At 62.8% G+C, this 56,702-nt stretch carries 48 protein-coding genes, 1 tRNA gene and 1 pseudogene (1 of these 50 running past the window's edge); 22 read left to right on the forward strand and 28 right to left on the reverse strand.

The window, feature by feature from the left end:
* The first annotated feature begins 243 nt into the window (after positions 1 to 243).
* Together NKI15_RS27675 and NKI15_RS27680 are read left to right on the forward strand one after the other, a co-directional pair.
* The gene (locus NKI15_RS27675) at positions 244 to 1,125 is read left to right on the forward strand and encodes an HpcH/HpaI aldolase/citrate lyase family protein (RefSeq protein ID WP_023699284.1); all 882 of its coding nucleotides are present in this window, start codon (positions 244 to 246) and stop codon (positions 1,123 to 1,125) included.
* 39 nt (positions 1,126 to 1,164) lie between these two features.
* Complete coding sequence (locus NKI15_RS27680; protein WP_023699283.1) at positions 1,165 to 1,371, forward strand: DUF1737 domain-containing protein; 207 nt, start codon at positions 1,165 to 1,167, stop codon at positions 1,369 to 1,371.
* A 141-nt stretch (positions 1,372 to 1,512) separates the two neighbouring features.
* Here NKI15_RS27680 and NKI15_RS27685 read toward each other — a convergent pair whose 3' ends face one another.
* A complete protein-coding gene (locus NKI15_RS27685; protein ID WP_023699282.1) occupies positions 1,513 to 1,935 on the reverse strand; it encodes a metallopeptidase family protein in 423 nt (140 codons plus the stop codon).
* Positions 1,936 to 2,163: 228 nt separating this feature from the next.
* Between NKI15_RS27685 and NKI15_RS27690 the strand changes: the two genes are divergently transcribed.
* From NKI15_RS27690 to NKI15_RS27700, 3 genes are read left to right on the forward strand one after another with little or no spacing between them, the layout of a single operon-like run.
* Positions 2,164 to 3,216, forward strand: a complete 1,053-nt coding sequence (locus NKI15_RS27690) for an ImuA family protein (RefSeq protein WP_023751180.1) — start codon at positions 2,164 to 2,166, stop codon at positions 3,214 to 3,216.
* Positions 3,158 to 4,636: a DUF6504 family protein gene (locus NKI15_RS27695; protein ID WP_352887594.1), complete on the forward strand. Its 1,479-nt coding sequence runs from the start codon at positions 3,158 to 3,160 to the stop codon at positions 4,634 to 4,636. Before NKI15_RS27690 ends, NKI15_RS27695 begins: the two co-directional genes overlap by 59 nt.
* Positions 4,633 to 7,905 (forward strand): error-prone DNA polymerase, encoded by a 3,273-nt coding sequence (locus NKI15_RS27700; RefSeq protein WP_023750946.1) that lies wholly within the window; start codon positions 4,633 to 4,635, stop codon positions 7,903 to 7,905. The genes NKI15_RS27695 and NKI15_RS27700 overlap by 4 nt, the downstream gene beginning before the upstream one ends.
* Before the next feature lie 121 nt (positions 7,906 to 8,026).
* On the opposite strand, the gene NKI15_RS27705 is transcribed toward NKI15_RS27700, so the two are convergent.
* The 4 genes from NKI15_RS27705 to NKI15_RS27720 form a co-directional block, all read right to left on the reverse strand.
* Positions 8,027 to 8,269, reverse strand: coding sequence for a Trm112 family protein (locus NKI15_RS27705; protein ID WP_023687636.1), 243 nt, complete (start codon positions 8,267 to 8,269; stop codon positions 8,027 to 8,029).
* 30 nt (positions 8,270 to 8,299) lie between these two features.
* Positions 8,300 to 8,971 (reverse strand): LON peptidase substrate-binding domain-containing protein, encoded by a 672-nt coding sequence (locus tag NKI15_RS27710; RefSeq protein ID WP_023685086.1) that lies wholly within the window; start codon positions 8,969 to 8,971, stop codon positions 8,300 to 8,302.
* A 111-nt stretch (positions 8,972 to 9,082) separates the two neighbouring features.
* Entirely contained in the window at positions 9,083 to 10,090 is a 1,008-nt protein-coding gene (trxA, locus tag NKI15_RS27715) for a thioredoxin (protein WP_023736734.1), read from the reverse strand.
* Between the two features lie 80 nt (positions 10,091 to 10,170).
* The gene (locus NKI15_RS27720; protein ID WP_023672125.1) at positions 10,171 to 10,668 is read right to left on the reverse strand and encodes a prolyl-tRNA synthetase associated domain-containing protein; all 498 of its coding nucleotides are present in this window, start codon (positions 10,666 to 10,668) and stop codon (positions 10,171 to 10,173) included.
* A 216-nt stretch (positions 10,669 to 10,884) separates the two neighbouring features.
* Here NKI15_RS27720 and NKI15_RS27725 point away from each other — a divergent pair.
* Positions 10,885 to 10,959, forward strand: a tRNA-Gly gene (locus NKI15_RS27725).
* A 128-nt stretch (positions 10,960 to 11,087) separates the two neighbouring features.
* Positions 11,088 to 13,310, forward strand: a complete 2,223-nt coding sequence (locus NKI15_RS27730; RefSeq protein ID WP_352887599.1) for an SAM-dependent methyltransferase — start codon at positions 11,088 to 11,090, stop codon at positions 13,308 to 13,310.
* A 20-nt stretch (positions 13,311 to 13,330) separates the two neighbouring features.
* Here NKI15_RS27730 and NKI15_RS27735 read toward each other — a convergent pair whose 3' ends face one another.
* Positions 13,331 to 14,011 (reverse strand): redoxin domain-containing protein, encoded by a 681-nt coding sequence (locus tag NKI15_RS27735; protein WP_023672127.1) that lies wholly within the window; start codon positions 14,009 to 14,011, stop codon positions 13,331 to 13,333.
* A gap of 19 nt (positions 14,012 to 14,030) precedes the next feature.
* Positions 14,031 to 17,315 (reverse strand): adenylate/guanylate cyclase domain-containing protein, encoded by a 3,285-nt coding sequence (locus NKI15_RS27740; protein WP_023706801.1) that lies wholly within the window; start codon positions 17,313 to 17,315, stop codon positions 14,031 to 14,033.
* A gap of 289 nt (positions 17,316 to 17,604) precedes the next feature.
* On the opposite strand from NKI15_RS27740, the gene NKI15_RS27745 reads away from it, so the two are divergent.
* The gene (locus tag NKI15_RS27745) at positions 17,605 to 19,368 is read left to right on the forward strand and encodes an adenylate/guanylate cyclase domain-containing protein (RefSeq protein ID WP_352514266.1); all 1,764 of its coding nucleotides are present in this window, start codon (positions 17,605 to 17,607) and stop codon (positions 19,366 to 19,368) included.
* A gap of 20 nt (positions 19,369 to 19,388) precedes the next feature.
* Here NKI15_RS27745 and NKI15_RS27750 read toward each other — a convergent pair whose 3' ends face one another.
* The 3 genes from NKI15_RS27750 to NKI15_RS27760 all read right to left on the reverse strand — a co-directional run bounded on the left by NKI15_RS27750 (position 19,389) and on the right by NKI15_RS27760 (position 22,239).
* Positions 19,389 to 20,762, reverse strand: coding sequence for a hypothetical protein (locus NKI15_RS27750; protein WP_031246243.1), 1,374 nt, complete (start codon positions 20,760 to 20,762; stop codon positions 19,389 to 19,391).
* Positions 20,762 to 21,280: a GNAT family N-acetyltransferase gene (locus NKI15_RS27755; protein WP_352513591.1), complete on the reverse strand. Its 519-nt coding sequence runs from the start codon at positions 21,278 to 21,280 to the stop codon at positions 20,762 to 20,764. Before NKI15_RS27755 ends, NKI15_RS27750 begins: the two co-directional genes overlap by 1 nt.
* A 137-nt stretch (positions 21,281 to 21,417) precedes the next feature.
* Positions 21,418 to 22,239, reverse strand: a complete 822-nt coding sequence (locus NKI15_RS27760; protein ID WP_352676159.1) for a hypothetical protein — start codon at positions 22,237 to 22,239, stop codon at positions 21,418 to 21,420.
* Positions 22,240 to 22,540: 301 nt separating this feature from the next.
* Between NKI15_RS27760 and NKI15_RS27765 the strand changes: the two genes are divergently transcribed.
* Positions 22,541 to 23,956 (forward strand): adenylate/guanylate cyclase domain-containing protein, encoded by a 1,416-nt coding sequence (locus NKI15_RS27765; protein WP_023685078.1) that lies wholly within the window; start codon positions 22,541 to 22,543, stop codon positions 23,954 to 23,956.
* A 15-nt stretch (positions 23,957 to 23,971) separates the two neighbouring features.
* On the opposite strand, the gene NKI15_RS27770 is transcribed toward NKI15_RS27765, so the two are convergent.
* The 7 genes from NKI15_RS27770 to NKI15_RS27800 all read right to left on the reverse strand — a co-directional run bounded on the left by NKI15_RS27770 (position 23,972) and on the right by NKI15_RS27800 (position 33,605).
* Positions 23,972 to 24,451, reverse strand: coding sequence for a class I SAM-dependent methyltransferase (locus NKI15_RS27770; RefSeq protein ID WP_023672134.1), 480 nt, complete (start codon positions 24,449 to 24,451; stop codon positions 23,972 to 23,974).
* A 209-nt stretch (positions 24,452 to 24,660) separates the two neighbouring features.
* Positions 24,661 to 25,842: an ABC transporter permease gene (locus NKI15_RS27775; RefSeq protein WP_031198424.1), complete on the reverse strand. Its 1,182-nt coding sequence runs from the start codon at positions 25,840 to 25,842 to the stop codon at positions 24,661 to 24,663.
* Complete coding sequence (locus NKI15_RS27780) at positions 25,839 to 26,837, reverse strand: ABC transporter permease (protein WP_023672136.1); 999 nt, start codon at positions 26,835 to 26,837, stop codon at positions 25,839 to 25,841. Before NKI15_RS27780 ends, NKI15_RS27775 begins: the two co-directional genes overlap by 4 nt.
* Positions 26,838 to 26,839: 2 nt before the next feature.
* The gene (locus tag NKI15_RS27785; protein WP_352514262.1) at positions 26,840 to 28,738 is read right to left on the reverse strand and encodes an ABC transporter substrate-binding protein; all 1,899 of its coding nucleotides are present in this window, start codon (positions 28,736 to 28,738) and stop codon (positions 26,840 to 26,842) included.
* Positions 28,735 to 30,630, reverse strand: a complete 1,896-nt coding sequence (locus NKI15_RS27790; protein ID WP_023672138.1) for an ABC transporter ATP-binding protein — start codon at positions 30,628 to 30,630, stop codon at positions 28,735 to 28,737. The genes NKI15_RS27785 and NKI15_RS27790 overlap by 4 nt, the downstream gene beginning before the upstream one ends.
* A gap of 152 nt (positions 30,631 to 30,782) precedes the next feature.
* A complete protein-coding gene (locus NKI15_RS27795; RefSeq protein ID WP_023672139.1) occupies positions 30,783 to 32,123 on the reverse strand; it encodes an adenylate/guanylate cyclase domain-containing protein in 1,341 nt (446 codons plus the stop codon).
* A 303-nt stretch (positions 32,124 to 32,426) separates the two neighbouring features.
* A complete protein-coding gene (locus tag NKI15_RS27800) occupies positions 32,427 to 33,605 on the reverse strand; it encodes a DUF3095 domain-containing protein (RefSeq protein ID WP_031253616.1) in 1,179 nt (392 codons plus the stop codon).
* Positions 33,606 to 33,679: 74 nt separating this feature from the next.
* On the opposite strand from NKI15_RS27800, the gene NKI15_RS27805 reads away from it, so the two are divergent.
* Together NKI15_RS27805 and NKI15_RS27810 are read left to right on the forward strand one after the other, a co-directional pair.
* Positions 33,680 to 34,768 (forward strand): glycosyltransferase family 4 protein, encoded by a 1,089-nt coding sequence (locus NKI15_RS27805; RefSeq protein WP_023740140.1) that lies wholly within the window; start codon positions 33,680 to 33,682, stop codon positions 34,766 to 34,768.
* The gene (locus tag NKI15_RS27810) at positions 34,765 to 35,523 is read left to right on the forward strand and encodes a polysaccharide deacetylase family protein (RefSeq protein ID WP_023740141.1); all 759 of its coding nucleotides are present in this window, start codon (positions 34,765 to 34,767) and stop codon (positions 35,521 to 35,523) included. Before NKI15_RS27805 ends, NKI15_RS27810 begins: the two co-directional genes overlap by 4 nt.
* Before the next feature lies 1 nt (position 35,524).
* Here the strand turns inward: NKI15_RS27810 and NKI15_RS27815 are convergent, their stop codons facing one another.
* The 3 genes from NKI15_RS27815 to NKI15_RS27825 all read right to left on the reverse strand — a co-directional run bounded on the left by NKI15_RS27815 (position 35,525) and on the right by NKI15_RS27825 (position 39,704).
* Positions 35,525 to 36,376, reverse strand: a complete 852-nt coding sequence (locus NKI15_RS27815) for an MBL fold metallo-hydrolase (RefSeq protein ID WP_023740142.1) — start codon at positions 36,374 to 36,376, stop codon at positions 35,525 to 35,527.
* A 111-nt stretch (positions 36,377 to 36,487) separates the two neighbouring features.
* On the reverse strand, positions 36,488 to 36,955 hold the full coding sequence (locus NKI15_RS27820; RefSeq protein ID WP_023672144.1) for a cyclic nucleotide-binding domain-containing protein: 468 nt from the start codon (positions 36,953 to 36,955) through the stop codon (positions 36,488 to 36,490).
* A 34-nt stretch (positions 36,956 to 36,989) separates the two neighbouring features.
* The gene (locus tag NKI15_RS27825; protein ID WP_023706793.1) at positions 36,990 to 39,704 is read right to left on the reverse strand and encodes an ABC transporter transmembrane domain-containing protein; all 2,715 of its coding nucleotides are present in this window, start codon (positions 39,702 to 39,704) and stop codon (positions 36,990 to 36,992) included.
* 266 nt (positions 39,705 to 39,970) lie between these two features.
* On the opposite strand from NKI15_RS27825, the gene NKI15_RS27830 reads away from it, so the two are divergent.
* Positions 39,971 to 40,642: a class I SAM-dependent methyltransferase gene (locus tag NKI15_RS27830; RefSeq protein ID WP_081726163.1), complete on the forward strand. Its 672-nt coding sequence runs from the start codon at positions 39,971 to 39,973 to the stop codon at positions 40,640 to 40,642.
* Here NKI15_RS27830 and NKI15_RS27835 read toward each other — a convergent pair.
* From NKI15_RS27835 to NKI15_RS27850, 4 genes are all read right to left on the reverse strand, one after another.
* The gene (locus NKI15_RS27835) at positions 40,620 to 41,768 is read right to left on the reverse strand and encodes a glycosyltransferase family protein (RefSeq protein WP_023740144.1); all 1,149 of its coding nucleotides are present in this window, start codon (positions 41,766 to 41,768) and stop codon (positions 40,620 to 40,622) included. The two genes, NKI15_RS27830 and NKI15_RS27835, sit on opposite strands and share 23 nt — an antisense overlap.
* The gene (locus NKI15_RS27840) at positions 41,765 to 43,009 is read right to left on the reverse strand and encodes a glycosyltransferase (RefSeq protein ID WP_023730304.1); all 1,245 of its coding nucleotides are present in this window, start codon (positions 43,007 to 43,009) and stop codon (positions 41,765 to 41,767) included. The genes NKI15_RS27835 and NKI15_RS27840 overlap by 4 nt, the downstream gene beginning before the upstream one ends.
* Before the next feature lies 1 nt (position 43,010).
* Positions 43,011 to 44,225 (reverse strand): glycosyltransferase family protein, encoded by a 1,215-nt coding sequence (locus NKI15_RS27845; RefSeq protein ID WP_023754931.1) that lies wholly within the window; start codon positions 44,223 to 44,225, stop codon positions 43,011 to 43,013.
* A gap of 590 nt (positions 44,226 to 44,815) precedes the next feature.
* Positions 44,816 to 45,256 carry an Lrp/AsnC family transcriptional regulator gene (locus NKI15_RS27850; protein ID WP_023685065.1) on the reverse strand — a complete coding sequence of 147 codons (441 nt, stop codon included), beginning with the start codon at positions 45,254 to 45,256 and terminating at the stop codon, positions 44,816 to 44,818.
* A gap of 146 nt (positions 45,257 to 45,402) precedes the next feature.
* Between NKI15_RS27850 and rocF the strand changes: the two genes are divergently transcribed.
* A complete protein-coding gene (rocF, locus tag NKI15_RS27855; protein ID WP_023754932.1) occupies positions 45,403 to 46,338 on the forward strand; it encodes an arginase in 936 nt (311 codons plus the stop codon).
* Entirely contained in the window at positions 46,335 to 47,396 is a 1,062-nt protein-coding gene (ocd, locus tag NKI15_RS27860) for an ornithine cyclodeaminase (RefSeq protein WP_023706788.1), read from the forward strand. Before rocF ends, ocd begins: the two co-directional genes overlap by 4 nt.
* Before the next feature lie 6 nt (positions 47,397 to 47,402).
* Here the strand turns inward: ocd and NKI15_RS27865 are convergent, their stop codons facing one another.
* A complete protein-coding gene (locus tag NKI15_RS27865) occupies positions 47,403 to 48,404 on the reverse strand; it encodes a LacI family DNA-binding transcriptional regulator (protein ID WP_023706787.1) in 1,002 nt (333 codons plus the stop codon).
* 90 nt (positions 48,405 to 48,494) lie between these two features.
* Positions 48,495 to 48,681 (reverse strand): annotated as a pseudogene (locus tag NKI15_RS27870) (ABC transporter permease); the annotation flags it as partial.
* Between the two features lie 59 nt (positions 48,682 to 48,740).
* Between NKI15_RS27870 and NKI15_RS27875 the strand changes: the two are divergent.
* Both NKI15_RS27875 and NKI15_RS27880 read left to right on the forward strand, forming a co-directional pair.
* Positions 48,741 to 49,496 (forward strand): COG4280 domain-containing protein, encoded by a 756-nt coding sequence (locus NKI15_RS27875; protein ID WP_023706786.1) that lies wholly within the window; start codon positions 48,741 to 48,743, stop codon positions 49,494 to 49,496.
* Positions 49,493 to 49,708: a hypothetical protein gene (locus NKI15_RS27880; protein ID WP_023672157.1), complete on the forward strand. Its 216-nt coding sequence runs from the start codon at positions 49,493 to 49,495 to the stop codon at positions 49,706 to 49,708. Before NKI15_RS27875 ends, NKI15_RS27880 begins: the two co-directional genes overlap by 4 nt.
* Here NKI15_RS27880 and NKI15_RS27885 read toward each other — a convergent pair.
* The gene (locus NKI15_RS27885; protein WP_023685059.1) at positions 49,702 to 50,334 is read right to left on the reverse strand and encodes a methyltransferase family protein; all 633 of its coding nucleotides are present in this window, start codon (positions 50,332 to 50,334) and stop codon (positions 49,702 to 49,704) included. The genes NKI15_RS27880 and NKI15_RS27885 overlap by 7 nt on opposite strands.
* A 229-nt stretch (positions 50,335 to 50,563) precedes the next feature.
* Between NKI15_RS27885 and NKI15_RS27890 the strand changes: the two genes are divergently transcribed.
* The 5 genes from NKI15_RS27890 to NKI15_RS27910 all read left to right on the forward strand — a co-directional run bounded on the left by NKI15_RS27890 (position 50,564) and on the right by NKI15_RS27910 (position 54,545).
* On the forward strand, positions 50,564 to 50,821 hold the full coding sequence (locus NKI15_RS27890) for a hypothetical protein (protein ID WP_023706785.1): 258 nt from the start codon (positions 50,564 to 50,566) through the stop codon (positions 50,819 to 50,821).
* A 65-nt stretch (positions 50,822 to 50,886) separates the two neighbouring features.
* Positions 50,887 to 51,687: a COG4705 family protein gene (locus tag NKI15_RS27895; RefSeq protein WP_031196754.1), complete on the forward strand. Its 801-nt coding sequence runs from the start codon at positions 50,887 to 50,889 to the stop codon at positions 51,685 to 51,687.
* Entirely contained in the window at positions 51,688 to 52,308 is a 621-nt protein-coding gene (locus tag NKI15_RS27900; RefSeq protein ID WP_245261217.1) for a cytochrome b, read from the forward strand.
* 120 nt (positions 52,309 to 52,428) lie between these two features.
* Positions 52,429 to 53,100, forward strand: a complete 672-nt coding sequence (locus NKI15_RS27905) for a winged helix-turn-helix domain-containing protein (RefSeq protein WP_023740151.1) — start codon at positions 52,429 to 52,431, stop codon at positions 53,098 to 53,100.
* A 56-nt stretch (positions 53,101 to 53,156) separates the two neighbouring features.
* Positions 53,157 to 54,545 (forward strand): HAMP domain-containing sensor histidine kinase, encoded by a 1,389-nt coding sequence (locus tag NKI15_RS27910; protein WP_023747421.1) that lies wholly within the window; start codon positions 53,157 to 53,159, stop codon positions 54,543 to 54,545.
* A 158-nt stretch (positions 54,546 to 54,703) separates the two neighbouring features.
* On the opposite strand, the gene NKI15_RS27915 is transcribed toward NKI15_RS27910, so the two are convergent.
* Complete coding sequence (locus tag NKI15_RS27915) at positions 54,704 to 55,573, reverse strand: helix-turn-helix domain-containing protein (RefSeq protein WP_023730312.1); 870 nt, start codon at positions 55,571 to 55,573, stop codon at positions 54,704 to 54,706.
* A gap of 106 nt (positions 55,574 to 55,679) precedes the next feature.
* Here NKI15_RS27915 and NKI15_RS27920 point away from each other — a divergent pair, with 106 nt between their 5' ends.
* Positions 55,680 to 56,702, forward strand: partial view of an ABC transporter substrate-binding protein gene (locus tag NKI15_RS27920; protein WP_023747422.1) — the 5' portion only. It continues 246 nt past the right edge of the window; 1,023 of the gene's 1,269 nt are visible here — the first part of the coding sequence; the start codon lies at positions 55,680 to 55,682; its stop codon lies off the right edge, out of view.

Here is a 56,702-nt window from a genome sequence, read left to right on the forward strand (position 1 = left end):
CCTCGGCCAAGGGGGCCCAACCCGCGGCGCGCGGTGCCCCCCTCGGGCCTCCACCCCCGGCGTCCCCCCCCCCCCCGGCGAGCTGCGCTCCACACCTCTCCCCCGATCGACGGGGGAGAGGAAAGGCCCCCCTTCCGCAACTGCTGCGGGACGGGCGGGGCAGCGCAAGCTTTCGCGGTTGGCTCGTCATCAGGTACCGGTCGGACGCTTGCCTCCCCCGCCCCCACGCGGCATAGATCGGCCATGACAAGCGAACCTTACCGCCCGCGCCGCTCGGTGCTTTACGTCCCCGCCTCCAACGACAAGGCGCTGGCCAAGATCGCGACGCTGGCCTGCGATGCCGTGATCATCGACCTCGAAGACGCCGTCGCGCCCTCAGACAAGATCGCCGCGCGGGACAAATTGGCCGGCATTTTCGCCAGCCGACCGAAACGCCGCTGCGAGATGATCGTGCGCGTCAACGCGCTGTCCAGCGAATGGGGCAACGATGACCTGCTGACCGCGGCGAAATTCGAGCCCGACGGCATCCTGTTGTCCAAGGTCGCCACGCCGCGCGATATCCTCGAAGTCGGCGACGTGCTCGACGATAATTTTGCCCCCGACAGCGTCAAGCTCTGGGCGATGATCGAGACGCCCAAGGCCATGCTCAATATCGGCGCCATTGCCGAACTCGGCCGCGACCCGGCCTCGCGCCTAGCTTGTTTCGTTGCCGGAACGAACGATCTGGTCAAGGAAACCGGCATTCTGGCGACGCCTGATCGGCGCTACCTCGTGCCTTGGCTGATGCAGATGGTGCTGGCGGCGCGGGCCGGCGGCATCGACATGCTCGACGGCGTCTCCAACGATTTTCGCGACCTCGACGCGTTTGCGCGCGAATGCACGGAAGCCGCTGCCATGGGGTTCGATGGCAAGACGCTGATCCACCCCGCCCAGATCGAAACCGCCAACCGAGCCTTTGCGCCCGCGCCCGAAGCTCTGGCCGAGGCGCGCGCGGTGAAGGATGCCTTCGCCTTGCCGGAAAATGCCGGCAAGGGCGTGATTGCTTTGAACGGCAGGATGGTCGAGCGGCTGCACCTGGCGCAGGCCGAGAAATTGCTGGCGAAGGCCGCCGCCATCGGCGCATGATCCGCCCCGAAAAGACGAACTCACGACAGGATCTGACCCATGAGACTTTACCGCTTTTTGTCCGCCCCCGACGATTCGACCTTCTGCCACAAGGTGACAGCGGCGCTGAACAAGGGCTGGCACCTGTACGGCTCGCCGACCTACGCCTACGACAAGAAGACCAAATCGATGCGCTGCGGCCAGTCGGTGGTGAAGGATATCGACGGCCAGGAATACGGGCCGGATACGAAGCTCAGCGACTGGTAGGGAAGGCGTCAACCTCCGCGTCTTCGTCATCCTAGGGCGAAGCAAGGAGCGAAGCGACGCGACGCAGACCCTAGGCATGGATCCCAGGGTCTTCGCGACAGAGCTTCGCTCCTGCTTCGCCCTGGGATGACAAAGGTGGGGCTATTCCGCCGCCTCTTCAAGCTTTTCCATATCGTCGTCCGACAGGCCGAAATGGTGACCGATCTCGTGGATCAGCACATGGGTGACGATGTCGCCCAGCGTCTCTTCGTTCTCGGCCCAATAGTCGAGGATGGCGCGGCGGTAGAGGGTGATGCGGTTCGGGCCCTCGCCGGTCTGCGGGTTCCAGCGCTCGGCGATGCCGCGGCCCTCGAACAGGCCAAGCAGGTCGAACGGCGTCTCCAGCGACAGATCGTCCATGATCTCGTCGGTCGGGAATTCGGCGATCATGATGACGATCTCGCCGGTCAGCTTGCGAAAATCGTCCGGCAGATGCGCGTACGCCTCCAGCGCCAGAAACTCCATTTCCTCGATCGAAGGCGAGAGTTCGTCGTGCCAGGTGCGGGTCTTGTAGATGCGGGCCATGCTTTGTCCTTTGTCCCGGCATATAGGCTTTCCCTCCGGACTCGGCAAATGGACGGGTACCTGGCCAATGACTGTTTCTTTGCGCCGAATGGCTGCGACCAAAGTCCAAGGTTGGCCTCGCCACCTTTGATCAAGGAATAAATTCCTTCTGACTCCGCTTGACTCTTCCGGCACCCTCTGGAATCTATAGGAACATAACAGGAACAATTGTGAGAGAAATTGACCGTCATGGCGACATCAGCCGTGGCGCGGGAGACTGTTTTTGCCCTGCGCCGCCAGATCGCGAAGATCGAGGGAACGCTGCCCGAGCGCCTGGCTGCGCCGGCCAGCGAGCGGCCTCGTGCGCGTGCTGAGGGCTGTCTCCACGCCGCGCCTGAACCCGATTCCGATGTCACCATCATCCGGCGCGGGCTTGCCGTGGCTTCGCCGGATGCTTTCCTGCCCACCGGCGTCGAACGCCTCGATGCGGCCCTCAGCGGCGGCCTGCCGAAAGCCGCCTTGAGCGAAATCCATGGCCTTGAGACCCGCAATGCCGGGGCCGTCGCCGGCTTTGTGCTGTCGCTGGTCAGCCTGATCCTCAAGGGCCAGCCCTTGCCCGTGCTGTGGATCGGCACATCGGAGATTTTTCGCGAGGCCGGCTTTCCCTATGCCAGGGGATTGCAGGGCATGTTCGGTATCGCACCGGAGCAATTGCTGTTTTCCGAGGCGCCGAAACTCACCGATGCGCTGTGGGTAGCCGAGGAGGCCGCGAAGATGACGGCGCTCGCCGCAATCATCCTCGAGATCCGTGGCAGCCCGCAGCGGCTCGACCTCACCGCGACGCGCCGGCTGCACGCGCGCGCCCAAAACGCCGGCCGGCCGGTGTTCCTGCTGCGCCAGGCCGGCGAAGCCGAGCCGACCGCCGCCCCGGTGCGCCTCATCGTGTCGGCTGCACCAGCGGCGAGCCGCCGGACGATCGCCGGGTCGCTCGCCGGCTCGATCGGCCGGCCTGCCTTCACCGTCAGCATCGGCAAGAGCCGCACCGCTCTGCCTGGACAATTCACACTGGAGTGGAACCCCGATGAACACGCATTCGAAGAAAGAAAGCCCCGCGAAAAACGGGCAGAGAATTCTGTCGCTGTGGTTCCCGCATCTGGCGGCAGAACGGATCCTGCGCCAGCGCCTGGGACGGTCGTGGCGTTCCCGGCCTTCGGATCATCTGCCCCCATCTCACCCACCGCTCGTGATCAGCCATCGCGACCGCAACGCCCAGCGCATATCGGCCCTCGGCGAGCGGGCTGAGGCGCTGCATCTGAAGCCTGGCATGGGCATTGCCGATGCGCGCGCCATGCATCCCTCGATCGACATTGTCGAGGCCGATCCGGACGCCGATCGCCGGCTGCTCGAAGGCCTCGCCGACTGGTGCGACCGCTATACGCCGCTGGTGGCGCTCGACGGTACTGATGGCCTTTATCTCGACGTCACCGGCTGCACGCATCTGTTCGGCGGCGAGCGCGCCATGCTGGACGACATCCTTGCGCGGTTTTTCCAGCAGGGTTTCGATGTCCGCGCCGGGTTGGCCGCGACGCCGGGTGCAGCCTGGGCGGCGGCGCGCTTCTGCGGCAACCGCATCGTTGTCTCCGGCGAGGAGGAAGCGCTGCTCGCCCCCTTGCCGCTGGCGGCACTGCGCATCGAGGCCGATATCCGCGCCAGCTTGGAAAGCGTCGGCCTGCGGACCGCCGGCGCGGTCATGGCAGCGCCGCGCGCGCCGCTCGCCCGTCGCTTCGGCGCGACCTTGCTGTTGCGGCTCGACCAGGCGCTCGGCCGCCTCGACGAGGCGGTATCGCCGCGCCTGCCCGTGGCCCCGCTTTCGGTCGAACGCCACCTGGCCGAGCCGGTCGTGCTGACCGCCGAGATCGAACGGCTGGTGCTCTTGCTGGCGGTGACGCTGAAGGCCGATCTCGAACGCCGCGGCGAGGGCGCAAGGATGCTGGCGCTGCTTTTGTTTCGCGCCGACGGCGCCGTCAGCCGCATCGCTGTCGGTACCTCGCGACCGTTGCGCGAACCCAAGCTTATCCAGCGCCTGTTCCATGAGCGGCTGGCCGCGCTCGAACAGGACATCGATGCCGGCTACGGCTTCGACCTGGTGCGGCTTTCGGTGCTGGCGGCCGCCGGCTTCGACATGCAGCAGGCCGATTTGACCGGCGAGACCGAGGATGACGGCGCCGACATGGCACTCTTTGCCGACCGCATCCGCGCCAGGCTCGGCGACAGTGCGGTGCTGAAACCGGTCGCCCTCGAGAGCCATCTGCCGGAGCGCGCCATTGCCACCATCCCGTTCTCGGAAGCGCCACAACGCAAAACACCGCTCAGGAAGCTGGGCTCGAAAGACGCGCCGCGCGCAACCATCTTCCCGCCGGAACGGCCGATCCGGCTGTTCCGTTCGCCCGAGCCGATCGAGGTGCCGGCCACCGAAATGCCTGAGGGTCCGCCGATGAATTTCCGCTGGCGCCGCGCGCTCTACCGGGTCGCGCGCGCCGAGGGGCCGGAACGCATCGCGCCGGAATGGTGGCGTGAAACGTCAAGCGATCCGCTCACATCGACGCGTGACTATTTCCGGATCGAGGATGCCGACGGCCGCCGCTACTGGCTCTACCGGCAAGGCCTCTATGGCAACCCGCAGGTGCCGCCGCGCTGGTTCATGCATGGGGTCTTCGCATGAACGCGCTGACCGTCATCCCCTATGCGGAATTCGGCATCCAGTCGAACTTCTCCTTCCTGCGCGGCGCCTCCAAGCCGGAGGAGCTGGTGGTGGCGGCCAAATTCCTCGGCTTTTCCTCGATCGGACTGGCAGACCGCAACACGGTGGCCGGCGTCGTGCGCGCCTGGCAGCAGGCCAAGGTCGAGAAGCTCGCCTATCACCCCGGTTGCCGCCTGGTGTTCGGCGACGGCACGCCGGACATTCTCGCCTATCCGCAGAACCGCAAGGGCTGGGGCCATCTCTGCCGCATGCTGACGCAAGCCAATTTGCGCGATGAAAACGAGAAGGGCGCGACCCTTCTCCAGCGCAGCGACCTGCTCGAATGGGGCGACCTGCTGTCGCTGGCGGTGCTGCCGGATCTCTCGGCGAATGCCGACGATCCCCTGGCATTGGTCCGTCAACTGAAAGACCGTTTCGGCGCTAATTTGCGGCTAGGCATGGCGCCGGATTATCGCGGCAATGACCGTTTCCGCATCGAGCAGGCGGCGGGCATGGCGGACATCGTCGGCGTGCCGCTGATGGCGACCAACGACGTGCTTTATCACAGCGCCGAGCGCCGCTCGCTGCAAGATGTGCTCACCGCCATCCGCCTCAATTTGCCGGTCGCCGAGGTCGGGGTGGAGCTGACGGCCAACGCCGAGCGCCATCTGAAGCCGCCGCTGGAAATGGCCCGTCTCTTCCGCCCCCATCCACGGGCGCTGGCCGAGACGCTGCGCTTTGCCGGCGAACTGACCTTCTCGCTCAGCGACCTCCAGTACAATTATCCCGACGAGCCGACGCAATCAGGGCTTGGGCCGCAGGCCGAGCTAGAGCGTCTGGCCAGGGAGGGGGCCGCCACGCGCTATCCGGCGGGCGTCCCCGCTTCCGTCTTGCAGCGCATCAGTGAGGAGCTCGCTCTGATCGAGCGTCTGAATTATGCGCGCTATTTCCTGACCGTTTACGACATCGTCCAGTTCACCCGCAATGAGGGCATTCTGTGCCAGGGCAGAGGCTCGGCCGCCAACTCGATCGTCTGCTACTGCATCGGCATCACCGAGGTCGGCCCCGAGCGCATCGACACGTTGTTCGAGCGCTTCATTTCCGAGGAACGCAACGAGCCGCCCGACATCGACGTCGACTTCGAGCATGAGCGGCGTGAGGAGGTGATCCAGTACATCTACTCCAAATACAGCGCCAAGCGCACCGCGCTGGCGGCCGCCGTCATCAGCTATCGCGGCCGCTCGGCGCTGCGCGAGGTGGCCAAGGCCATGGGCCTGTCGGACGATGTCCGCAGTGCGCTCTCCAGTTCGATCTGGGGCTGGTCGACCTCGGAGCTCGGCGAGAAGGAGGCCCATGCCGGCGGCCTCGACCGCAACGAGACCTCGACCAGGCATGTGATCGCCCACGCCAACGAGATCATGGGCTTTCCCCGGCATCTGTCGCAGCATGTCGGCGGCTTCGTCATTACCCGCGACCGGCTCGACGAGATCGTCCCCATCGTCAAGACGGCGATGGAGGCGCGCAAGATGGTCGAGTGGGATAAGGACGATCTCGACTCGGTGAAGATCCTGAAGGTCGATATTCTGGCGCTCGGCATGCTGACCTGCCTGAAGCGCGCCTTCACCTTGCTCACCGACCATTATCCGAAGGCCCGGGATGATTACGGCCGACCCTATGTGCTGGCCACCCTGCCGCCGGAAGAGAACGACGTGTACGACATGATCTGCCGCGCCGACACGCTCGGCGTCTTCCAGATCGAATCGCGCGCGCAGATGTCGATGCTGCCGCGTCTACGCCCGCGCGAATTCTACGACCTGGTCATCGAGGTGGCGATCGTGCGGCCCGGCCCGATCCAGGGCGACATGGTGCACCCCTATCTGCGCCGTCGGCAGGGCAAGGAAGCGGCTGAATATCAAAAGCCAGAGCTGGAGGCTATTCTCAAGAAGACACTCGGCGTGCCGCTGTTTCAGGAACAGGCGATGAATATTGCAATCGTCGCCGGTGGTTTCAAACCCGGCGAAGCCGACGAACTACGCCGCGCCATGGCCACCTTCAAGCGCACCGGCACCATCGGCAATTACCGCCAGCGCATGATCGACGGCATGGTCGGCAAGGGATACACCAAGGACTTCGCCGAGCGCTGCTTCAAGCAGATCGAAGGCTTCGGCGAATACGGCTTTCCCGAAAGCCACGCCGCCTCCTTCGCTTTGCTCGTCTATGCCTCCTGCTGGTTCAAGACCTTTTATCCCGACGTGTTCTGCGCCGCGATCCTGAATTCGCAGCCGATGGGGTTTTACCAGCCGGCCCAGCTGGTGCGCGACGCGCGCGACCATGGCGTCGACATCCGCGACGTCGACGTCAATTTTTCCGACTGGGACTGCACCTTGGAGAAAGCCCAATTCGATCCGGGCTGCATCCTGGCGCGCCATGCCGAAATGCGCGGTGTCATCAAGACAAGGCACGCCGTCCGGCTTGGCTTCCGTCAGATCAAGGGCTTGGCCGAGAAGCGTATGGAAGCTTTCACCGCGCGGCGCGGCGCCGGCTATACAAGCGTCAGGGATGTGTGGCTGCGCTCGGGCCTCGATGTCGGCGAAATCGAAAGACTGGCGCAGGCTGACGCCTTCCGCTCGCTCGGCCTCGACCGTCGTGAAGCCTTGTGGGCGGTGCGCGCGCTGGATGGCAAGAGCGCCGCCGAACGGCTGCCGCTGTTCGACCAGCCGGCGATCCGGCTGCGCGAACTCGAGCCCGAGACAAAACTGCCGACAATGCCGCTTGGCGAGCACGTCATCCACGACTACCGCGCGCTCGGCCTGTCGCTAAAGGCGCATCCGGTCGCCTTCCTGCGCGAGCGGCTCGACCGCGCCGGCGTCATTCCCAATGCCAATCTCGGCTCGGTGCGCGACGGCAGGCGGGTCTCGGTCGCCGGCCTGGTGCTGGTGCGGCAGCGGCCCGGCAAGGGCAATGCGATCTTCCTGACGCTAGAAGACGACAAGGCCGTCGCCAACGTCATTTTCTGGGAGCGGACCTTTACCCGTTTCCGGCCCATCGTCATGGGCGCGCGCTTCGTCAAGGTCACCGGCAAGCTGCAGTCGGAATCCGACGTCATCCACATCGTCGCCGAAAAGATCGAGGATTTGACACCGTGGCTGACGGTGCTGCTGGAAGAGATGACGCCGGCTGCCCGGCCCGACATTGCCACCCTCTCGGACAAAGCTGAAAGGGTCATGCCCAAGGGGCGGAATTTTCAGTAGGGCAAGTGCAGGGCGGTCGGGAGCCCATGACATTAATGCCGGCAAGGGCAGAGGGGGGCGCGAAGGATCGCCAACAGAATGGCTTCTTAGGCTGAGGTCCGTTTGAACCACCCCTGGTCCCTCAGCCCGGCCCACCCAATCGCGGCGGCGACAGCACGTCTTCCGCCGAAATCGTCCGCGCCTCCGAGGGCAGCATGATCGGGATGCCGTCGCGCACGGGATAAGCGAGCTTGGCGATCCGCGAGATCAACTCGCCGCGCACCGGGTCCCAGGCCAGCGGCCCCTTGGTCAGCGGGCAGGCCAGCAGCTCCAGCAATTTTGGATCGACATTGACCGACTTGCCGTCACGCCCATCCGCAGCCATTGGATCCCCCTTCAGCCATCGGCTCAGCCCTTATTGCAGGCTGGAGCCAAAGTCCTCATTCTCGCGCGCCAGCGCCATTTCGGTGATGGCGATCAGCGTCTCCGCGCGGGCTTTCAGGTCGGGCGCCTCCAGCAGCGCCTGTTTCTCGGCCGGTCCGTAGGGCGCCATCATCGACAGCGCATTGACCAGCATGGTGTTCTCGGCGCGGCTGACGCTTTCCCAATCGGCTTCGAGATCGTTGGCCTGCAGATAAGCGCGAAACGCTTTCAACAGCGCCGGCCGGTCGACCTCGCTTGCCGCCTGGTCTTCGGCAAGATCGGTGAGGAACGGCGCCAGCTTGCATTGCCGGAAAGGCGTCTTCACCGGCAATTCGCTGGTGATGCGGAAACGGCAGACGCCCTGCAGCGAAACCAGATAGCGGCCGTCGCCGCTCTCGGCCATCGAGATGATGCGCCCGGCGCAGCCGACATTGCACAGTTCCGGCTCCCCGTCGGCGCGCAACGCGCCATTGAGGCTGGGCTGGACGATGCCGATCAGCCGCGCGCCGGCGATCGCCTCATCCACCATCTGCAGGTAGCGCGGCTCGAAGATGTTGAGCGGCATGCGCCCGCCCGGCAGCAGCAGCGCGCCGGCAAGCGGAAACACCGGAATGGTTGCCGGCAGATCCTTGCCGACCCGGTAAAATGCGTTTCCGACCTGCACCTTCACTCCTCCGACCCGCTTCGGGCGCGATGTTATCGGCCTAATCTGGCGCGGCGGCCGCCGACCGCAAGGCCCGACAGCCACGCCCCGGCAATTTGGCCGGCAAACGGCTCAGGAAAACAGCAGCGACGACAATTTGCGCCGTGCCGCCAGCGTCGCCTCGTCGGTCATGCCCCAGGCCTCGAACAGTTTCAGCAGCTGCGCCCTGGCGCCGTCCTCGTTCCACGTCCGGTCGGCTTTTATAATCGCCAGAAGATTGTCGGCCGCCGCATGGCGCTCGCCCCTGGCGTTCTGGATCATGGCGAGGTCGAAACGCGCCTGGTGGTCGCCGGGATTGGCGGCCAGTCGCTGCTCGAATTCAGCTGGATTGCCAAGTGCTGCCGCTTCCGCAGCCAGCGTCATCTTGGCACGCAGCGCGGCAAGTGCCGGCGCATTTTTCTTGGCCTCCGGCGCCGTTGCCAGCAGCGCCTCGGCGCCGTCGCTGTCGCCGGCCTCGAACAGAAGCTCGCCCAGCCCGGCAATCGCCTCGATCGTCTCCGGCGCTTGCGCCAGGATGGCGTCGTAAATGTCGGCTGCGGTCTGCGCATCGCCCGCCGCATGCGCTTCCGCCGCCGCGGCCAGTGCTTCGGCCACCGGCGGCGCGCCATTGCCCTTGCCGCCGACCTTGGTGATGAACTCGGCGATCTGGCTCTCGGGGATGGCGCCCATGAAGCCGTCGACAGGCTGGCCGTCCTTGAAGGCGATGACCGCCGGGATCGACTGGATGCCGAGCTGGCCGGCGATCGAGGGATGATCGTCAATGTTCATTTTGACCAGCTTGACCTTGCCGCCGGCGGCCTTGACCGCCTTTTCCAGAAGCGGCGTGAGCTGCTTGCAGGGCCCGCACCACGGCGCCCAGAAATCGACCAGTACCGGCTGTTTGCGCGATTCCTGGATGACGTCGGCGGCGAAAGTGGCGGTCGTGGTGTCCTTGATCAGCTCGCCAGCGGCAGGTGCTGCGCCGGGTGTCGGGCCAAGTGCCGACTTGGCCGGCTCGGCGCCGCCATATTGCACGGACGTGGTGTACTGGCCAGAATTGCCGCCGAATTGGCCGCCAAACGGATTGTTGTTGTCGCTCATGTCGTCGCCCTTCCGATCGCGCCCAGCGGAGCAGCGCGACGTCCTTAACTAGAGGTCAGTTTTCGCCATCCATGTGGCGATCAAGCCGAGACTTTCAAGATAGCAGCATCATGTCCGGTTGCCTCGACGAATCTGATGAGGTCGGCGGACGCGATCGACGTCGTCGCCTCATTGGTCAGCGGATGCGCGTTGACTGTCGCATGTGCTATCAAATCCTGGTCGAGCACCACTTTGACCCGTCTTTCGGTGTCGTTGATCAGCCCGAACACGGTGACCGCGCCCGGAATGACACCGAGCAGCTCCATCAGCATCTCCGGCTTGCCGAACGACACCCGGCCGGCGGCGCCGATCATCGTGTGGATCTGCTTCAGGTCGACGACCGCCTCCTCGCCGACGCTGACCAGGAAGAAATTGTCCTTCTTGTCCTTGAGAAACAGATTTTTCGTGTGCCCGCCCGGTATCTCGCCGCGCAGCGACTGCGAATCGGCCACCGTATAGAGCGGCGGATGGCGCACGGTCGACACTGATATGCCGAGATCGGCAAGAAAGGCGAAAAGCTCGGCTTCGGTCTTCGGCATTGGTGGTCTTTCCCTGTATCGGCGCGCGGCAAAGCCGTTTACGGCCAATGATGCCGCCGAGACAAGACCGTCATGCGGGAAGTCGATGAACCACCCGCGTGGCCGACAAGGTTCCGCCAAGCGATTTGGCGCGACCAAAAAGCCCGTCATTTCCCTGTTGCAATCGCCGCGCTCTTCAGCCATATAGGCCCGGCTTGCGGCCAAAGGGCCGTGTGAGCGGGTGTAGCTCAGGGGTAGAGCACAACCTTGCCAAGGTTGGGGTCGAGCGTTCGAATCGCTTCACCCGCTCCAGTTTCCTCTAGGGGAATCAAGCGATGAAGAGGCGCCTTTCGGGGCGCCTTTTGCTTTTTCCAGACCGGCGATGTAAGCGCGTTGCGGAACACTTGTTCTCCCTCAGAACCAGGCGCAGGTAAGACGGCGTGGCGCACAATCCCTCGGGTCCAATTTCGGCGAAAGGCGGCACCGCATCTGAAGCGCTTGCTTGGCTGGCGTTGCGGAACGCCGCGTCCGAATGCGGCTCAGGCTCGCGCTTGATCAACCCGCAGCCCCTGCGCGCACTCCCGGCGGGACGCAAGTGGGCGCATGAGATTGCCAAGGTAATCTTCGATGGCCTCATGGCAGGAAGCCTGTCGGTGCCGGCGCAATTGGCTGCCGGATGGGCGAGGTTCGGCAGCGCAACCACCGCGTTGATCATCGAACTCGGCAAGATCTGGGACAATCCCGCAGCGGCTCGCCGCGTCCAGTACCAGCTTGAGCAAATGCTTCTCGAACCCGACGATCTTGCCACGCCGCGCAGGCTGGCGCGAACGCTCGGAATTCGCGTCGACGCTCGCAATCCGACCGCGACCGAACTGCCGGAAGGCATCGATCAGATCTATGCCCATCTGATGCTGGATGGCCGGATCGAGGCTGTCGTGCAGTTCGGTGCACTCGGGACGGTGACGAGCGATCATTGGATTGAATTGATCCTGGATGTAGTGCCTGCTGAGCGGCTTGCGGGAGGATCGCCTGGACCGCAAAAGGGCGCCGGCGCGACCACGTCAAACACGCCTGCAGCCGAGGTATCGTTTGCCATGGCGGGAAGCGAGCCCGATCAGGACAGCCACTTCGGCAAACTCGCGCAATTGGCCGCACAGGCGCATGACCTGGTTCGGTCGAGCGCTGAACCGTCAGAGCCTGTTACGCCGCGCCGCGCACGGGTCGCGGACAAGCACGACGAGGATCGCACGGCGTTCTGGAACAGCTATTTCGCGACCGAGGATCCCTGGAACTACAGCTCGCTCTATGAGCAGGAAAAATATGAGCGGCAGATCGAGATCCTGCCTGCCGGTCCCATCGGCCGGGCGCTTGAGCTGGCCTGTGCGGAGGGCCATTTCACGCGGCAGCTGGCGCCGCGCGTGGGCCATCTGACCGCAACCGACATCTCCGCCATAGCCATCGAGCGAGCCCGCGCCCGATGCAACAATCAGGCGAATGTCGAGTTCGGCGTACTCGATTTCGCTGCCGACACGCTGCCGGGTGAGATGGATCTGATCTTCTGTTCGGAGGTGCTCTACTATCTGGACGATCTCGCCGAGTTGCGGCGCATCGCCAAGAAATTCGCCGAGGCGTTGGCGCCTGGCGGTAGTTTCATCAGCGCACACGCATTCGTGCTGCGTGACAATGTCGAAAAGACGGGCTTCGACTGGAACACATTCGGTGCCCAGGCGATCTCCGAGACGCTGGCAGCGACCGAAGGCCTGGTGCTCGAGCAATCGATCCAGACCGAGCTCTACCGCATAGACCGCTTCCGCCGCCTATCGCCGGGCGATGTGGCGACGGACCCGGTGATCGATCATGTGCCGATCCGCGCGCCCATCGAAATCGGCGTCGCGCGAAATATCGTCTGGGGTGGGGCGCGAGCCTTGCGCCGCGACGTCGCACGTAACGAGCAGCGCCAGCATATCCCTGTCCTCATGTATCACGGCGTTGCCGATGAAGGTCCGGCCGCGCTCGCTCGCTTTCGGCTCACGCCCGCCGCATTCGCCAGCCAGATGGGATGGCTGCGCGCCAATGGCTTTCACGCCATTGGCTCCGAGCAGCTGGAAGCATCCATCGCCAACCGTCAGCCTTTCGTCGGCCGCCCGGTGCTCATCACCTTCGATGACGGCTTCCAGAACTTCGCCGACCATGCCTGGCCGATCTTGCGCGCCAACGACCTGAACGCGGAAGTGTTCCTGGTGACGGACCTGGTGGGCGAAAGTGCAAAGTGGGACACCGACATCGGTCCGCCGACGCCGCTTATGGGCGCCGGGACGGTGCGACGCCTCGCTGCCGAAGGCGCCTTCTTCGGCAGCCACATGGCGACGCATCGCGCCATAGATGGTCTGTCGAGCGCTGACCTGGCCGCCGAGCTCCTGCGCTCTCGTCTGTTCATCGAACGCTGGACCGGCCGGCCAACCAGGGCGTTCGCGGCCCCCTTCTCCGTCACCGACCGACGGCTTGGCCGGCTGGCTAGGGAGTGCGGCTATCGAGTAGGCTTCGGCCGCAGGCACGGGCCGGCGGACCTCCATAGCGATCTCATCGACCTTCCGCGCATCGAGATTCGCGGCGACCGCTCGCTCGATGACTTTGTCGCCACTGTCGAGGCCGTGCTCGGATAAACGGTGAACTTGTCAGTTCATTATTGGGCGACTTGCGACACGGCTGACATCAGCTCCTTCGGGTTTGGGGCGCCAAACATGTATCGCCCACCCTCCGGGACCTCCGTGAAGCTCCAGCGGACGATCCCCTGCCGGTCCAGCAGGAACTGACCAACCAGTTGTCCGTGTCCCGTGGCCATCATCTGCTCGTCGGCTTCGGTCAGTTCGTAGTGGTCCTTCTTGTCGAGGATTGCGGCGGCTGTCATCGGATCCATGGGACCGGGCAATTCGCCAGGTATGTCGACCCGCATGTCCTGTGCCGCTGCCATCGCGACCTTGTACGGCCAGTTCGTCTCGTTCTCGGTGAATTCGAGATTGGGCAGTCCAAAAGCACGATGTGAAGCGCGTTCCGGGTCCGACGCCGCAAGCAGGTTCGGCATTGGATGGTAGCGGAAATAGAGCCGCGCCCGTTCGATCGGCGTGTTGACCACCGTCAGGCTCTCCACGCCCTTTTCGCGCAGCTCCGGATCGAGACGCGCCTGAGCGGCGATGTGGCGCCGGCAAAACGCACAATGCAGACCTCGAAACAGGCCGACCAGCACCGGTTTTTGCCCGCGAAAGTCGTCAAGCGCAATCTTGCCTTCCTGGGTAATGGCGTCGAGTATCAGGTTCGGCGCCCGGTCGCCCGGTTGAAGCGGTATCAATCCACTAGGCGCGGACATGTCCAACCCCCTATCCCGGCTAGTCGAGAAAAGGCAGCACCACAAGCGCTTCCGGGTCGAGCCCGTGCTGGGCGCATATACCCTGCGCCAGGGAAAAGTAGCGTTCGGCCTCGGCCAGATTGTCGAGGTCGAGATTAAGCGTTGCGAGTCCATCATAGCACGGAAACAGCAGTTGGGGCTCGCCCGTTTCGCGGGCTACCTCCAGTGCTTCGTGGAACAAGCCGATCGCCAGTTCCGGATGGCCGTTGCACTGGTGGATCTGCCCAAGCACGATCAACGGCACTGGCAGGTGCTCGCGCTGGTCGAGCGCCCGGTCAATCTCGATGGCCTTCTCGGCAGCAGGCACGCCCTCCGTTGGACAGCGATCCGTGAAAGTACAACAAGCTACCGCCAGATTGGCGAGGAGGCGCGCCTGGAAACCCAAATCGCCAATACGGCGCGCCACTTCAAGACCGCGCCGACAGACCTCCATCGCCTTCGCCGGATCGATGGTCGTGTAGAGCACCCCGAGATTGGTGTAGCCGCGGCAGGCCGCGCCCAGCAGACCGGCGGCTTCGGCCAATTCAATGCTGCGCTCAACCTCACGCACGGCTTCATGGTTTCGCCCAAGGCGAGCCAGCGCAACAGCCTTGGTATTAAGTGCCTCGGCGGTCACGAGGGTGGCATCATCGGAGACATGTTCCGTTGTCAGAGAGCGTACGCAATCCAGCGCCGCGTCTGCCCATTTTGCCGCGAGAGTGTGATCTCCGCTGCGGAACGCCTGTCGGCCACGTTCTTGCCAGAGATGCGCCTGCTCGATCGGGGCATCCGCTCCATCGAGGAGCGCTGCCGCTTCAGCGTAGCGCGATTCCGCGTCGTCCCGCTTGCCCACGTCCCAAAACAGCCGACCGATCTTGCGCAAAACGCGCGCCGCCGCGACACGATCGGCTGACTCGCGATAGGCCTGCAGCACCGCCTCGTAGTGGCGGTGTGCAATCTCGCGGCGGCCTGCCGGGCCGCTCAAATCGGCAATGCGCTCTGCAATTGCCAGTTTGAGCGGTGTTTGCCCGATCGCGCCCAACGCAGTCAGTGCTCGCTCGTAGAAACGAAGGGCGTCGTCATTGGCGTATATCATGCGAGCGCGATCTCCCGCCGCCTGCAGGTAGTGCGCGCCCCTCTCCCGCTCGGCGCTCTGAGCGAAATGGTGACCGAGCACGGCCAGATCCTCGAACCGTTCCGGCTTGTCGCCGCACAGTTGCTCCAGGGCGGCACCTACCCGGCCGTGGATGTCGGTCCGGCGTTGCAGGAGCAGATTCTGGTAGATCACGTCCTGCAGCAATGTTTGTGTAAAGCGGTAGCTTTGCGACGAGACCGAGCCTGATCCGGCAACTTCCTCGATGATTTCCGCATCGCAAAGCAGTTCGCAGCCCGCTTCCAGTCGGCCGGGGTCGGCTGCCACGGCTTTCAGAAGCGTGGCATCGAAGCGCGGGCCGATTACCGCGGCTTCCTGGGCCAACCGGCGCACCCCTTGCGGCAGCCGGTCGACGCGAGCAAGCAACATTGCCTGGATCGTGGCGGGGATGCCGGTTGCGACTTCGCCTGCCACGGTCCGCCATTGCTGGCCCTCGCGCACCAATACACCGCGATCGATAAGGCCGCGAACGATCTCCTCCAAGAAAAGCGGGTTGCCGCCCGCGCGCTCGAGGATCTGGTCGAGAAGCCCTCCTGCGGCGTTTACCCAGCTCTCGCCGAAAAGCGCCGCCACCAGGCGGCGTCCGTCATCGCTGTCGAGCGGCGAAAGCCTGAGCGCTGTGTGGCTGACCCGACTTGAGTCGAGTTGGTCGTTGTCCGACGCCGGACGATGCGTGACCAGCAACATCAGCCGCGTGCGTTCCAGTCTGTCCATCACGAAACGCAGTGCCTCGAGCGAGACGGAGTCGGCCCAGTGCAGGTCTTCGACGACAATCAACAGCGGCGACAACGCAAGCCGCCGTTCCATGATTGTGCGGACCGCGTAGAGAATTTGCCGCCGCAGCTGCTCGGGCTCGACATGCTGCAAGGTGGCATCGGGGTCGCCGAGGCCAAGCACATGGTAGAGCAAAGGCATCAGCCGCTTCGCCTCCTCGCCCTGCAGGCCGAGATCGGCAAGCAAGGCTGCGAGCTTGCCCCGCATTTCGTCCCCATTGTCGTTTTGCATCATCCCGGCAGCGCTGCGCACCACTGCACCCAGGGCGCCAAATGATTGTTCACCCAGCGGTGAGCACGTGGCCTGCCGCACGGCGACGTTGCGAAAACGATCCTCGTCGCCGACGCGGGCGACGAACTCCTTCACCAACCGCGACTTCCCGATACCGGCTTCGCCGACGAGGCGGACAAGCTGGGCCGAGCCGCCGCACGCCAAGTCAAGGCTCGCCAGCATTCTGTTGAGCTCCGCATCACGACCTATTATGGGCGCACTGAGGCCGAGCGCCTCGAGCCCGCGCGCTGCACGCGGCGCCGCAAGCGGTGCATCCAGTCGGTGGACGAGCACACTGCCAGCCTTGCCGCGAAAGACGACATCGCCCAGCGACTCGTACGAGAAGGCATGCCGGGTCAGCCTGTGCGTGAGTTCGCCCACCAGCACCTCACCCGGTGCAGCCAGCGATTGCAGGCGTTGCGCCGTATTCACCGTGTCGCCGGTCACCGAATAGGATTTGGCGGTGCCGATGCCCAATCCGCCAGTAACGACCGGACCCGTGTTTATGCCTATGTGGAGCAGCAGCGGCGAGCCTGAGTGGCGGGTGCTTTCACCGAGCCGCGCCGTCCGGGCGATCATGTCGAGAGCGGCTCGAAGCGCACGTTCCGGATCGTCCTCATGCGCGACCGGCGCACCGAACAAGGCGAGCAGAGCGTCGCCGATGAATTTGTCGACGAAACCACCAAAGCCTTGCACGGCCGCCGTCAATTCCTTGAACAGTTCGTTCTGCAGCGCCTGCATGACCTCGGGGTCGAGCTGCTCGCTGAGTGTCGTGAAGCCGCAGAGATCGGCGAACAGCACCGTTACCGTTCGTCGATCGGCGTCGGAGACGGAATGCGGCCCCTCTTCGCTTTCGATGTTCGGCGACGGAGCTCGAGAGGGCTGCGCAATGGTGCGGCTTGGTGTCGGAGCAGGCCGTTCGGCAGCTTTTGCGGACGCACCCACGCTTGCCCCACATTTAGGACAGAACTCGAAATCAGGTGCGCAGGCGTAGCCGCAACTGGCGCATGGCACGGGCTGGCGGCGGCCACACTTCGGACAGAAGGCGTAACCGCCCTCGATCTCGAAACCGCAGCCAGAGCAGTTCATGGACACCTCACCAGAGCATGATGCCGAAGAGTGTGAAGCGGTTTTCGGACGACATCATGCTCTATCTCTTTGACCTTGGGCCATGACGCGTGATCTCGCCACGCTCGTCACGGCCGGGGTATTCACAAGGATGAACCGATAGTCGTCAACCGGCAAGCGGCAGCACAAATGGGCATCGGTCTGGGTTGGCGGTGGAGCACTGCCGATACGGGCGGCCGCGTGGCCGTGATTTGCGAAAATTCCCTCGTCCCGCCGTCTTCCTGCTATGATGGAGATGAGGAGGCGACCCATGAGCGAGAACCGTAAGCTGGCCGCAATCCTGGCTGCAGATGTGGTCGGATACAGCCGGCTCGCGAGCGCGGACGAAGATCGTACCTTGGCGCGGTTGCGGGCACTGCGCAGCGACCTGATCGATCCGATCATTGCAGTGCACCACGGGCGGGTTATCAAGCGTACCGGAGACGGGGCACTGGTTGAGTTTCGCAGTGTGGTCGATGCCGTGCGCTGCGCCGTTGAGATTCAAAACGGTATGGTTGAGCGCAATGCCGGCGTACCGCAGGAGCGCCGCATCGAGTTCAGGATAGGCATCCATCTGGGCGACGTGGTCGAAGAGAGCGATGGCGACCTGATGGGTGACGGCGTCAACATCGCCTCGCGTCTGGAGGGCGTTGCGGCGCCCGGCGCCATCTGCCTGTCCGAGGATGCCTATCGCCAGGTCAAGGCCAGGCTTGACCTCTCGGTCAGCGATCTCGGCAGCACACAGCTCAAGAACATCGCCGAGCCGATCCGAGTGTATTCGCTGCAAGTCGGCGCCGGGGCCAAGGTGGCCGCGACCTCGCAAACCCCGACGAGCCCTCCGGCTGCGGCAGCGCCGCCGAAACTGTCGATCGCCGTGCTGCCGTTCGCCAATATGAGCGGTGATGCCGAACAGGACTACTTCGCCGACGGCATCTCCGAAGACATCATCACGGCGCTGTCCAAACTGTCACAGCTCTTCGTCATCGCTCGCAATTCGTCCTTCATCTTCAAGGGCCAGAACGTCCATGTGCAGGATGTCGGCACGAAGCTCGGCGTGCGCTATGTCCTTGAAGGCAGCGTACGCAAGTCGGGGAACAAGGTACGCATCACCGCGCAGCTCATCGATGCAATCTCAGGCGGCCATCTTTGGGCGGAGCGGTTCGATCGCGATCTGACCGACATATTCGCCGTGCAGGATGACGTGACGCAGCACATCGTCGGTGCGCTGGCGCTCAATCTGACCGAGGATGACCGTCTGCGGCTGGCGCCCGAACACCAGCGCAACCCGGAGGCGTATGACTGTTTCCTGCGGGGCCGGGAGCTGTGGCACCGGCTGACGAAGGACACGAACGTCGCGGCCCGCGAGCTCTTGCAGCGGGCCATCGAACTGGACGCGAAATTTGCCTCTGCCCACGCTTTCCTAGCCCTCACGCACGGGCTCGATTACCTCAACAGGTGGGGTGCGTCGGACTCGATGGCGCAAGCGGAAGAGGCAGCAACGCGAGCGGTAACGCTGGATGACAGCGATCCCTGGGCGCACTGGGCACTGGCATCGGCCAAGCTTTACACACGGCGGCACGATGAAGCCATCGGCGAGGTCGAGCGCGCGATAGCCCTCAATCCGAACTTCGCCGAAGCGCACGTCGCCCGCGGCGAGGCGCTGTATTATTCGGGTAGACCCGCGGAGGCGCTAGAGAGTTTCGCCCGGGGAAAGACCTTGAATCCATACTTTCCGGATGTGCTTCTGCACTTCCAGGCTTTGGCATCGTTTCAACTGGGAAGGTACGAAGAGGCCGTCGACCTCTTGCTGCAACGGCTGGCTCGCAACGCTGTCACTGACGTCTCGCGTGCGCTTCTGGCGGCATGCTACGGCCATCTGGGCCGTTTGGAGCAGGCCCATGCGGCATGGCAGGACCTGCTTCGCGTCAATCCCGCCTATTCGCTGGAACACCGTCGCAAAGTCTTGCCTTACAAGAACCCTGCCGATTTCGAACTCATGGTCGAGGGGCTCCGCAAGGCCGGCGTGGTGCAATGACGGGCTAAAGCCCGGCCGGATCAGAGGCCTGAGGCCCGGCCGATCTTGCGCCATCGGGCGTTTTCGCGAACCGGTTTCAGGTCATCGGTCGTCTCGGCAAATGTCCGCAACCGGTATTGCCGCAGCAGGTCCGGGAACAGCGCCCCTTCCGGCAGTCCGGCAAGCTGCTCGCGGACCGAGATTTGTTCATCGATGACCCGCATGCCCCAGGCATTTTCCCGAACCTGCAGCTCGGCGGCCAGATCGCGCTCTTCTGGCGCGTTTTCATCAAGCGCAGCCAGCAGGATCGAGTGAAAAAGCGCGACATAGCCAATCTGTCTCAGGCCGCCCACAACCCGCACGCGCGGCAATATGGCAAGGGCAAGGACCATCAGGAACAAGTCCGGCAAAAGCATGCCGTCCAGCAGTGCCTGCTGGAGATGCGGCCGCTCGAACGGGATGGAAAGACCATGCGGCCTGTCAGGCTCGATCAGCCGCCCGTTCTCGAGGACGAGCTTGCGCACGCGCTGCTCGCGGATGCCCCAGAAATAGGCCGTGGCATTGGGCAGGAACCTGCCAAATGGGCCCGATGCGGCTTCTTGCAAGGCATGGTCGAGACGCCGGCGCCTTGCGGGCTCGAGGAGCAGCCTGGAAAGAAGACTGCCTTCATCTTCCAGATGCCGCGCCACGACAGTCGCGGCCAGCCTATCATCGATGAAAACCGGCCGGGCCATGCCGGAACGATCCCAATCGGCGACCAGATGCTCGTTGAGTTCTGTCAGCGCATCGGCGGCTGTTGCAAATACCTTGTCCTGGCTGGCAAGCAGCGTGCCGAGCCAGCTTCTGGCATCCGTCTCATTGCCCACCGTTTCGAGCGCGCGCCCGTTGAGGGCGACGGGACCGGCCGCGCAGGCGCTTTTGCGGCACAGTTTGTGGCGGCCCATGCCAAACAAATTGACCTTGTCGTCGCCGACATCCAGCCATCCCGGCCCCTCCCGGCCGGTTGTCTCCATGGTCATGGTCGTTCCCATGAAGCCGAAAAAAGCCGACAGCCCGTTTTCGACCGCGCCGAGCCAGGCAAGCAGCAGGGCATCGAAGGTGATGCGATCCATCAGAAGCAGGCAGTGCAGGCCGGACTGGATAACCGGTCTGTGGTCGAATTCGTCGAGGGCCTTGCCGATCGCTTCGGGCTGCACGATCGCACCGAGGCGCTGCTGCAGGACGTCGCGCAGGATCGAGCGGGCAGCAATCGACGGGGCCGATCCAGGCCTTGCCACCGGCCGCCACAGATGGCGGGCATAATCGGAAACCGGTGCATTCCAGTTCTGCTCGATGTCACGCACGACCTCCGGGCAGAGCAGCGACAGCACGGCCAAAATGTCCACCGGAGGCGCAGGGGCAGGGACGGCGGTCATCAGAACCGCAGCCGGGCCATGCTCAGGAGGTCGTGGTACTGCCCGTCGGTAAAACCGGCCTTCACATGCCGTCCCTCGACCTCGAAGCCGTGGCTTGTGTAGAGACGGATGGCCGGTTCGTTGTCGGCATAGACAGTCAACTCGACCCGCTTCAGGGCGCGCCAATTGTCGGCCACGTCAAGCAGCGCGCCAAGGATGGCAGAGCCGATGCCCCTGCCGACAAAGCCATCATCGAGGCCGATATTGATCTCGCCGATATGCGAGCGGCGCGGCGAACCCTGCGCGACCAGGCTGCCATGGCCGACGACCTTGCCGTCCAACTCGGCAACGATCCAGGTGGTTTCCGGGCCGGACTTGGCGATGCGCCGCTCCACCTGCTCCACCATCTCGAACGGCATCCTGAGCGTGCCCCAGCGGAAGCCCGGCATATTGAAGATAGCGCAAAGCGCCTCGGCATCGCTTGGCCGGACGGCCCGGAGCTGCGGCTGGATTTTCTCTAGGGGTGGCGTGCTGGTCATGGCTTTTCCGGCTACAACAATTCCAGGAAAAGTGTGAGCGGTTTTCCGTCCGGAATTGCGTCAGAACAAAGTGACAGAGGCAATATGCCCGGCACGATGCACCGGACGTCACCTGAAAATCCAGCCGTCTCTGCGACCTAGGCTGATTGCGCGGCAAAATGCCGGGGGGCGGCGCAGAGCTTGAGGATACCGCTGATGCCGATCCAGCCGAAAAGGGCAAGCCAGCACAATGTCCCGGCCGCCGTCCAGTCGAGCCGGTGCACGGCGGCGTCGGTGATGACGAGGCCAAGGACGGCAAGCAGGCCAACCAGAAACTGCGCCAGGCCGAGCACCAGCAATTCCTCACGCGGCGCACTTCTCCAGACGAGATAGGTGCCGCCTGCACCCGCGAGGAAGATGGCGCTGTAGACCTGGGCGTGGAAGGCATCGATCGGCCATGGCCAGAAGCCACCGAATGTCAGGGGAAACAGCAACAGGCCGACGCCGTAGACCCCGAGGATCGCCATTTCCACCGGTAGGTAGGCGCGCCATGCGGGGTTCAAGATCACGCCTTTTGCAGAAGGGCGGGCCCTTGCCCGCCACAGGAACAGCGCGGATACAGCGGCCGACGCAAGATAGACCAGAAACCATAGCCAGGGGGCTTTGCGCTCGAAGTTGAAATAGCCAAGGTTGATGAACGAAGCCGCCGACACGATGACGGTGAAGATGAAGGCCATGACCAGCACGAGCCTGCCGGGCGACCAGCGATTCCAGACCAGCAGCGCCCCCATCACTGCCATTTCGGCGGTGTAGAAGCCGCCGAGGAAGCGGGCATTGAACGGCGTGACGGCCCAGGGCCAGCGCGGCTTGACCAGCGCAGGCGCGAAAAACAGGCCGGCCCCGACGATCAGGACGATGATGACCCCCGCCGAGAAAAGGCGCAGGGCCGCCGGAAATGGCGGGTTGTCGCGTGTCGGCATGGAGAAAACCCCAGAGATGAATGCCCCATGGGCTATCATAGTTTGGAATTCAACAAATGGAAATTGACCTGTCACCAGGCTTGTCCATTCGAATGGCCGTACGGTCCGTTTAGCAGTATGATGGAGCGTTCGGGTCGAAGATCGGTCCGGCCAACACGCCTAGAGCCGGATGATTTCAGGTCTGTCCGACCTGAAATCTGAATCCGCCTCTAAATCAGGAAATAGAGGATGATGTCGTCCGAAAACCGCTTCACACTTTTCGGCATCATGCTCTAGCGGCGCAATTTCCGGAGCCTGCACGATGACCGAAGCTCAGGATCTGTTCTCGCTTCTGCGGCAATCGACCGATGTCGATCCGCAGGCAATCGACGCAATCCGGCAAACCATCGCCGAGGGCAAGGACCGCGAACTTTGCCGCATCAATGCGCTGGCCTTCGCCAGCAAGCATGGCCTCGACGAGGAACGCACCATAAGCGCCTTTCTCCATGCGGCGCGGGTGGGCATCTTCGACATTTCCTGGAATGTTCTGTGCCCCGGCTGTGGCGGCGTGCTCGACACCAACGCAACGCTGAAAACCATGCAGAAGGACGAATACACCTGCGCGCTGTGCTCCCAGGGCTATTCGCCGACCCTCGACGAGATGGTCGAGGTGACATTCACCGTCAGTCCCCGCGTGCGCAGGATTGCCGCCCACAATCCACACGAACTGCCGTTGGTGGAATATTACCGCCAGATCTACTGGGCGTCCGGGGCCGATCTGCCGGACGAGGATCTGGCGGAAAAGATGGAAGCGTTCTCGCTGGAAGATATCGAGCTTGCGCCCGGTGAAAAGGCGGTTCTGCACATCCAGCTTCCGCCCCAATTCATCATCGTCTTCGAGCCGGTCACGCATTCGGCCCAGTTCATCGACGCGAAGGGCGAACCGGCAAAAGAGCGGCGAAACCTCTCTCTGGCCTTCGACCGCGACCATGTCCAGAGCCAGACGCTGGAGATGCAACCCGGCCCATTGCGCATTTCGCTGGAAAACAGGACCGACACGCGCGTGCTGCCGACGGTCTTCATCGCCTGCCCGGTATTGCATGATTTCCTGGGCAAGCGCCGGCCCTTCGTGACCGCCAAGCGCCTGCTCACCAACCAGACGTTCCGGGATCTCTATCGCACGGATACGCTCGACATCAACCAGCGCCTGAAGATCACCAGCCTGACCTTCCTGTTCACCGATCTGCGCGGATCGACCGAGCTTTACGAGCGGGTGGGCGATCTTTCAGCCTTCGATCTCGTACGCGAGCACTTCCAGGTTCTGCACGAGATCGTCGCGGCGGAGGCAGGGGCGGTTGTGAAGACGATCGGCGATGCGGTGATGGCGACCTTCGCGACGCCTGACCGTGCGATTGCCGCGGCGCTGCGGATGCGCGACGCCATGCGGGCCCTCAATGACAAAAGCGGGCGCGAGGACCTTCTGCTCAAGATCGGTGTTCACGCCGGCCCCTGCATAGCCGTGTCCATGAACGAGCGGCAGGATTATTTCGGCCAGACGGTCAACATTGCTTCGCGGGTCCAGAACCTCGCCAACGCACAGGCGATCTTCGCCACGCGTGCGGTGGTCGACGACAATCTCACCGCCGATCTGTTGCACAGGAACGCGCTGACGCCCGTGCCGCACGAGGTCTCGCTGCGCGGCATCGAGCGGGAGATTGCGGTTTATACGATCCCCTGAAGAGTTCTCTACCGCTCACACGCGCTTGCAGAGGAAATAACGGTCGGCGGGCTCCGAAGTGGGCGCCGGGAGGTGTTGCAACAGCGGGTGATCGAGCGGCGTGCCACTGACCGCGAAGCCGCCGACGCGAAGCAGGCTCGCAATCAGATCGGGAAGCCAGGTAGCGGTCACTGCATCGCGATCGTCATAGCCGGTGCCGATGTCGGCATGAACAAGGGCGGCTTCGATGCCAATGAACTTGCGGCCCGTCTCGCGTATTTCGCCGAGCACGAGGTTTTCAGCTTCGGGAATTGAGCTAGTGTGCGCGCCAACTTCGCGGTCGAACACCACGATCCGGCGCCCGGGCAGAAGCTCGCGCAGATGGTGGAATGTCCGGCCATTGCCGAGGCCGAGCTCAAGCACAAGCCCCTCCATCTTCGCCACCTCGGGGCAGATTCGATTAAGAATGTCGCGCTGCGCGGTCATCCTGCTGATGAAATTATCGAGGCGACTCATATGCGATTGTGTGTCCTGAACCAGATCAAGAGATCGGTAACGCCCGCGACAAGAACTGTTCACGGTGAATCCCGAAGCTGACGCGCTAAGCTCGATTGCGAGTCGGCACATATAGGGGCGGACAATAAACAGTGCAACAACCGTACAGGAGGCCGGCAAGCGACATTCCGGGTGGCGTCGGCGGCACTATGCGTGGCGGAATGGCGATCTCACTTGTAGGGGTCCGCGGCGTCCCGCAAGCCGTCGCCGAGGAAGTTGAACGCCATGATGACGAGGATGACGGGCAGCATCGGCAAAAGCAGCCATGGATAGAACGCGATCACGCTGACGCTGCGCGCCTCGGTGAGCAGGATGCCCCAGCTGGTGATCGGCGCTCTCAGGCCGAGCCCGAGGAAGCTCAGCGCCGTTTCGCCCAGGATCATGCCAGGGATGGAGAGCGTCGCCGTCGCGATCAGATGCGACATGAAGCCGGGAATGAGATGCCGCCTGATGATGCGGCTGCTTCCGGCGCCCATCAATTGCGCCGCCAGAACGTAATCCTCCTCGCGCAAGGCCAGAAGCTTTGAACGCACGGCGCGCGCCAGTCCGGTCCAGTCGAGCAGCCCGAGGATGACGGTGATGCCGAAATAGATCAGGATCGGACTCCAGGTTATCGGCATGATCGCCGCCAGGGCCAGCCATAGCGGAATGCTGGGAATCGATTGCAGGACTTCGATTATTCGTTGAACGATCAGGTCGAAGATACCGCCGTGATAGCCGGCCAGTCCGCCGATGACGATGCCGAGCAGGAAGCTGAAACTGATGCCGACGAGGCCGATAGTCAGTGAAATGCGTGCGCCATAGATCATGCGCGAGAGCACGTCGCGCCCCAGCCTGTCGGTGCCGGCCAGAAACAGCTGCCCGTTTTCGGCAGGACAGACAAAATGCCTGTCACCTTCGATCAGGCCCCAGAACCGATAAGTGTCGCCCTTGCAGAAGAAACGGAGCCGCTGAACATCGTCGTGGTTCTCGATGTAGTTCCGCTTGAGCGTGTCCATATCCAGCGTCATCTGGCGGCCATAGACGAACGGCCCGACGAACTCGCCATTGTGGAACAGGTGCACGTGCTGCGGCGGCGCATAGATGTAGTCCATGTTGCGCGAGTGCAGATTGTAGGGCGCCAGGAACTCGCAGATCAGTATCCCGGAATACAGCACTGCCAGGAATATGCCGGATATAAGCGCAAGCCGGTGTTTGCGGAATTTCCACCACATCAGCCGCAACTGCGATGCCTGAAAGACCTTCGATTGCTCCGGCGTCATCGCCTCGACCGACTGCAGGTCGAAGGGCGCGCCGGAAATGTAGTGTTGCAGTGGAGCACCCGGAGCGGGCAGCGGCGAGTCCTGCTTCATTTGGTGCTGCCACCCTGCAAACGAATTCGTGGATCAAGCAGCGCCAGCGCCAGGTCGGAAATGAGCACGCCGATAACCGTCAGGAAGGCAAGGAACATCAGGAATGACCCTGCCAGATACATATCCTGGCTTTGCAGCGCCTTGATCAGCATCGGCCCGGTCGTTTCCAAAGACAAAACGATAGCCGTGATCTCAGCGCCGGAGATGATGGCCGGCAGGATCGAGCCGATGTCGGAAATGAAGAAATTGAGCGCCATGCGCAGCGGATATTTGACCAGCGCCTTAAACGGATGCAGGCCCTTGGCGCGCGCCGTAACGACATATTGCTTGTGCAGTTCGTCGAGCAGATTGGCGCGCAGCCGCCGGATCATGCTCGCCGTGCCGCCGGTGCCGATGATCAGGACCGGGATCCAGAGATGGGCGAGGATCGACTTCGCCTTGGCCCAGCTCATCGGCTCACCGAGATATTGCTGGTCCATGAGGTGGCCGATGGACGTGCCGAACCAGATGTTGGCGAAATACATCAGGATCAGCGCCAGCATGAAATTCGGAATGGCAAGGCCGAGAAGGCCGAAGAAAGTCAGGCCGTAGTCGCCCCAGCTGTATTGATGCGTGGCGGAGTACATGCCGATCGGAAAGGCGATGAGCCAGGTGAAGATGATCGTGACGAAGGAAACCAGCACGGTCAGCCACATTCGGTCGCCGACGACGTCGCGAACCGGCAGCTCATATTCGAAGGAATAGCCGAAATCGCCGTGCAGCATCCCGCCCACCCAGTAGAAGTAGCGAATGACCGGCGGCTGGTCGAAACCATATTCCTTGCGCATCATCTGGATGCGGTCGGAATCCACCGCTTCGCCCTGGGCCCGAAGCTCGGCGACATAGCTGTCGAAATAGTCGCCCGGTGGAAGTTCGATGATGGTGAACACCAGCGCCGATATGACCAGCAGCGTTGGAACCATCACAGCGATGCGCCAGACAAGATATCGAAGCACGCTCAGGAGCCTCCAAGCCAGAATGTGTCCGGCATGTAGACACCGAAATAGGAGGTCGGGTCGTAGCCGTAGAGTGCTTTGTTAGGCAGGTTGCGCAGCCGCGAGGATACCAGAATCGGCTGAAGTGTTTCGTTCACCGTACCGATAGAGAACACCTGATCGGTGTAGATCGACAGCATCGAGTTCCAGATTTCGGCGCGCTCGCTGGATTGGGTCGATCCGTTCCAGCGCTTGAGCAAAGCCATCAACTCGACCACTTCAGGAACATCGGGCGCCTCACCCATCTTGCCATGCGACAGATAGTAAGCGCCCCAGAGCGGCCATTGCAGTTGGTCGTCGATGGTGGGGGCCAACTGGTATGGATTCATGTCGGCGGTCGGCACGCCATTGTCGATGCCCGACGACATCGACATCAGGATCTGGCCGCCCAGCGCGCGGCTGCGGAAGATGTCGCGCTGCGAAGTCCGGATGAACAAAGCGATGCCGATCTTGCGCCAGTGATCGGTGATGAGTTCGAGCGCATCGGTTTCCAGCGTGCTTTCGCCGGCCGTTTCCACGATGATCTGCGCCGGGCGTCCATCGGGAAGTAGCCGCAGGCCGTCATCGTCACGGGCCTGAAGCCCGACCTCGTCAAGCAGTGCATTGGCCTGGTCGGGATCGTGGGCGACCCAGGCTTTCGCGAATTCCGGCCGGTAGAGCGGGCTCTCCGGCAAGACCGTATCGGCGCTTTCCTGCGCCAATCCGTAGAAGACGGCCATGTTGATCTCGCGCCGGTCCACAGCGAGCGAAAGGGCGCGGCGCACGCGCACGTCACGCAAAAGGCCACGCCACACCGGGTCGGCACAATTCAGATTGGGCATGAGCGCCAGCCGCGAACCCTGTGTGCGTTTCCACAGATGCATCTTCACCGGGTAGCGCTTCTCCGCGTCCTTCAGGAAGGAGTAATCGCTGAAGTCGATTCCCATGCATTGCAGGTCGCTCTCGCCCGCACCGGTCTTGGCGGAGATGATCGCCGACGAGCTGACATTCATGATGATCCGGTCGACATAGGGCAGTTGCCGGCCGTTCTCGTCTGTTCGATGAAAGAACGGGTTGCGCTCGAAGATGAACTGCTCGGCCGGCGGCTTGGTCCGGTTCTGCCAGGGGTCGAGCGTCGGCAGATCCGGGTTCTCCGGGCGATACTGCCGCGACATGCGGATATGCAGGAGCGTCCATTTCGCGGTCCGGTTCTCCTTCATCAGGCCGGCGAGCCGGAATGGATCCTGGTATTTCTTGTGGAACTGCTTGAGATAGGCGGCCGGCAAAACAAGCGGTGTCGGCGAAGCAGCGGCAAGCTTGGGCAGGAAGTCGGGATTGGGCGCGTCCCAACTGTAGCGGACCGTCAACGGATCGACGATCTCGAAACGTGGCGGCTTGCCGTCCGCCAGCAGGGCAGGGGCGAGCCCCCCTTGCGAAAGCTCATCGTTCAGCCAGACATCTTCCCAGCAATAACGAAAATCCTCCGGCGTCAGCAGGCTGCCGTCTGACCATTTATGGCCTTCCCGAATCTTGAACGTGAAGACGCGATCATCCTTTACGTCGAAGCTTTCGAGAATGTCGGCTTGAAAGTTAAGCTTTTCGTCATAGCCGACCAGCCGGGAATACCCGTAGATCGTCATCATCCGGATATCTTTCTGGCTGCCGATGATCGTACGCAGCGTGCCGCCATACTGGCCGGGCTGCCGGCCCATCGCGGCGAGGTTCAACGCGCGCGGGCTTTTGGGCAGGCGCTCCGCGAGTGGCGGCAGAGCCCTGGCTTTCAGCTGCGGCTGAAGAAAATCCGGCTCCAGATCGCCGGCGCGCGCCGTGCCCGGCAGAAATGCCGAAGCCATGAGACCAAGGACAGTGCGGCGGCTGATCAATGGCGTAACTCGCTGACATCGGCCGAACGTCGGGCCAGCACGAGATGGCCGCCGCCGAGATCGAGCGGCGACAGCATATCCTCTTCGCCCTCGTCGCGGAATTGCGGGCCCCATGCGCTGGTGTCGGAAGCGCCGCCGAGCTTCAGCGTCTTGAAATCCATCGGCCGGTCGAGATCGGGGAAGGGGACTGCGGCGAGCAGTGAGCGCGTGTAGGGGTGGATCGGTTTCCTGAGCAGAATTTCGCGCGGTGCAAGCTCGACGATACGCCCGCCGCACATCACCGCGATGCGGTCCGCCATGTAGTCCACCACCGCCAGATTGTGGGATATGAACAGGTAGGTCAGGCCCAGTTCCTTCTGCAGGTCCTTCAGAAGGTTCAGGATCTGCGCCTGCACGGAGACATCGAGCGCCGAAACCGGCTCGTCGCAGATCAGCAGTTCAGGCCCCAGCGCCAACGCGCGCGCGATGCCGATACGCTGACGCTGCCCGCCGGAGAAGCTGTGGGGATAACGCTGGATGAAGCGCGGATCGAGCCCGATTGCCTGCATCAGGCTCTTGACCGTGGCTAGCCGGGACGCGGCATTGCCACGTTGATGGATTTCCAGCGGCTCGCTCAAGATGTTTTCCACGGTCATGCGAGGCGAAAGCGACGAGACCGGATCCTGGAAAACCATCTGGAGTTTCGCCCGCAGCAAGCGCAGGGCGTCTCCCTCGGCTTCCAGGACGTCGATCGGTCCGTCGCGGCCGTTGAAGATCACGGAGCCGCCGGTAGGGGTGACGGCCCGCATCAGGATCTTGCTGACGGTAGTTTTGCCGCAGCCGCTTTCGCCAACCAGGCCCAGGCACTCACCTCGCCTGATGTCGAAGCTGACGCCGTCCACGGCGCGAACAGAGGTCTGATGGCTCCCGCTGAACCATCCGGAGTTGCGGATGGTGTAGACCTTTTTCAGATCCCTGACCGACAGCAGAATGTCGTCCGGCCCCTTCGCTTCCGGCGCCGTCTGCTTGCCCAGCAGGGTCCCGACATTCACCGGCACCTCGCGGAGCGCCTTCAGCCTTTCGCCAGGCTTCAGGTCGAAATGCGGGACGGCTGCCATGAGGCCCTTCAGGTAAGGGTGGCCTGGCCGGCGGAATATTGCCTCCACAGGGCCCGCTTCCATGATCTCGCCATGGTACATGACCACCACCTCGTCGGCGACATTGGCAACCACCCCGAGGTCGTGCGTGATCAGCAGCATTGCCATGTTGAGCTTGGTCTGAAGCCCGCGCAGCAATTGCAGGATTTGCGCCTGGATGGTGACGTCCAACGCCGTCGTCGGCTCATCGGCGATCAACAGAGCGGGCCGGCAGATAAGCGCCATGGCGATCATGGCGCGTTGCCGCAATCCTCCCGAAAGTTCGAACGGATACATGTCGTAGGCGCGCTTGGGATTGGGGAACCCGACGAGGCCGAGCATTTCCTCGGTCCGTGCCTTGCGCTCCGTCCGATCCATGTGCGTATGAATCTGCAGGGATTCGCTGACCTGGTTGCCGATCGTGTGCAGCGGCGACAGCGATGTCATCGGCTCCTGAAAGATCTTGCCGATGCGGCTGCCTCTCAACGCCCGGATTTCGGGTCCGTCGCGCGGCATCTGCAGGATATCCTGCGTCGTGCCGGGCTTTTTGGGATCGGAAAACAGGATACGGCCGCGAACATGGGCCGTGTTCGGCAAGATGCCCATCACGGCCTGGCTGAGAACCGATTTTCCGGAACCGGACTCACCGACAAGTGCGGTGACCTTGCCGGGCAGGACGCGAAGATTTGCCCGCCTGACGGCATGCAACGGTCCCCCGACAATGGCAAAAGAGATGCCAACATCCTCGATCCGCAGCAGATCAACGCCTGCATCCATTCCCACACCAGCCCCAATCTGGCGCCTCCCGACCGGCCCCAAAAAAGCAAGACTAGCGCATTGTCAGCGCAGAGCAACTTGGATTCGAAACGAATTCCCCGGCGACCGGCGGCCGGACAGCATACCAGGGCGTCCAGATCGGATGGTGGTGACTACTGGAGCTTCCTCCGGTCGCCCGCCGACAGCCGCGCGGCATCGCGATGAAGCAGCATGACCTGCTCGGCGTCCGATATCCGATCGTGAAACGGCTGCAGCGCAGCGTCTTCATCGAGTGCGAGAGCACCCGACAGATCGGGTGAAAGCACCGTCAGCTTCTGCTTGCTGCCCGCCAGTTCCTCCTCGCCGAGCGTCAGCCAACTGTTGGCCCCGCAATAGCCGGCGAAGTCCTTGCTGGCGAGAACGCTGTGCGGATATTTCTTGGTCAGGGTCTGGAGACGCTGGACCTCGTTTACAGCCGAGCCGAAGACCGAGAATGTGAGTCGGTCGGTAAGCCCGACATTGCCGAACATCACATTGCCGACATGCAGGCCGATACCAAATTTTATGTCGCCCAGTCCTTGCTCTTTTCTGCGCAGATTGAGCTCCATCATGCGCATGCTGGCCTTGTGCGCAGCCGCAAGAGCAGCCTGGCAGGCGATCTCTGACTGCGCGCGGTGCCTTTCGCAGGGGTAGACGGCAATGAATCCATCCCCCAGGAAACTCATGATCTGCCCGCCTTTGCGATTGAATGGTGCTGCGATGGCATCGAAAAACTGGTTCAGCGTATCGATATAGACTTCGCGGCCGGAGGTTTCGGCGAGCCTTGTCGACCCGCGCATATCGCCCATCACCAGCGCGGCCCGGATTGTGTCGCCCTCGCCGCGCTTGATCTGGCCGTCCAGCACGCGCCTGCCGGCGTCACCGCCGAGATACGTGGTCATCATGTTGTCGGCGAGCTTGGTGAGCACCGCCATCTTGCTTGCTATGGCGAGATGGTTCTGGATCCGCAGCAGCGCCGAAATCATGCTGTCGCTGAAGCCTGAAGCACTGTCGGTGGACCAGGACCCCAACATGCCCTGACTTGTATCGCCATTGAAGGGATGGACGAAAGCCATGTAATCGGTGACGCCCATAAGCCTGAGCTCATCGAAAACAGGAAACTCCGACCGCACCGACGGGTCGAGCCGGCGCCGCAGATGGTCGAGCTTGTTGCTGAGCAGATGGTAGTATGGGCTGGTTAGGAATCTGTCGGAATGGACGCCGTTCTCACTCCGGAAGCCTTCCACTTCCAGGCCTTGGCCGCGAATCCAGGTGAAACCGAGCGCGTCATAAAGCGGATGCAACATCGAAAAGCTCAAATGCACCCGCTTCAGCGGCAGGCCGGCAGCAGCCAGCCGTTCACAAAAACCCTTGACCAATGTTTCCAGGTCGTCGCCCGCCAGCGCCGATTGGGTCAGCCAATCGGCAACCTTATCCATGAGAATGTTGGAAATTTCTGCTTGCGCTGTGCTCATGCTATCTCGAAACCCGTCGAAGACGAGCCATCTCCTTTGATCCGCAAAATTCTCGAAGTCAATGAAGCCGGCTTCGGGGGCAGAAGCCGGCGAAGAATATCCCGAATGACTGTCCTTGCAGGAAGCAAGCAGACGTCGACCGCACAAATCACCTGCAACACTATGTGGCGAGGCTGCCGGCGAAGTGCAATCCCGATCCTGACATCGCGCAAATAATTGGTCGGCTCAGGCACCGTTGGGCTCGCCGGGTCTCAAGAACCATGGCCGCGGCGCATTGCGGAAAATCGATTCCCCAAGCCGTCATCAGACTGGCGCCTTCGCCTTCAGGCTTGCGGCAGCCATTGCATAGCCGCCGGCGGCGCCATCGATGAAGTGAACATGATCTCGCTGCAGCGGCGAGATGACGAGGCATGTCATCAAGGCCGACTTCTGGCGGTGCAGGCCATAGTTGCAGATGCCGGCCTCTTCCGCTTGTTTCAGCCGGTTGTCGATCCGCTGCAACACATCCGCGTCGACGTCGATGGTCATCTTCAAGCCGTCGTCGAACTTGCGGAAATCCGAATTGCTGGCCACCTCGCGCTTGTAGACCTTCGGATCGAAACCACCGATCGTCCAGCCCAATTTGTCGGTGACGGCCGTAAGCGTCATCAGGAAGATCACCCACAGCTTGGCCAGCCACCGCCGCCCCGGCGGCGCCGTGGCCCGTGCCTCGACATCGAGACCGGCGGGCAAGAGACTATAGGCCGGACCGTCCACCGGCACCGGGTGGCCATCGCGCTCCTGCCTGCCGGCAAGGGCGATGATGTCGGAAGCCAGAAACTGGAAACCACGCAAGTCGCGCGATGCCCCCGGTACGGCTATGATCGAGACAATTTCGCCATGCCGGGTTTCGATCGGGTTCCAGCGGCAGGAGAGGCCGGTCAGATCCGGCCGCGCGCCGGCCGGGGCGGGGTCGACGCGGTAGCGCCCGGCCTTCATTTCGGCTTCCGCCCAACTGCCGCCACCGCCGGCGAACATGGCATAGAAGGCTGCTTCGGAGGCCTGGAACCTCGCCACGCGAACGTCGAGGCCTTGCGCTCTTATGTCCTTTATCGGCACGATTGCGGCACGCAAGGTCAGGTCCAGTTCGTCCGCCACCCATCTCTGGACAGAAGCCAGCGCGTTACGGGCGATCTCCAGCGCCGAGCCGGGAAACGCCACGAGCGCGCCGTCGCCGCCGAAGACGAAGGGAAGATCTTGCCGGCCCAGTGCATTGAGCAGCGCCGAAATGACGCTGGCGCCGGCCATATTGACGGTTTTGTAGCGCCCGGCTTCGATCGCCTTGGTCGAGCCGACGATGTCGGCGGTGGCCAGCGCCCAGCCATCGGGGAGAGGCCGATAGTTATCGACATCGGCAACGCTTTCGAACTTTGCGAAGACCGGCAAAGAAGCGACGAACGGGTCGGACGCGACTGCTGTTTCCATAAGCATCAGATAGCACATTCCAGCGCTTGAAGGTGAAGTCGATCATGCCTCGAAATTGACTTGGGCAGGCTTTGCGATGATAGGATCGCGCGATGCGAATTGCCTTCTACGCCCCGCTGAAGTCGCCCAATCATCCCGTTGTCTCCGGCGACCGCCAGATGGCACGGATGCTGGTCCAGGCGCTGCAGCATGGCGGGCATAGCGTCGAACTGGCATCGGAGTTGCGCTTCTATCTACGCCAGCCGGAACCGAAAAGTTTCGATGCGCTCATGATCGAGGCCCGGGACGAAGCCGCGCGACTGACAAGGCTTTGGGACCGTGACGGCAAGCCCGATCTCTGGTTCTCCTATCATCCCTACTACAAGGCGCCCGACCTGATCGGGCCCGAGCTGGCGTTGGCCTTTGCTGTCCCCTATGTGACGGCCGAAGCCTCCTATTCCGAACGGCGCAACGCCGGTTCGTGGGCCGATAGCCAGGCATTGGTGGCGCGAGCCATCGAGCAGGCGGCGCTGAACATCTGCTTCACGCAAAGGGATCGCCAGGGGCTGGCGGATGCTGTTCCCCACGCCGCTCTCGGTATGCTTTCACCCTTCATCGACACATCGGCATTCCACGAAATGCCGGTACTGGATTATCCGACGCGCCTCGTGACCATCGCCATGATGCGCCCGGGCGACAAGGTCTTGAGCTATCGCATGCTGGCGCAGGCGCTCGGGTTGATCGGCCACCTCCCCTGGACGCTGTCGGTCGTCGGGGACGGACCTGCCCGTGACGAGGTAAAGGCGCAATTCGCCGGCTTGCCCGCCGACCGTATCGAATGGCTTGGCGCGATTGAGCCGGTCGCCGTGCCGGATGTCCTCTATCGCGGGGGAATCTACGTCTGGCCGGGTTACGGCGAGGCCTATGGCATTGCCTATCTTGAAGCACAGGCCGCCGGCCTTCCGGTGGTGGCTCAGGACATTGCCGGCGTGCCGGAGGTCGTGCGGCATGGCCAGACCGGGTTTCTCACCCCGCCAGGCGATGTGGCGGCGTTCGCTTCCGCAATTGCAAGGCTTCTGGCCAATAATGATGAAAGAACCATCATGGCTGCAGAGGCCAGACGTTTCGTTCTCGAAGAACGCTCTCTCGGTGCTGCAAAGGCCCGCCTGGCCGAACTTCTCAAGATGATCCCGTTGTCATGACATCCGACCCGACTTGGCAGCCCCTGGTGGACGAGCTGGCGCACCGGCAACGGGCGGGCCGCAAGGCAGAGTTCTGGCTGCGCGACGATGACGCCGTGGATCCAACGCCGGCACTCGATCGCTTGCTCGACCTCACCGGTGACTTCGCGGTTCCGGTCACTCTGGCCGTCATTCCGGCCCAGACCGACGGGAAGCTTGTCGTCCGGCTTGACGCGGCGCCGCATGCCACGGTCGCCATTCATGGCTGGGCGCACCGAAATCATGCGCCCGAGGGTCAAAAAAAGCAGGAGCTTGGCGCGCATCGGCCACGCGAGGTGGTGCTGGATGAGCTGGCCGGCGGGCTGTCGCGTGTAAGCGGCCTGCACGGCGCACGTGCGGTTCCGATGCTGGTGCCGCCCTGGAACCGGATCGACGCCGGCCTGGTACCCGACCTCGGATCGATAGGATTTGCGGCATTGTCGGTGTTCGGGCCGCCAAGGCCGGCTTCCCTGGCGGTCATCAACAGCAATGTCGACATCATGGATTGGCATGGCACGCGCGGCTGCCGCGATCATGGTCTCTTGGTTCAGGCCATCGTCGCGCAATTGCAGCGTGCATTCGACGGCGGCGAACCGGTCGGCCTGCTCACCCACCATCTCGTCCATGATGAATCGGCATGGCTTTTCCTCGAACGGCTGTTCACGATCACCGCGCGGACCGAAGCCTGCGCATGGCTTCCGATCAGCACACTGACAGAACGCAGCGCCGGAAAATAGCTCAGCGCTTTTTGTGCAAGACTGGAAATGTGAGCGTCTGGCCATCCCGCGCCGCAAAAGCGCCGGCAAATCTGTCCTTGGCCAGTTTCTCCATCTCGTCCAGCTCATCGTCGGTGCGTGCCGGATCGTGGTGAAACAGCGCAAGCCCCCACGCGCCGGCGGCCTCGCAGAGCTTGACGCCCTGTTGCCATGTCGAGTGCCCGTTGCCGCGGTAGCGCTCCATTTCCTCCTCGGTGTAGGTGCAATCGTAAATGACGAGGTCGGCATTCTCGATCAGGCCGAGCACCGCCGGATCGAGTTTGCCCGGCTCGTGCTCGGTGTCTGTGATGACCGCCACGACGCGGCCCCCCCATTCGACCCGGTAGCCGATGCAGCCGCCCGGATGGGTAAGACTACCGGTCCGCACAACAACTCCTTCGCGCGGCCGAAGCACGTCTCCGGATGCGAAATCGCGGCAGTCGAGGCTCGCCTTGCAGACACCGAGTGTCACCGGAAACCATGGCGGCCGAATGAATTCATCGACCATCTGCCGCGTGGTCATGCGTCCAGCCAGATGCCCGGACCAAAGCGTAACTTTGATGCCTCGTTCATAAATAGGCTTGAAAGCCGGCAGCCCGATGACGTGGTCGTAGTGGCAATGGGTGAAAAACAGGTCGAAATCGGTGACGCCCGCCGCCCGAAGCGTCCTGCCGGCAGGCCGCAAGCCGGAGCCCGCGTCGAACAGAAGCGTATGCTTGCCGCATTGCATCTCGATGCAGATCGTGTTGCCGCCATAGCGAGCAAATTCTGGCCCCGACACCGCAATGCTGCCGCGCACGCCCCAAAACCTGACAAGGAAGAAATCGTCGTCCATGCACCCTTTCGCCCATCGTAGCCAACCAACTGCTGCCAGAGTCGTTCCAGGAAAGGTGTGACACGGTTCCGGAAACTGCATCAAAACAAAGAAACAGAGCGGCTCGCCGCTTCAGTGCAACTGTGAATCGCTCTCGGCCGTTCGTGCGTCGATCAGGTCCGCGGTCGTACTGCTTAGCCTATCGGCAAGAACCCGCAATATCTCGATGGTCATTTCGGGAAACTCCTTCATAAGCCTCAGGAAATGGTCCTTGCGGATTCTCAAGGCCTCCAGCTCACTTGCCGCTTTGACGGTGGCAGTACGGGAGCTGTTGCACAATATGGCAATCTCGCCAACGATCGAATTTGGCAGCAATTCGGCAACTTTGATCGGCCCATTGTCGGAATCGACGAGAATATCCGCGCTGCCCGAAAGGATGACATAGGCGGCGTCTGCCTCGTCGCCCTGCCGGAAAAGAATCTGGCCGGCACTGTAGTTCACGCGATCGGACGTGAACGCGAGCAGCTTGAGCTTTGTCGGCTCGATGCCAGAGAACAAGGGAACGCGTTGCAGCATTCCAACTTCATCCTTGAGCAGCATTGTCGCAAACCTTCCTGAATTCGCGTTTGCCAGACTATGACACAAGTTCCTTGAAGATACCGTTTCCCGCCAAGAGTGTCTCGTGTGTTCCGTCTTCCACCAATTGGCCTGAGTCAAAGACCACAACCCGATCGAACATCGCCGCCATTGCCGGATTCGTCACCACCCACACAATTGCCGGCGAATGGCCGTCGCGTCTGGCTTCGTCGAGCACATTCCGCAACACCTTGTCCTGCACGCGCTGGTCGAGCGCCGACAGCGGCCGATTGAGAATGAGGAAATCGGGACGCTTGAGCAAGGCGCGGGCAACATCGAGCTTCTGTCGCTGTCCGCCGGTCAGCCGCCTGCCGGCGGCGCCGACGTTGAAGTCCAGGCCGACATCCAGAAGCTCGGCATAAAGCCCCAGTTCGTCAAGAATATCATAGACGATGGAGCGAATGCGGTCCGGCGCGTCGGGATGGTTGTTGCCGACACGCCCGAACAGGACGTTGTCCATGACGGTGGCCGCGGCGATGTATTTGGCAGGGTCAAACCGTTCGACAGCTTTCTCCAGCTCGGCCGGCAGGTTTTCATAGAACTGGTTGCGTGCAGCGATGATCTTGCTCATCAGCTCGTCGGTCAACAGGCCGAAGCGATGCCGGGGCTCGATATAGGCAAAGCTTAAGGTGACCATCATGGCGCGGTCGTTCTCCGAAACCGCATCGTAGGGGCGATTCTTGAGCCGTTGCAGCAAGGTTTCGTAGGCGGGTATCTCCTCGGCGCTCATGAAGGCGAGCTGCTGGAAGAACTGGTGTTCGGGCGGCAGGTCGGCAAACAGCTCGATCGCCTGTTCGGCGATCTCCATGCCCATTTCGTAGAGCGTGCGGTCGAGGCCGGCTTGCTTCAGCACGGAAGCAAAATAGGGATTGGACGCCAGTGCCTTGTGAGCCAGTTCGGGGCCGGCCGCGGCGCCGAAGAGCAGGTTCTGGCCGATCGTCGCTTCCTTGTTGTAGGCGCCCGGTTCAAAAGGAACCACCAGCGCGCTCAGGCCTTCTTCCTCCAACCGGGTTCGCAGCGCCGCACGCAATTCGACGATCCGCTCGGCAAGCTTCGTGTGGCGCTTGAGGTCGGCCGAAGAGCGCAAGCCAAGATCCAGAATGTCGCGCGACAGAAGAACCGCGTCGAGCACCCGGCGCACGGCTTCGAAGAGGTCGTGCGGGCCGGTGGCGCCGGCGGAGGCATAGTTGATCCAGTCGCTGCGGATATCGAGATCCGGATTGCCCGACCGGCGCGCCTCGTCGATATTCCAACGGTGCTGGTCCGCCGCTGCGCCGTCATATGTCACCGATGTCAGCGGCGCATGCTTCAAACCGTAGAGCAAATTGTCGCGCAGGCTTGCCTGGAACAGGAAAACATCCGACGAAGCGTAGGACATGCGCCGGCCGGTCACGGCTTCGGGGAGATCAAGCAAGTCATCGGAGCCCGAAACGATCCTTCCGCTGTCCGGCCAGGTCAGCCGCGCAAAGGCTTCCGCAAGCGCCTCCGCTCCCCCTGTTGCGGTGCTGACCAGAGCCACCGTCTCACCCGGCTTGACCTCGAGCGAGATGCGATTGAGGAGCATTGCGCCGCCATCGTCTGCTATCGACAGGCTGACCGCCGACAGCGGCTTGGTCATCGGATCGGGATCGTCGACCGTCAGTGCTCCGATTTCCGGCGCGATGATATTCTCGACGGTGAACTGTTCGACGACCTGCTGATATTTGACCTGGACATCCTGCCGGTCCTGATCCCAGTCGATCAGTTCCTTCATCGGTCCGGGCAAGTCCTTGTAAGCGCCGATCACGGCCACGAGCTGGCCGACATCCAACCTCCCCTGGATGACCAGATAGCCACCGATCATGTAAAACAGAAAGGGCGTGAGCTGCGCGAGAAAATTGTTGAGGAACTTTACCATGAATTTCCATTGGTAAAGATCGAAGCGGATTTTGAAGATGAGCCCGAGCCGGGCTGCTATGTCGGCGCGCTCGTAGTTCGACGTATCGTGGACGTGAACCGCGCCGATGCCGTCGACGATTTCGCCAACCCGGCCTGAAAGCGCGCGCGCCGTCAACTGCCGCTGGCGCCCGAGCACGAGCAGCCGCCGCCGCATTCGCGGGATAAGCACGATCTGGATCGCCACGATCACGACCGCTATCATTCCGAGCCAGACGTTCTGGACCATGATGAACAGCATGGCCGTCAGCGCCTGGCCGCCGAGCAGCACCGGCTGCAGGAAGGCATCGCCAATGAAGCCGCCCAGCGGCTCCACCTCGTCCTTCACCATGGTCGCCACTTCGGCGGATTTCACCCGCTTGAAGTAAACCGGCGGAAACCGCAGCACACGATCGACCAGATCGAAACGAATACGCCGCAGCATGCGTTCGCCGAGCCGGCCCTTGTAAGTGTTGATGTAGAGCTTGAACAAGCCGTTGATGACGACCAGCAAGAGGAAAACAAGGCTGAGCGCAAGCAGCGTCGACGTGCGGTCGAGCTGAAAACCGGAGAAGAACTGCACCTCGCCGATGAACGGCAGGTTATAGTGCAACCTCATGAATGGCAGGGTCGCGCCCGGTTGCTCGAACCCCTTGCCCTGGATCGGGCCGTTGACGATCAGCTTCGGCAGGTCGAACGACATGAAATACGGGACCATCGAAAGCACGACGATCATCAATATCCAGAGCTGCTGCTTCCTGGTGTGCGTCCAGATATAGCGGGCTAGGCTGGTTTCCATATGCGATTGTCAGTTTGAAGGATGCAGAATGTAAAGGCACCTGCTGGCGAATGGTGTATCGGCCATGTCTTCGCTGCCATCGACCAGTTCGAAGCGGCAGCTGCGCGCCAGACGGATGGGCGCCGATGGTCCGGACAAATGCAATCGGCCTCCTCCGGTCAATGGCGAAACGGCTTGCGCCACAGTCGCGTCCGCAAGTCGAACAGGCTTGCAAGAGGCAAGATTGCGTTGTGTCGCCCGAAATCCCAACATAGAAGACGAATATGATGGATGTCACGCAACCACGCAATGCCGGCATGGGTGGGCATGAGCAAGCCCTGGACCTCACGCGGGGAATTGCCGCCTATGTCGACCACCCTCTCGTGGCCGGGCTGGCGCGCGTCATCGCCAAGCATCCGCAGGCCGATATCGCCAATGCCTTCAACCACAAGCAGGTCGCCTGCAAGATGTGGGCGCTCGACAGGCTGTTCGAAAGCTGCGGCGGCCGGTTCGAGCGCATATGGGTTCTGGGTGGATGGTACGGCGTATTGCCGGCGATGCTTTTCAATGACGCCCGCTTCGACATCGGGGCGATCGACAGCATCGACATCGATCCCGAAGTCGGCGCGGTCGCCCGGACACTCAACCGGCAAGCCGGCGAGCGGTTTCAAGCGCTGACGGCAGATATGTACACACTCGACTATGCCGCCGGCGGGCCTGACCTGGTGGTCAATACGAGCTGCGAACACATAGCCGATCTCAGCGCCTGGCTTGCCCTGCTTCCGCGGGGTACGAACGTGCTGCTGCAGTCGAACGATTATTTCAGCGAGCCGACGCACATCAACTGCGTGGCGTCACTTGCAGCCTTCGAAGCCATGGCGGCGCTGCGGCAGATCAGGTTCTCCGGCGAATTGCCGACAAAAAATTATACACGCTTCATGCTGATCGGAGCTGTTTGAAGCGCTCGCACAGGATTTGCGCCGAGCGCCTCGCCCCTTCCAGATCGAGACGATGCGCGGCTGGCGGCGGTCCGGCAAGCGCCTGCTCGATCGCATGCGCCAGACCTTCAGGCGTCAGGTCCTGTTCCGTCAGCACCGTTGCAAGACCGAGCTCTTCGAGCATCAGAGCGCGACGCGTCTGCTCGGTTTCCCCGCCGGCTGCAAATGGAACGAGCAGCGAGCGACACCCCGCGCGCATGACATCGCAGACCGTGTTGTAACCCGCCTGCGAGACCGACAGGCGGGCGCCGGTCAGCAGGCTGGCGAAATCCTCGCGGAACCGGAAGATGGACAGGCGTGGGGAGGCATCGCGTGAAATCGCGTCAAACTCGTCCTTCGGCAGGTTTGGGCCGGTGATCAAACACCATGTCCAGGCGTTATCGGCATTTCGCGCCGCCGCGACGGTGGATCTGACAAGGCTCTTTCCGGCCGCCCCGCCGCCAACCGACACCAGAACGTCGAAGCGCTCTGAGGCCGCTTGCGCCGGCGGCGCGGCAACGAGCCCGGTGTAGGCGACCTCGGCCCTGATCGCCCCAGCCAGCGGAAATGTCTTGTCGATGGTTGCGAAAGCCGGATCGCCATGGACCATGACAAGATCGAAATGCCTGTTGACGAGATCGACCGTTTCTTCGTTTCGGCTCGGCTTCACGCGCTCCTGAAGGATGTCGCGGACGGACGCCGCCAGCAGCGGTCTGGGCGATGTCGCTTCGATGGCCTCGATCAGTGGCAAGAGTTCGAAACGCATCTGCCGGCGTCCAAAGGGAAACGCCTCGATAATGACGATGTCGGGCCTGTAATTCCGGAAAGCCTGCAGCAGCATCTCTGAGCGCCGCGTCTTGAAATCATCGTCGATGGCTTTGCCCTGCAGGTCGACAAGTCCGGAAAACCCTTCGTCACCGGAGGTGACAGGCGGCAGGGTCACGGATTTTACACCCGATCCCGGAAATCCCGCGATCGGCGCTCCGCCGGTCACGACGGTGACGTCGAACCCGTCATCGACCAGAGCCGCCGCAATGCGGCTGGCGCGCGCGAGATGGCCGATGCCGAGCAGGTGCTGAACATAGAAGAAAGCGCGCAGCCGCTTCATTCGGCGACCCGCCACTCCCGCTCGAACAGTTCCTTGAGCTGTCCAATGCCTGCCACATGGTCGAAATTGCTTCGCACGCGCCGCTCCGCGGCGTCGCCGAGGCGGGCGCGCAGGACGGGATCGCGGATCAGGCGCTCCAGCGCCTGTGCCAGGGCAGTCGGGTTTTCCGAGGGAATCAGCAGCCCGGTTTCATCCGACGATAAAAGCTCCGGCACGCCGGAAATATCGGTCGACACGCAGGCAAGCCGCTGGCTGGCCGCCTCCACCAGAACATTCGGCAGGCCGTCCCGGTCGCCGTCCGCGGTGATCCTGCAGGCCAAAGCGAAGATGTCGGCGCTGCGGTAGTGCTCAAGCACCTCCTCCTGCGCCAGCGCGCCTTTCCAGGAGACGCGCCCCTCCAGCCCGAGCCTTTGCGCCAGCGCCTTCAGCCGCTTCAGTTCCTCGCCGCCACCGATATGCTCGAAACACCACGCCAGATCGCCAGGCAAGAGGGCAAGAGCCTCCAGCAACGTATCATAGCCTTTCTTTTCAACGGCGCGTCCGACACTCAAGATCATGACCGGTTCGGCCGGCGCCGAGCCGTCACGCTGTTTTCGCGCCTCGCCGAAACTGCCGAAGCGGTCAAGGTCGAGCCCATGATAGCTCAGATGCACGGACGAACTGCCGTTGGCGAGTTTTTTCAGATGGTCGAAGCCGGTTTTCGTGCACGTGACCGTCCAGCGCGCCGAGGAAAGCTTGCCGGCCAGATCCCAGTCCGCCGACGTCCAGATGTCCTTGGCATGGGCTGAGCAGCTCCAGGGCAAGCCACGAAGCTGGCTGGCATAGCGCGTCACCGATGCCGGCGTGTGCGCGAAATGGGCATGCAGCCATCCGGCATCTTGCGGCCATTCGGCCGCCAGCACCAGCGCTTGCCCGAAGCGGCGCGCGCGATTGCGCGTAAAGTCGCGGCGGATATCGGCAGCGAGCGATTTGAGCGCGCGCCAGAAGCCAGGCCGCGGCAGACAGGCAAACAGCGATCGAACCACGCGCAGCGGCTCTCTGTGCAGATATTCCGGCAGATAATGGACGGGGGCCTTGATCTCGTCATGCACGGGATGACGTTTTGCGTCGGTCGGCCGCCTGAGCGCGAAAAGTATCAGGTCGAACCCCGCACGCTCCAGACCGAGCAGCTCCTGCGCGATGAAGGTTTCCGACAGCCGCGGGTAGCCCTTCAGAACCACGACGATCTTGCGGTGTTGCAACTCAGTTCATGCCTTCAATGACCGAAAGGTGATGGCCGGCCCGCCGGTCGAGCAGTTCCGCGACGATTTCGGAAATATGAGGCAGCCCTTCCAGCGTCAGATGCGCATTGCTCTGCGATGGGCGGGGCCGGCCCGGCAAAACCTGCAGCGCATCGGCAAACCGCTGGGCATCCTCGGCTTCCTCAGGCAAAAGCATCTCGATGAGGCCGAGTTCGGCTGCGCGCCGTGCCCGGATCAGCTGTTCCTCGCGCGGCGTGACGCGCGGCACGATCAGCGCCGGCTTGTCGAAAGACAGTATCTCGCAATAGGTGTTGTAGCCGCCCATCGCCACCACCGCCTTGGCGCCGGCAATCAGCTCTTCCATGCGGTTGTCGAATTCGATGATCTTGACGTAGGGGATCTTGGCCCCTTTCCTGACCAGCTTGTTGCGCTTGCGCGCCGGCATGTAGGGCCCAAGGACGATCAGCGCCCGGTGCTGCAATAGCGGATCCTGCTGATAGGCCTCGATGACGTTATGGATCAGGTCGGCGCCGTCACCGCCGCCACCGGTGGTAACCAGGATATAGTCGCCCTCGGGCCGGTGGCCGGGCAACTGGTTCTGCTGCAGGCTCCGTTGCAGGAAACCGACGAACTTCATCTTTGCCCTGACCGCCGGCGGCACCTCCAGGCCGGTCAGCGGATCGTAGAAATCCGGCGGGCCATAGACCCAGACCTTGTCGTAGAACAGGCCGATCTTGCGCATCACATCCCTGCGTGCCCACTCCGCTTCGAGCAAATGCGGCGCGTCCATCACCTCGCGCAGGCCAAGCACGAGCGTGGTGCCCCGCGTCTTGAGGTAGGACAGCGTATCCTCGATCTCTCCGCGCAGCCCCAGCGGTTCCTTGTCGACGATGAAGATATCCGGCCGGAAGCTCTCGGCCGTGTGGCGGATAATCGACTGCCGCATCCTTAGCGTCTCGTGCAGATCGATGTCCTTTTCCAGCGAGGTGTATTCGCCGTTTCGCAGCTTGATGACGCTGGGGATCTTCACGAAGTCGACGCGGGCGCGGTAGTCGAAGGCGCCGGCGATGGTGGCGCCCGAAATGATTAGCACCTGAAGTCCGCGGAAATCCCCGACCAGCGAATGCGCGATCGTTCGGCAGCGCTGCAGATGGCCGAGCCCGAACGTGTCGTGGCTGTACATGAGAATTCGTGCGTCTTTTGCGTGCTGTGTCATTGTGAACGTCTTTTAGAATTCTCGCCGGACCGTGGGCAACCCCGCAGGCTTCGAAACCATTCTCACGGGTCTATCGACCTGTTTTGAAACATGGGGGCGAGAGGTACGCAACGGCATTCTTCACCAGGTCACGAATGCCAGGGGCGCTGATTGTGGCGCCATGCCTTGTCTTCGCCGACGATAGACGGCCCGAGCACAAATCTCTGTCATGAGGCTTGACCCCGTGGAATTAAATGCCCTGCCGCCTGAGGCAGGCAAAGCGCACATTGCGAAAAATCAAGGGCGACCAAGGCGAAACGAGGCTGCCGCACATTGTGAGGAGAACCCGCACCTTGGGAAAATGCTTCATAATCCATCGAAACACAACGGCCGCCAGAGGCCGCACGTTGCGGCCTTTTATCCTGCCATCAGCCTTGGCCTGTGGCAAGCATCCGGTCCTTGCACCGTTCAAGCTGGTGCAATCTCGCGTCATGCCGGCTTCCTCCGTCACGTGGAGGATAGCTCCGCCCTCAATGAGATTTCGCAGGCAGGCGACCCATTCGCCAGATCCGTCACAAAGCTTTGCGTGAACACGCCGGCCGGAACGACGGCTACGCCAACCTTGCCCTTGTGGTGCGCGGCGTCGCCAGCAGCAGACTTGTCTCGCTGCCGGTTATCCCCGGGATGAGCCGTATCCGCCTAAGCACCGCGTCGAAATCGGTGAGCGACGCCGTTCCGAGTTCGACCACCAGGTCCCAGCGGCCATTGGTGGTGTGAATGGTCGAAACCTCGGCGAGGCCGCCGAGCGCCCGGACCACGCGGTCGGCGGCATGGCCCTCGATCTCGATCATCATCACGCCGCGTATCCGCTGGTCGACCGCGTCGGCGCGCAGCACCACCGTGTAGCCGATGATCTCGCCCGTTTTTTCCAGCCGCTCCATGCGCGCCCTGACCGTGGCGCGCGACACCCCGAGATCGACCGCGAGATCGGAGATGCTGCGCCGGGCATCATGCCTGAGCAGCGTGACCAGCCTTTCGTCGAGCAAGTCCATGATTCTATCCACTTTGACCAAACTGACTTATCGGATTGATAAATCATTCTTCTCGAAATGCCAATTTCGCCTGTTCATACTGCCGGGCCGGGATGGTTCATTCCACGCATCAACCGCCCAATCAATTTACAAGGACAACAAGAAACATGCGCTGCAGGATCGTTGGCGCGCCGGTGCAGGACGGCGCCGGCAGGATGGGATGCGAGATGGGGCCAAGCGCGCTGCGCACGGCCGGGCTTGTCTCGGTGCTGTCGGAACTTGGCCACGAGGTCGAGGACTGGGGCGCGGTGCAACCGGCCGCCGTGCGCGCAATCGTCCATGGCAATCTCGCGCTGAAGGCCCTACCGGAGATTTCCGCCTGGACGGCGGCGATAGCCGAGACCGCCTATGCGGCTTCGCGGAACGCCATGCCGATCTTCCTTGGCGGCGACCACGCGATATCGGCCGGCACGGTGTCGGGCATAGCCCGCCGCGCCGCCGAACGCGGCCGGCCGCTCTTCGTGCTGTGGCTCGACGCACATCCCGATTTCCACACGCTCGATACCACCGTCAGCGGCAATCTGCACGGCGTGCCGCTCGCCTATGCCAGCGGCCGGCCGGGCTTCAACGGTTATTTCCCGGACCTGCCTGTCGCCGTCGACCCTGCCCACATCTGCGTCATGGGCCTGCGCAGCGTCGATCCGGCGGAGCGCCGGGCGCTGAGCGAAGCGGGGGTTACCGTGCACGACATGCGCACCATTGACGAGCACGGCGTCGCACCTTTGCTGCGCGCCTTCCTGGCCATCGTCGAAAAGGAAAACGGCCTGCTGCATGTCAGCCTCGACGTCGACTTCCTCGACCCCTCCATCGCGCCGGCCGTCGGCACCACCGTGCCCGGCGGCGCCACCTTCCGCGAGGCGCACCTGGTGATGGAGATGCTGTCCGACAGCGGCCTGGTCTCCAGCCTTGATCTGGTCGAGCTCAACCCGTTCCTCGACGAGCGCGGCCGCACCGCCACGCTGATTGTCGACCTCGCCGCCAGCCTGATGGGCCGGCGCATCATGGACCGCCCGACCCGCAGCCATTCCGGAAGCATTGCATGACCCAGCCTTCCCGCCTTGCCATCGTCCCCTTCGTCAGCGTCGACCGCATGATGAAGCTGGTGCTGACCATCGGCGTCGAGCGGTTCCTCACCGAACTCGCCGCCTATATCGAGGAGGATTTTCGCCGCTGGGAGCTGTTCGACAAGACGCCGCGCATCGCCTCGCACAGCCATGACGGCGTCATCGAACTGATGCCGACCAGCGACGGCCGGCTATACGGCTTCAAATATGTCAACGGCCATCCCAAGAACATGCGCGAGGGGCGCCAGACCGTCACCGCCTTCGGCGTGCTCGCCGATGTCGGCTCCGGCTATCCGATGCTGCTCACCGAAATGACGATCCTGACGGCGCTGCGCACCGCGGCGACCTCCGCTGTCGCGGCCAAATATCTGGCGCCGAAAGGCGCGCGCTCGATGGCCATCATCGGCAATGGCGCCCAGTCCGAATTCCAGGCTGTCGCCTTCAAAGCGCTGCTCGGCATCGACCGGCTGCGGCTCTACGACATCGACCGCTCGGCTTCCGAGAAATGCGCCCGCAACCTCGCCGGCAAAGGCTTTGACATCACCATCTGCGCGACCGGCCAGGATGCTGTGGAAGGCGTCGACATCATCACCACGGTGACCGCCGACAAGCTGTCCGCCACCATTCTGACCGACAACATGGTCGGTTCCGGCGTGCACATCAACGCGGTCGGCGGCGACTGCCCCGGCAAGACGGAACTGCACCGCGACATCCTTTTGCGCTCCGACATCTTCGTCGAGTTCTCGCCGCAGACGCGCATCGAGGGCGAAATCCAGCAGCTCCACGCCGACCATCCGGTGACCGAGTTGTGGCAGGTGATGACCGGCAAGGCGGAAGGCCGCAAGACGGCGGAACAGATCACCTTGTTCGATTCCGTCGGCTTCGCCACCGAGGATTTTTCCGCGCTGCGCTATGTCAGAGACCAGCTTCAGGCCACCGGCCTCTACGAGGAGCTCGACCTGCTCGCCGATCCCGACGAGCCGCGCGACCTCTTCGGCATGCTGCTCAGGGCAGCGCTGCAGCCGGCCGCCGCCTGAGGGACTTCAGCCGCTCAACGGCGCGCAGCTCTCCCGTTCGACGAGCACCGGCGTGAGCACTTCGCGGCGCGAATGCGCCGCCGGCTCGGCAACTCGCTCGATCAGCAGGCTCACCGCCCGCGTGCCGATCTTCTCGACCGGCTGTGCGATCGTCGTCAGTGGCGGCCAGGTGGTGACGGCATAGGGTATGTCGTCGAAGCCGATCATCGACATGTCGCCTGGGACCCGCAATCCGCGCCCGCGCAGCACTGTCAGCGCGCCCATGGCCATCAGATCGTTGCAGGCAAACAGCGCCGTGATCCCCGGCGCCTGCGCCATCAGCCGCTCCATCGCTGTGCGGCCGCCGGCAAAGTGATAGTCGGAATCCACCACCGAGGCCGGCGGCAGGTCGAGGCCGGCTTCCTGCAGCGCCCTGGCGAAGCCGCGCAGGCGGGCGGGGCTGGAGCTGGAATCGCGCGGGCCGCCGATGACGCCGATCTTCTCGTGGCCGAGCCCGGCCAGATAGCGGCCGGCGAGATAGCCGCCATGATCGTGATCGACCAGCACGGAATCGACATTGACCGAATGGATCTCGCGGTCGATCAGCACCGCCGGCACGCCGGGCAGAAGGCTGGAGAACACCCGCGCATGATCCGACGAGCCGGCGAAGATCAGCCCGTCGATCTGCTTGGCCATCAGCACCTGGAGGTAGCGCTCCTCCTTCTCGGCGCTGCCGTCGGAGTTGCACAGGATCACAGTATAGCCGGCAAGGAAGCCGGCATCCTCGATCTGGCGCGCCACGCCGGCGAAGAACGGGTTGGAATTGTCCGGCAGCAGCAGGCCGATGGTCTTGGTCTCGCCGCGCCTCAGGCTGCGCGCCAGCGTGTTCGGGCTGTAGCGCAAGGCGGCGATGGCCGAATGCACGCGCTCGGCCGTCTCAGGCTCGACATGGCGCGTGCGGTTCATCACATGCGAGACGGTTGCGACCGACACTCCGGCATGGCGCGCGACATCGGCAATCGTCGTCATTTCTTGTCCCCTAGTGCATGTCGCCCGGAGTGTCCGGCGGATCTGGGAAAATGACATCCATAAAACAAAAACCAAAAAGCGCGACGCGCTTTATCGGATCACCCTCAACAGCTTTTCCCGATAGGCATCCAGAATGACGGCGAGCACAATGACAAGGCCTAGCACGATCGGCTTGAAATTGTCGCCGACGCCGAGCAGCTCGTAGCGAACGCCGGCGACCGGGCCACCGATGTTGACGCAACAGATAGACCATGGCGACGATGCCGGCGCGTTCTCCCTTCCGCCGGAGCGCTGTATCCTTCTCAGGCTAGTGATTCCCGCAGACAGGAAACCTTCATGAACGGCCTGACGCCCATACTTTCCACCGTGACCGCCTCGTTCCTTGCCTCCTTCGTCGAAGTGGTCGAGGCCTTCACCATCGTGCTGGCGGTCGGCGTCACCCGCAGCTGGCGGCCAGCGCTGACAGGCGCGGCGCTGGCGCTGGCGGTGCTGGCGGCTCTGGTGCTGGCCTTCGGACCGCTGCTGGCGCTGATTCCCATTGCGGTGCTGCAGTTCGTCGTCGGCGTGCTCCTGGTCCTGTTTGGCATGCGCTGGTTGAGAAAGGCCATTTTGCGCAGTGTCGGCGTCATCGCCCTGCATGACGAGGACGCCGCCTTTTCAAAGGAAACCGCCGCTTTGCAGCAGCAGGCCAATGACCGCCGCGCCGATTATCTGGCCGGGCTCGCGGCCTTCAAGGCGGTGCTGCTCGAAGGTGTCGAGGTGGTGTTCATCGTCATTGCCGTCGGCGCCGCGCATGCACAGACCTTCTATGCCAGCCTTGGCGCGTTGGCGGCCTTCATCCTGGTAACGATCATCGGCCTTGCGGTGCACAGGCCGCTGACGCGGGTGCCGGAAAACGCGCTCAAATTCGCCGTCGGCCTGATGTTGACAAGCTTCGGCATTTTCTGGACCGGCGAAGGCCTGGGCACCGACTGGCCGGGCGCCGATCTGGCGCTGCTGGCCATCTTCGCAATCATCGCCGTCGCGTGCTTCGCCATGGTGCGCTGGTTGCGCGCCAGCTACCCCAAGGCTGCACAAGGAGTTGCTCGATGAACGTCGTCCGCCTCATTCTAAAGGAGCTCGTCGGCATGTTCATCGACGACGGCAGCCTTGCGACGTTGGCGCTGCTGTTGATCGTGGCGATTGCCGCGGCAGTGAAGCTGCTGGCGTTGCCGCCGCTTGCCGGCGGCGTCCTGCTTCTGCCCGGCTGCCTCGTCATCCTGCTCTACAGCGTGCGCCGCGCGGCACGGCGCTCCGGTCAGTAGAGGGTGAAAAACACCGGCAGCATGCCGCTGATCCGCAACTGCTCAATCGTCTCGATGGCCGGGAACAGCGCCAGGAAATAGAGCCCGTCCGTGAATGTCCGCCGCAACGCCTTTGTCGAGAACCGGCGTTCGGCTTGATCGTGAAACAGCAGCGGGTTCGGCCAGAAAGGCGGCGTGCGTTCGGCATAGACGCTGTAGGCGGGGCCGAACTTTCCAAACAGGAACTCGGCTTCCTTGCGCGCCGTCACCCGGAACACCAGGTAGCTCACCAGAGCCAGCGCCGCCGCCACCAGCACCGAGCCGTACATCAACCCGACGCCCGCCGCGCCGACCGTGGAAAAGAAGTAGAGCGGGTTCCGGCTCATCGAGAACGGGCCGATGGTGACCAGCTCGTCGTTCTTCCTGCCGCCGACATAGAGAATGCTCCACAGACGGCCAAGGAAGCAGACCAGCACGAAGCCGATGCCCAGCGCCTCAATGTATTCGTGCCCGTCCGAGCCTTCGACGAGAAAGGGCTTGGTGAACAGCAACAGCATGACGGCGAGGGCTGCCGCCACTTGTATGACGAGCAGGCGCTTGTGCTGGTCGAACGCCTTCGCTGCCGGCTTGGGGGGAGCGTAGCTCATCATAGTTCCTGCTCTCCGGCAGGGCTCATAGCGCCGGTGTCTCGCCACCCACTAGCGCTTCCGTGCGGCGATGGCGAGGCAACCGGCAGGAATTTCAGCCATTCTTACGAATTTGTAAGCGGGCGGACAGATTGCGGCGAGGTCGCCTGCCCATAGTCCTTATGCCGGCCGACCTGCCGGACATCGTTTCAACACCGCCTGGATATCGGCGCAAGACAGGAACACCAGCATGAAAAAGCTAACCCTCGCTTTCTTGCTCTGCGCCATTGCCATCGCCAACCCGGTCTTTTCAGCCGCTTCCGCTGCGACGCCTTGCGAAGACGCTCTGAAGGACCTGCGCGCGGCGGAAGCCTTGGCGGCGCTGAGCGCCGCGGACAAGACAAAAGTATCCGATCTCGAGGCCAAAGGCGTCGAGCGCTGCAATGCCGACGACGACAAGCGCGCCGACGACTTCTTCGCTCAGGCCATGAAGATCATGGGGAAGTAAGACCAAGCCTCGCCGCACGTACCGGGGAATAGGCCCGTCCCCGCCGAAACGACAAGGATCCCATCATGCTCTTGTCTGCAAGCACTGCACCCGCCGCACTGGCATCACCCAACAGGGTCCCTGATGTCACCGTCGAATTCTGGCTGATCAAGCTTTTGGCGGTCACCATGGGCGAGACGGCGGCCGACTATCTGGCCGTCAATCTTGGCTTCGGACTGACCGTCACCTCGCTGATCATGACCGGCATCCTTGTCGTCGCGCTGGCGCTGCAATTCGCGCAGAAGCGTTATGTGCCATGGGCCTATTGGCTGGCGGTGGTGCTGATCAGCGTCGTCGGCACCTTGATTACCGACAATCTGGTCGACAATTTCGGCGTCCGTCTGCAAACCACCACGATTGCCTTCACGGTCTTGCTCGCCGCGACATTCGCGGTCTGGTACGCCAGCGAAAGAACGCTCTCCATCCATACGATCGTCACCACCAGGCGCGAGATCTTCTACTGGCTGGCGATCCTGTTCACCTTTTCGCTCGGCACCGCGGCCGGCGACCTTGTCGCCGAGACGTTCGACATTGGCTATCTCACGACTGGCTTCTTGTTCGGCGCGGTCATCGTCTTCATCGCCCTCGGCTATTTCGCCTTCGGCCTCGACGCCATCCTCGCCTTCTGGCTGGCCTACATCCTGACGCGGCCGCTTGGCGCCTCGTTCGGCGACCTGCTGTCGCAGCCGGTCGAATATGGCGGCCTCGGCTTCGGCACCACCTTCACCAGCATGATCTTCCTGGGCTGCATCGTCGCCCTCGTTCTCTATATGAGTCTGAAGAAGGGCACCGGCGAGGCCGACAAAATCCTGCTTGAATCGGAGTAGATGCAAGCACCTGCACGCCCGCTTGACGCGACGAGAACGCGCCAAAACGTCAATGGATCCCTGCCGTGGGTCGCCCTGGGCAGCTATCGCGCTCACCTCATGGACGGAAGAATGAACTCCAGGAAATCCGGTTATAGCGGCCTCCAAATTAGCCTGCATTGGATGATAGCGGCGCTTGTCCTGTTCCAGCTCCTGTTCGGCGAAAACATGACAATCTATGTCGATGCGGCAGCGGACAGACGCCAACTGTCGTCCTACGGGCAGACCATGGGGTCCGCCCATTACTGGGTAGGCCTGGCGATCCTGTTGCTGGTGTTCGTGCGACTGGCCGTCCGCCTCTTCATCGGTGCGCCCAAGCCGCAATCCACAATGCCGAAATGGATGGCTTTCGCCTCACGCACAACGCATGCGCTGTTCTATGGCCTTCTCGTTGCCGCTCCTGTTTCCGGGCTTCTGGCCTTTTATGTTTGGAGCTGGATGGGCGATGTCCATACTTGGGCAAAGCCGGTATTCATCGTTCTGATCTGCATTCATGCCGGTGCGGCACTCTTCCATCATTTTATTCTGAAAGACGCCGTGCTGCGCAGGATGCTTGTCCCTGCGCGCGATCCGGTCGGATGACACTTATGGACATGTGCAACGACCACGAGCGACCAGGCGCCGGCGGATATTCTAGGAACGGACCGCCGCCGGTGCTAGCATGCCGCTCTGGCAAAGCCTCGGCAACAGACCGGAACAGAGATGCGACTTCTCCTTGTTGAGGATGACCCCAGGACCGCAGACTATGTCGTCAAGGGCCTGAGCGAAGCCGGGCATGTCTGCGATCTGCTGCGCGACGGGCATGACGCGCTGTTTGCCGCGACACGCGACGCCTATGACGTGATCGTCGTCGACCGCATGCTGCCCGGCCTCGACGGCCTGTCGATGATCAAGGCGGTGCGGGCGGCGGGCGTGCGCACGCCGGCGATCTTTCTGACCTCGGTCGGCGGCGTCGACGACAGGGTTGAAGGGCTCGAGGCCGGCGGCGACGACTATCTCGTCAAGCCATTCGCCTTTTCCGAACTGCTCGCCCGCATCAACGCGCTCGGCCGTCGCCCTGCGGTGCAGGAGCTGAAGACGACGCTGCGCATCGCAGACCTCGAAATGGACCTGATCCAGCGCCGCGTCACCAGGCAGGGCCAGGCGATCGACCTGCAGCCGCGCGAATTCAGCCTGCTCGAAGTGCTGATGCGCGGCGAGGGCCGCGTCATCACCCGCACCATGCTTCTGGAACGGGTCTGGGATTTTCACTTCGACCCCAAGACCAGCGTCGTCGAAACCCATATCAGCCGGCTGCGCGCCAAGATCGACAGGCCGTTCGAAACCACGTTGATCCACACCGTGCGCAACACTGGCTACAGTGTTCACGACTGAGGCGCGGCATGACAGAAACTTGCCATGACTGAAGCTTGCCATGACTGAAACGCACTATGACTGAGACAGGCTCTCGCCTGCTGCGCAGCACGCCGTTTCGGCTGGCCCTGACCTTCGCCTTGCTGTTCGTGCTCGCCTTCATCCTGTCAGGCGCCATCGTCTACCAGCTGATGAGCGCGGATCTTGCCGAGCAGCTCGACCAGTCGGTCAAGGAGACCTATTCGGTCGTGGCGGTGACCTATGCCGGAAACGACCGGGAGGATCTGGTTTCGGCAGTCGACAGCCACGCCGCGCTCAGCCCGAGCAAGGAACAGCTGTTCTCGCTCACCGATCCCGCCGGCAATCGCCTGGCCGGGAATTTCACCGCCGCCGACCTTCCCGATGGCTTTTCGGATTTTGCAGCGTCCCTGCCCGATGTGACGCCCGGCACCATGTACCGCGCCTGGTCCGGTTCGGTCGGGCCGAACAGCCTGACCGTCGCCTTCTCGCTGTCTGAGATAAGGGAGTTGGAAAACATCGTGCTGATGAGCTTCGGTTGGGCCACCCTGATCATTTCCGGCCTTGGGGTGGCCGGCGGCGCCCTGCTGGCGTCGCGCGTGCAGCGCCGCCTCGACGGCATAGCCGCCACCATGGACGATGTCTCCAACGGCCGGCTCGACGCCCGCATTCCACTGCTCGGCAATGGCGACGACATTGACGGCGTCTCGCGCCAGGTCAACGCCGCGCTGGAGCGGCTGGCGGCGCTGGTGGACGGCATGCGCCAGGTCAGCGCCGACATCGCGCATGATCTGAAGACGCCGCTCAACCGGCTGCAGATGATTTTGGAAGCTGCGGCCGACAGGACCGCGCGGGGTGAGGCCGTTGCCGATGAGCTGGCGGAGGCACGTGGGGAAAGCCTGCAGATCAACGAGACTTTCGATGCGCTGTTGCGTATTGCCCAGATCGAGGCCGGCGCCCGCAAGGCGCGCTTTGTCGATCTCGACCTCAACGGCGTCATCGATGCCATCGCCGAAATCTATGCCGGTGTCGCCGAGGATGACGGCAAGTCGCTGTCGGCCACGATCGTCCACGGCACCCCATGCCTGGTCCACGGCGACCGCGACCTGCTGACGCAATTGTTTGCCAATCTCGTGGAAAACGCGCTGCGGCATTGCCCTGATGGCACGGCGATCCAGATATCGGTGACGCGGCAGGACGACCGCATCGTGGCTGAGGTCGCCGACAACGGCCTCGGCATCCCGGCGCAGGAGCGCGAAAAAGTGTTCCAGCGGCTGTACCGGCTGGACTCCAGCCGCACCACGCCCGGCAGCGGCCTTGGCCTCAGCCTGGTGCGGGCCATCGCCGACCTGCATGGTGCAACGATTGCGCTGGAGGATCGCCGGCCTGGGCTGGCGGTAATTGTCGGGTTTCCTCGGGCGGAGGGCACCGGTCCCGGCTTGAAATGACAACGCCAGAGCCAGGTCGACCCCAGGCGCTCATGAAACGCGAAGTCGCTGACAACTTTCTCCAAGTTGATGATCGCATCCGACAAAGGCGGTCGCGATTAGCCTTGCACGTGTTTCCACCCGGAACGGCTGCGGGTTGATCAAGATGACCGTTGAACCTATCGGCCCACCGCACCCCGGCGAAAATCCGAGGGCGACATCCCTGCCAGCTTGCGGAAGGATTTGTTGAAGGCGCTGAGCGAGCCAAAGCCTGAATCCATGGCGACGCGCAGCACATTGGCGTCTTCATGCATCAGCAGCGCCTGCGCGTAGCTCAGCCGCAGCAGATTCATATATTCGTTGAGCGTCATGCCGGTCGATTTCTTGAAAATGCTCATGGCGTATTTGGGGTGGATGTCGGCGGCAGCGGCAATGTCGACGCAGTCTATGTCGTAGAGGAAATTCTCGGCGATGAAGTCGCACATGCGCCCGACATTGCGCAGCGATTGCTGGTCGAACGGGCCGCCGGGTTCCTGGCCGATGGCGGTTTCCGGCACCAGCCGGTAGGGCTCGAAGCGCACCCGCTCCAACCGCAGCAGCAGCTCGTTCACGGCGTGCTCGGTTATCGCCGGATCGCCCGAGCGGAAATAGCGGTTCCAGCGTTCGAAATTGTGATGGTCGGCCTGGTCGGTCGCCGATGTCACCAGCGTGGCGCCGGTCATCAGCCGGTGGCGGACATCCGTCGGCAGATGCAGGCGGAAGAAATGCACCAGCGGCAGATGCGCGCCGGCATAGATGGCGTCGTCGGAGAGATCGTCCATCTGGTGCGGCAGCCCGCCCCAGAACAGGCACATGTCGCCGGCCGACAGCGAGATCTCGTGCTCGTTCATGCGGTAATGCACGCTGCCGCGGACGATGAAATTGACCTCGACCTGGGCATGCCAGTGCGGCTTCAGCATCACCAGCGGATGGTTGTGAAACATCTGCAAAGCCATCGGCAGGCCTTCGACGCTGCTGGCGCCAGGCTGGTAAAACGGCCGTTCCGGCATCTTACTTTCCGCCCATCTTTTATTCCCGTTGTCAGGGACAAGCCTTCCGCGCCGCCTAGTCTAGCCATGCTCTCGAAGAGAGAGCAAATGAAATGGGAGGATTTCAATGCGCACGACACTGATCTGTGCCGCGCTGGCGCTTGGCCTGGGCTCAGCCCCAGCTTTGGCGCAGTCCGGCGAAATCACGATCTGGAGCTGGAATATCGCCGCTTCGTCGCTGAAGGCGACGGTGGCCGGCTTCAACAAGCAGTATCCCGACGTCAAGGTCACCGTTCAGGATCTCGGCAACCAGCCGACCTATGACAAGTCGATCGCCGGCTGTGCGGCCGGCGGCGTCGGCCTGCCCGATATCGTCTCGATCGAAAACGGCGAGGCCGAGAACTACTGGAGCCAGTTCCCCGATTGCTTCGTCGATTTGCACACGCTGGGCTACACCGCCGACGACCAGAAGAAATTCCCGGATTTCAAGCGCACCGAACTGGAGGTCGGCGACAAGGCCTATGCCATGCCGTGGGATTCCGGCCCAGTCGCCGCCTTCTACCGCCGCGACTTCTACGAGAAGGCTGGCGTCGATCCGGCCTCGATCAAGACCTGGGACGATTTCATCGCCGCCGGCAAGAAGGTCCAGGCCGCCAATCCCGGCGTCACCATGACCAATGCCGATTTCAACGGCGACACCGAATTCTTCCGCATGATTTCCAACGAACAGGGCTGCGGCTATTTCGCCGCCGATGGGCAGTCGATCACCGTCAACCAGCCGAAATGCGTCGACACGCTGGCCAAGATCAAGGACATGAAGGACGCCGGCATCATCTCGTCGGCCGACTGGGGCACCAAGATCACCAACAACACCGCCGGCACCGTCGCCACCCAGGTCTATGGCGGCTGGTATGAGGGCACCATCCGCACCGAATCCGCCGGCGAAAACGGCAAATGGGGTGTCTACCTAATGCCGAGCCTGACCGCCGACGGCCCCCGCGCGGCCAATCTCGGCGGCTCGTCGCTCGCCATCACCTCATCCTCGAAGAACAAGGAGGCCGCCTACGCCTATCTGAAATACACGCTCGAGACCAATGAAGGCCAGATTACCATGCTCAGGGATTTCGGCCTGGTGCCGTCACTGATCTCG

The organism is Mesorhizobium sp. M0862, assembly GCF_040319795.1.
Classification (GTDB): domain Bacteria; phylum Pseudomonadota; class Alphaproteobacteria; order Rhizobiales; family Rhizobiaceae; genus Mesorhizobium.

What these genes read in the sequence shown, in the direction of transcription:
- NKI15_RS27845 (WP_023754931.1), bottom strand. Translation starts at nt 44,225, where the DNA reads ATGACACAGCACGCAAAAGACGCACGAATTCTCATGTACAGCCACGAC.
- NKI15_RS27820 (WP_023672144.1), bottom strand. Translation starts at nt 36,955, where the DNA reads ATGCTGCTCAAGGATGAAGTTGGAATGCTGCAACGCGTTCCCTTGTTC.
- NKI15_RS27750 (WP_031246243.1), bottom strand. Translation starts at nt 20,762, where the DNA reads ATGACCGCCGTCCCTGCCCCTGCGCCTCCGGTGGACATTTTGGCCGTG.
- NKI15_RS27765 (WP_023685078.1), top strand. Translation starts at nt 22,541, where the DNA reads ATGACCGAAGCTCAGGATCTGTTCTCGCTTCTGCGGCAATCGACCGAT.
- NKI15_RS27775 (WP_031198424.1), bottom strand. Translation starts at nt 25,842, where the DNA reads ATGAAGCAGGACTCGCCGCTGCCCGCTCCGGGTGCTCCACTGCAACAC.
- NKI15_RS27740 (WP_023706801.1), bottom strand. Translation starts at nt 17,315, where the DNA reads ATGAACTGCTCTGGCTGCGGTTTCGAGATCGAGGGCGGTTACGCCTTC.
- NKI15_RS27875 (WP_023706786.1), top strand. Translation starts at nt 48,741, where the DNA reads ATGAACGGCCTGACGCCCATACTTTCCACCGTGACCGCCTCGTTCCTT.
- rocF (WP_023754932.1), top strand. Translation starts at nt 45,403, where the DNA reads ATGCGCTGCAGGATCGTTGGCGCGCCGGTGCAGGACGGCGCCGGCAGG.
- NKI15_RS27675 (WP_023699284.1), top strand. Translation starts at nt 244, where the DNA reads ATGACAAGCGAACCTTACCGCCCGCGCCGCTCGGTGCTTTACGTCCCC.
- NKI15_RS27885 (WP_023685059.1), bottom strand. Translation starts at nt 50,334, where the DNA reads ATGAGCTACGCTCCCCCCAAGCCGGCAGCGAAGGCGTTCGACCAGCAC.
- NKI15_RS27825 (WP_023706793.1), bottom strand. Translation starts at nt 39,704, where the DNA reads ATGGAAACCAGCCTAGCCCGCTATATCTGGACGCACACCAGGAAGCAG.
- NKI15_RS27685 (WP_023699282.1), bottom strand. Translation starts at nt 1,935, where the DNA reads ATGGCCCGCATCTACAAGACCCGCACCTGGCACGACGAACTCTCGCCT.
- NKI15_RS27900 (WP_245261217.1), top strand. Translation starts at nt 51,688, where the DNA reads ATGCAAGCACCTGCACGCCCGCTTGACGCGACGAGAACGCGCCAAAAC.
- NKI15_RS27830 (WP_081726163.1), top strand. Translation starts at nt 39,971, where the DNA reads ATGGATGTCACGCAACCACGCAATGCCGGCATGGGTGGGCATGAGCAA.
- NKI15_RS27800 (WP_031253616.1), bottom strand. Translation starts at nt 33,605, where the DNA reads ATGTGCTATCTGATGCTTATGGAAACAGCAGTCGCGTCCGACCCGTTC.
- NKI15_RS27770 (WP_023672134.1), bottom strand. Translation starts at nt 24,451, where the DNA reads ATGAGTCGCCTCGATAATTTCATCAGCAGGATGACCGCGCAGCGCGAC.
- NKI15_RS27805 (WP_023740140.1), top strand. Translation starts at nt 33,680, where the DNA reads ATGCGAATTGCCTTCTACGCCCCGCTGAAGTCGCCCAATCATCCCGTT.
- NKI15_RS27755 (WP_352513591.1), bottom strand. Translation starts at nt 21,280, where the DNA reads ATGACCAGCACGCCACCCCTAGAGAAAATCCAGCCGCAGCTCCGGGCC.
- NKI15_RS27890 (WP_023706785.1), top strand. Translation starts at nt 50,564, where the DNA reads ATGAAAAAGCTAACCCTCGCTTTCTTGCTCTGCGCCATTGCCATCGCC.
- NKI15_RS27760 (WP_352676159.1), bottom strand. Translation starts at nt 22,239, where the DNA reads ATGCCGACACGCGACAACCCGCCATTTCCGGCGGCCCTGCGCCTTTTC.
- NKI15_RS27835 (WP_023740144.1), bottom strand. Translation starts at nt 41,768, where the DNA reads ATGAAGCGGCTGCGCGCTTTCTTCTATGTTCAGCACCTGCTCGGCATC.
- NKI15_RS27720 (WP_023672125.1), bottom strand. Translation starts at nt 10,668, where the DNA reads ATGCCGAAGACCGAAGCCGAGCTTTTCGCCTTTCTTGCCGATCTCGGC.
- ocd (WP_023706788.1), top strand. Translation starts at nt 46,335, where the DNA reads ATGACCCAGCCTTCCCGCCTTGCCATCGTCCCCTTCGTCAGCGTCGAC.
- NKI15_RS27850 (WP_023685065.1), bottom strand. Translation starts at nt 45,256, where the DNA reads ATGGACTTGCTCGACGAAAGGCTGGTCACGCTGCTCAGGCATGATGCC.
- NKI15_RS27690 (WP_023751180.1), top strand. Translation starts at nt 2,164, where the DNA reads ATGGCGACATCAGCCGTGGCGCGGGAGACTGTTTTTGCCCTGCGCCGC.
- NKI15_RS27700 (WP_023750946.1), top strand. Translation starts at nt 4,633, where the DNA reads ATGAACGCGCTGACCGTCATCCCCTATGCGGAATTCGGCATCCAGTCG.
- NKI15_RS27905 (WP_023740151.1), top strand. Translation starts at nt 52,429, where the DNA reads ATGCGACTTCTCCTTGTTGAGGATGACCCCAGGACCGCAGACTATGTC.
- NKI15_RS27815 (WP_023740142.1), bottom strand. Translation starts at nt 36,376, where the DNA reads ATGGACGACGATTTCTTCCTTGTCAGGTTTTGGGGCGTGCGCGGCAGC.
- NKI15_RS27810 (WP_023740141.1), top strand. Translation starts at nt 34,765, where the DNA reads ATGACATCCGACCCGACTTGGCAGCCCCTGGTGGACGAGCTGGCGCAC.
- NKI15_RS27910 (WP_023747421.1), top strand. Translation starts at nt 53,157, where the DNA reads ATGACTGAGACAGGCTCTCGCCTGCTGCGCAGCACGCCGTTTCGGCTG.
- NKI15_RS27865 (WP_023706787.1), bottom strand. Translation starts at nt 48,404, where the DNA reads ATGACGACGATTGCCGATGTCGCGCGCCATGCCGGAGTGTCGGTCGCA.
- NKI15_RS27880 (WP_023672157.1), top strand. Translation starts at nt 49,493, where the DNA reads ATGAACGTCGTCCGCCTCATTCTAAAGGAGCTCGTCGGCATGTTCATC.
- NKI15_RS27895 (WP_031196754.1), top strand. Translation starts at nt 50,887, where the DNA reads ATGCTCTTGTCTGCAAGCACTGCACCCGCCGCACTGGCATCACCCAAC.
- trxA (WP_023736734.1), bottom strand. Translation starts at nt 10,090, where the DNA reads ATGAGCGACAACAACAATCCGTTTGGCGGCCAATTCGGCGGCAATTCT.
- NKI15_RS27795 (WP_023672139.1), bottom strand. Translation starts at nt 32,123, where the DNA reads ATGAGCACAGCGCAAGCAGAAATTTCCAACATTCTCATGGATAAGGTT.
- NKI15_RS27745 (WP_352514266.1), top strand. Translation starts at nt 17,605, where the DNA reads ATGAGCGAGAACCGTAAGCTGGCCGCAATCCTGGCTGCAGATGTGGTC.
- NKI15_RS27705 (WP_023687636.1), bottom strand. Translation starts at nt 8,269, where the DNA reads ATGGCTGCGGATGGGCGTGACGGCAAGTCGGTCAATGTCGATCCAAAA.
- NKI15_RS27790 (WP_023672138.1), bottom strand. Translation starts at nt 30,630, where the DNA reads ATGGATGCAGGCGTTGATCTGCTGCGGATCGAGGATGTTGGCATCTCT.
- NKI15_RS27680 (WP_023699283.1), top strand. Translation starts at nt 1,165, where the DNA reads ATGAGACTTTACCGCTTTTTGTCCGCCCCCGACGATTCGACCTTCTGC.
- NKI15_RS27735 (WP_023672127.1), bottom strand. Translation starts at nt 14,011, where the DNA reads ATGTCCGCGCCTAGTGGATTGATACCGCTTCAACCGGGCGACCGGGCG.
- NKI15_RS27915 (WP_023730312.1), bottom strand. Translation starts at nt 55,573, where the DNA reads ATGCCGGAACGGCCGTTTTACCAGCCTGGCGCCAGCAGCGTCGAAGGC.